A 57,671-nucleotide genomic window follows, 5' to 3' on the forward strand; every position below is an offset into this window, starting at 1 on the left:
TCGATTCTAAATGGTGGATATTACTTATATGGTGATCTATCAGAATCTTCCATATTTTTAGGGTTCTCCGACTGCGCTAATGTGCTCGCCAGGGTGTGCTTTAAGTTGTGTGCTAAACCCTATAGGCACTCAATAGCCGTATTTACTTTAAAGGGCTTCATGTGGGTCTTGGAGGCGGCTTTTCGCCGAGTTAGAGAGCCTCGACTGATCGGCAATGAACACGATTTAGTGCTCATTGGTGCCAAGGTTGAATGTGGAAGATAAGCTGTTGTAGAAACCATTAACTAAGATGAAAGGTCAGCTCGAGACAGTAAAAGCACCTTTATCGGTAATTGTGGTTAACACTTGAGCTTAAAGGGGGGCGTATATAGCCTTTGAGTTATTCTGCCCAATAAGTCTCTCAGTCAAGGGTAGATCCTGGGCGCAGGGGCTGCTCTTGACCGGGAGTTTTGCCTGAGAAAAAGTCTAGTTCTAATTCGAGGCTTTAATGTAGCTAGACGCTTCCTGTGGGGGTAGACTGGAACCAACCCTCCTAGGTCTTGGCTTTCTGCGTGCTAAATAAATAGCCAATCCAAAGCAGGACATTGCAATTAAGGCGAGTAATGTAATTACAATCAATATGTCACGCTTTTCAGCTCCTATTAATGGGCGTAAAAAATTCCACTTGTGAAGCAGTGAGAATGAAAGTGATTCCAGCCGGTCAATCTTTCGATTTTGGTCAACTAAAATACCTGTTACTGGGTCAACAAAATACCTGCTACCGGTTGGGTCATTCAAGTCGACTTGCCAAACCGGTAACCGTTTATTGCGGAAGTCATAGTTTGGCCCAAAGTGTGTGACCAGCTTGATTTCATCAATTTTAATATTGTCGATTGTATTGCCATTGGATTGGATGAACTGTAGAGCTAGTTCTTTGGCCAAGTCCTGGTCTTTAATCGACTCTTTCTCCCCTGTTTGAGCGTTGATTAAAGCTGATGATCTTTCCAGAGGCAGTCCGCCAAAGCGTGCTTTTCGCTGTTGGTAATTGGACGTTGACTCTTCAATCGGAACGCTAATCCCAAGTCGATAAATTGGCTTTTTATCGATGGACTGATTGAGCGAAATAGCATTTAAATGCGCTTTCTTAGGAATGCTACTCTCTATGCTATGCCGCCACTGAGCCATCTCTCTTTCCGTAACTGCAAAGCTTTCCAGTTGCACAGGTTCAAGCAGTCGCAAGCCTGAAATGGGCTGTATGTATTCTGCCTGTAATAAATGGTAAAACCCGCTTGCTGACCAGCCAAGTAATGGCAGCCAAAGTAAGTAGCCGAGGCGGCGATGCCAGCGTCGATTAGACTTGGGAATTTTGCGGCTGGGGAGTGCAAAAATCAGATAGAGTCCCGTTGAAGCTATCACTAGAAGCGTTAACATAAATAGTGCAACAGTGAGCACACGCCCATGGCCGGTAGTATCTAGCCAGCTCCAGGTATGTAGCGCCCTGAAAAACAGTTGCGTTTTGGCTTTAAAGCTATTGTTTAAAGCAGCTAAGGCACCTGTTTCGGTGTAGATAAAAGCTTTGAGTAAATTATCATCGGCGGCAATGGTCACTTCATAAACTGGCAGCAGGCGATTAACTCGCGGGTAATCAGCGCTAAAACTCTCCTTGAATTTAACATCAATAATATTTTCTTGTGGTAAGTCCAAGTAATGAGATGTGAGCCACTTTGCTTGTGCTATATCATGATCAAACAACTCACTTCCAGTTTCAAGGTTGAAATAACGCCTTGGGCTGTTATCAGCTTCTGTAATCTGCAGTAGATTACCCTCACTCGAAGGAACAACTTTAGCGATAGCCACCTTTTCGATAGGCAGCTTATCAACAATTTTTTCAAGTTTATATAAGGTTTCTGCACTGGCTTGAAACGTGGGTGGCATTGTATTTTTGGCTTGCGGACCAAACCAAGCCATTATTGGATGGGATATTCCAGACAAAGACCAAGTTACAACACCAAAAAAAGCTATCCAGGTTAGGAATCTGTGCCATCTAATGAATTGCAGTTTCATCAAGCTACCTCGCTTATATATTTCCTACTGTGAGGGGCTATTAAAAGTTAGTGCTGACACCAACATAGAAGGCGCGACCTTGACCTGGAGTAAAAACTGAATTGCTGGAAGCCATACTAAGATCTGATACTGTTGACACATTTGAGATATATTTTTCGTCGGTTAGGTTTTCCGCAGATGCAAATAAGTCGATCGCTTCGTTTATCGAGATACCGGCAATAATGCCAATTAATTCATATCCCGCAGCTCTTTCAGTGTTAGCGAAGTCAACGTAGGCTCCGTTGGCAATATGTCGCAAGTTAATGCCTGCATACCACCTGCCATTGCTCGAGTATTTTAATTCGCTGGCATAGATTGATTGAGGTATTCCAGGTAACTTGTTATCCCCTCTATCCGGATCATTATCGAAGCTGAAGTCGTTATAGTTATAGATGTTCCGCCAGAGAATATTCTTATTTATTCGTATATCGAAACCAAGCTCGACACCTTTGTGTAGTGTGTTACCTGTTGCGTTTTCTGTACTTGTTGTTTCGCCACTAAACCCGGACTGCCCAACGTCTACAAATTCGTTGCTAATTTCACTGTGATAAATAGATGCGTCCCAGCTTACAATACCTTTCTGCCCGCGAGAGCCCACCTCAAAAGTCAATGACTCTTGTGCATCAAGAATTGTAAATGGATCCGCTCCGCCCGAAGTTAGATCAGTTATTCCTGGTGGCTCATAACCTTCACTTACATTAGCGTATAGCTGATTTTCATCTTGTAGGGTATAAATAACACCAAGACGCCCATTGAATTTTTCGAAGCTCAACTTACCGGTGTCATCTTTCGGTCCACCCTTATCCTGAGCGCGGTCAGAGTTAAAGATATTTTTGTTTTCTCTGACGCTACTAATATATTGAGTTCCTGCGATTACGTTAAGTGACTCGCTTAAGGAAAAGTCTAGCTGTCCATAGATGACAGTATTCGTCGCATTCCGATCATCTTTACTTGATAAATCCCCCTTCTCGGCAGTTGGTGTTGGGCTAAAAGGGCCCTCAGAGTACGCAAACAGTTCTGACTCATTGTTACTTTCAGCATGGGTTATACCTATAACCCAGGAAATATCAGTGATATCCAGTTTGAAATCACCAGTAATATCAGTAGATATACCAAACTCCATTCCGCTTTGCTCAATGATGCCGGCATATGGTGTTATAGCGTGATCCAAATATCTTGTTGCTAGCCAAGCTCCGGCTTCAATAGTGAGCGAATTTAATGCAAAAACTGTTCGGTTTGATAAGCGAAATACATCAAGGTTTCGATCCATATCGCGTTCAATATTTGATTCTGGCGACATGTCAGGATTGCTTAGTGCTTGGTCGTGTGTCAAAGAGCCAGCCAGCTCAAAATTGTCCTGCAGTGCGGTTAGAAAAAAGCGAGTTTCTAAGTTATCACTAAATTTGTAGCCAACATTACCAAAGCTATAAATACTGTCGACTTCGGAATGTTCTCTAAATCCACTACTATTTAGTTTGGTTACCGCACCATAATAATCAAAAGCGTCATTTCTTCCTTTAGTGTTAATACTGGTTCGGTGTGTATCGAATGATCCGCCTTCCAACCTTATATTACTACCAGCTTTTGACGTAGCTCCCGTCGGTGTTACCACATTGATTGCACCTCCCAGTGAAGCTGCACCATAGCGAAGGCCATTTGATCCTTTATAGATCTCGATATAGCCAATAGATAGTGGATCTATTTCTTGATACTCGGTGCTGCCACTGGCACGTGAAATCGGTACTCCATCACGCAATACAGTAATTCCTCGGCGTTCATAAGTAGCATTCGCAGCGGATCCCCGAATAGAAATTCGGTTATCACGCTGGGCTGAAGTGTCTGCGAAGACACCGGGTGTGAACTTCAGCGCGTCACCAATACTCTGCGTAAACTCAACTAAATAGTCTTCGGCACGAACCAGGTCAACTCCCCCTGGAACACGCTGAAGGTTATGAATCGCTTCACTTGCAGAGTTGGCCGATAGTGAATTGTCAATATCAACTGTAACTACAACCTCCTCAATTGACTGGGAATGATGATCTTGGCCTTCAGCGTGAGGCGCGCTACTGATAGCAATAAGTGTTAAGGCGATGAACAGCTTTCGAGTAATTTTCATGTATAGGTATCCTGTCGGAGCGCTATATAGCGTGCCGAAAAAATAATTTAGATGCTGTAACGCAGACGATATAGCGGCAGGCACAGGTGCTCTGATACTAGATTGGTAGTATCTACGAGCATGCTGATTTGCTTATATCAAATGCCTTACTGGCTTCATCATTGGGGCAGGCGTAAACGAGCCCAAAAAATGAAGAGCAAAGACTTAAATTGTGGACAAAGAGGCTGAGAAGGGAGGAGCGCGCTGCTGCTGTTTGCGATGTAGGCTGGCGATTACTTCCTCAGCCAAGTTTCGCTGCTGGATATAGCGTGTTTTTGACAGGCTAGATAGATAAGGAGTAGGTAAAAATGTTACTTCGGAATTTGGTTTTGCAATACCAAACTTGCAGTCCGACTGCCAATTACCTTCGGTATGGTGATCATGATCTGTACTTTCAGCAACTTTATCGGCTGACATGCTCGCCATCTCATGGTGTATATGTTGATGATGGGAGTGGTGATTTTGCTCGCTCTTTGTACCGCTACTTAATGGCTTTAGATTATGCCCCTGATGAATAATCGCCATTACTTCTGGTGAGACGCCACTAGGACAGAGTTTGATAACTGTACCATCAGTAGCGATCGAGGCTGGCATGTATCCAGTGGGAATCAATGCTTGTACCAAAAATAAAAACAACGCTATACGAGGCAGCAGGTTTCGTGCGCCTCGTGATTGTTTGGTTTTGGTAAAGTAGCAGATTGACAAAGCGGGTACTTGCGAAGTGACAATTTGAGGCGCATTCTGCTCTACTTATTGAGAGTTATCAAGGGCTGGGAGTTGCTTTCTATGATGGAAGTACTATTTCCGCTGGCTGCCTCGGTCTCTAATAGAAAAATTTGCTGATAGGTTTGGCGTGATTATATTGGATGATTTTTGGTGGCTGGTTACCCAATTGCACCCCTGTGTATTGCTTTTTACAGACGAATTATTTTATTAATAATTGATATTGGAGGAGTCGAGTTTTAGGGGCAGTAAATAAAGGCTTGCCGAACCTGTTCTGGATAGAATATTAAATAGTCATGTGAAATTATGGCTAGTGCAGTGAGAATTTCCAATATAAGGCTAGCAATAAGCTTTATATTTCGACCTTTAATTTGTTGGTTGTGGGTGTGAACCCGGTGCGACCAATAATTCCTTCCTTATGGTTCTCAATGTCTGGTTTTCTTTGTTCTTCCTGGGAGGCACTAAACCTGCAACTTATATTCTTTCTAAAACTTTTCACCTGGTTCTTGGGTGCTTTTTTCCCATAATAGGGTTAGATTATATTGGTAGTAATTAATAAGTCATCGACTCGTGTTTTGGCGCATTGGTCAGGCATATGTAGCTAGTTAATTCTATGAGTTTAGTTTCAGAGAGATAAGGATACGGTCTTTTGATTTACTATCTCCTCAAGCATTCCGTGTCACCAATTACGATGAATAGTGCTTGCCTCGATGTTGCGAGTTTGATTACTGAGATGTGCGGTTCGATCTTTGTAGGTAAAGGAGCTGGTTTTAACGCGAGATAATTCTACCAGGTATGGATTGTCGAAATGAAAATAGTACCCCCATAACTGCCGCCATCTGTTTAGTGGCATTTGTCACTCCTCTTTTGGGAATAATAACTCCACCATTGTCAAGCGAAATGGGGCTGGAAATAGTGCTATGTCTGATCAGTCCGATCCGATAGCGCAGTCAGTTTTAGCCAGGTGATACAGTTCCAGACTGATGAACGGCAATCAAGTTGTCGCGGAACAATACACGGATGTAATGGTGACGTTGGTTATTCAGGCCTAGATCAGAGATGGAAATATTACTAATGCGGAAAAGTGCAACAACAATGTTTTCACGAACCTAAGTAATGTCCAGCTTGAGCAGTTCCAGTCAAGTAATGCCAATACTGTGATGAGTATCCAGCTGGGCACTTTGACGAACAGTCGTTTGACCGTCAATCAAGTAGGTAACATAAACCTGTCGATAATAACGTGCAAAGCTTCAGTGTTGATGAGAGTACTATGACGATAAATAAGCTGGGAGATATGAAAATTGTCGGCCCGAGCTTTACTCTACAGCAGTAGACGATCGATTCTACTTTGCTGGCCACATAAATTGGCCAGATGAGTCAAATGGATGTTAATCAAAACTTAAACGTCAGCTCAAGTTTGATAGTTTGTTCTCAAGATGGCATAGGAAATACCGCAGCCTTGGATCAGCTAGGTTCGGTTAGCTTTCTTATGATGGAGATATTTCAAATGGGAAATGACAATATGGCACTCCTTGAAAATTCCAATTGGCGCTTCAAATAACCATACTATGAGCTGGCTATATAGTTCCCAAACTGCATTCGCAATACAAAAAGGTATGTCTAATGTAGGAGCTATCTTTCAGTAAAATTTATAGCTGAATTTTTTTGTTTTGAATGTGTTGCGATTAAAAAGAGTATTTGCGAAAAGTAATGGGTTAACTAGTAATCTTTGAAATCATCTCTCCCAGATAAAGTGAGGAGGTCAGGCCGGGAGATTCGATACCAAAGAATGCTATTAGCTGCGTATTGTTGCTTAGCCTTTTATGCAAAACCTGAAAATCACCGGCGGGGACGCCTTGGGGAACAATCTTTGGGCGAATACCGGCATAGCCAGGCTGTAACGTATTACTTTCTAATCCGGGCCAGTAGCTCTGGATGCTGCTATAGAATTTATCCCGCTTGCCCGGATCTACTTGGTAGTTAATGGTTTTAATCCACTCCACATCCGGGCCAAACCGCGCCCCTCCAGTCAAATCCAGAGTGAGGTGAATGCCCAGACCGGCACCCTCAGGTAGAGGGTAAATTAAGTGTGAAAAAGGCACCTTACTTGACTGGGTAAAATAACTGCCCTTAACAAAATACGTGGTGGGAATTTCTCGTTTTATTACTTCGCTATTTACTGTGCTCATCAGTGAGCTGGTGTGAAGACCTGCGGCCAGGATGAGGTTGCGGACCGTCAGTCTGTAGCCATCCTTCATCACCAGTTGGCAGGTGCCACTGGATATTTCAATGCGCACAACCTTACTCGCAAGTATGACTTCACCTCCCTTGGATTCCGTGGCGCCTTCAAGAGCCAGCACCAGGCTGTGGCTGTCGATAATCCCTGTCGTCGGTGAGTAGATGGCCCCGGCACACTGTAATTCTGGCTCCATAGAGAGAGCCTCTTTAGTGTTCAGTAAACGAAGCCCCCCGGCGCTGTTCGCATCCCCCTGGGCTTTGAGGGCTCGGAGTTGTGGCAGCTGTGCTTTATCGGTGGCAACTACCAGTTTGCCGATTTGCTTATGGGGCACCGCGTATTTTTGGCAAAATTGATACAGCATGGATTTACCCTTAACACAGGCACGGGCTTTCAAGCTGCCTGTTGGATAGTAAATCCCCGCGTGAATAACCTCGCTATTGCGCGCGCTGGTTTCAGTTCCAATGGCACTGTGTTGTTCCAGTACCATCACTTTGTGGCCAGCGCGGCTCAACTGGTAGGCGCAGGCAAGTCCTAGCACCCCGGCCCCGACTATCACGGTATCCAACATCTCCATAGCGGTCCTGTTGTCGAAGTGTGTACTTTACTGAGGTGACCAGGCCGAATCCCTTCGGCCTGTTTTGCCTGTAACGCCAGATGAAAATTGCTGTCGAAAGGGTACGTGGTGGTGTCGTTTCATTGCGCTATAATGCGCGCTTTCCCGCGACTGGAAGTTAGTCATGACTCATAAGTCCATTGCCGCAGATAAGGTAGATTCTCGCTCTTTGGTGCAAGCGCACCTGGCGGAACCGGTAATGTCTCAATATAGCGAAGAAGAGCTGCAAGAATGGCGCGAGCGCATCAAGCGCTTGTTGAAAGAACAGAATGCAGTATTGGTCGCACACTATTATACCGATCCTTTGATTCAGGCCCTGGCGGAGGAAACCGGTGGCTGTGTTTCTGATTCATTGGAAATGGCCCGTTTTGGCGCTCAGCATTCGGCGGACACTTTGGTTGTGGCCGGTGTTAAATTTATGGGTGAGACCGCCAAAATTCTGACCCCGAATAAGCGAGTGTTGATGCCCACCCTGGAGGCGACCTGTTCCCTGGACCTGGGCTGCCCTCCCGAAGAGTTTTCCGAATTTTGTGACCAGCATCCGGATCGCACGGTAGTGGTTTATGCCAACACCTCCGCGGCGGTGAAGGCGCGGGCGGATTGGGTGGTCACTTCCAGTATTGCCCTGGATGTTGTGGACCATTTGGATGCCAATGGCGAAAAAATCCTGTGGGCGCCGGACAAGCACCTCGGCGGTTATGTGCAGCGCGAAACTGGTGCAGATGTTTTGCTTTGGGACGGCTCCTGTATCGTGCACGAGGAGTTCAAGGCAAAAGGGGTGGAGGATCTGAAGGCGCTCTATCCGGACGCGGTAGTGTTGGTACACCCGGAATCCCCGGCCTCAGTAGTGGAGCTGGCGGATGTAGTGGGTTCTACCTCGCAGATTATTAATGCGGCCAAGACCCGCCCTGAGAAGCGCTTTATCGTGGCAACCGACCAGGGCATCTTCTACAAGATGCAGCAGGAATGCCCGGATAAAGAGCTGATGGTTGCTCCCACCGCTGGGGCCGGCGCCACCTGCCGCAGCTGCGCCAATTGTCCCTGGATGGCGATGAACTCCCTGGAGAACCTCTGTGGAGTGCTGGAACGCGGCGATAACGAGATTTTTGTGGATGCGGAGTTGGGCCGCAAGGCGATGATCCCGCTGCAGAGAATGCTGGACTTCCGTAAAGGTTAAGAAGAGTGCCCAGTGGGATGATTTGATTCCAACAAAAAGAGCGGCCAATGGCCGCTCTTTTTGTTGGTGTTGGTCTCAGGAGGTTAAAGCTCCTTGGCTTTCTCCTGCATCTTGATTACATCCTTGAGGCGCTGTTTCAAAATGGCATTGGTTTGATAATCGTCCTGGGTCATACGGATGCCGTGGCGCAGGTGTTGTAGTGCTTTGTCGAAAACACCGTTGAGAATGTAGTACTCGGCGCGGGCCTCGTGTACGCCGACGATATCCCCGGCCAGGCCGTGAGTCTCTGCCAGCAGGTACCACACGGCCGGATCTTTCTTGCGCACCCGGCTGTATTTGGCCAGCATGCGCTCGGCAGCCAGGTAGTTGCCGGCCTTAAAGTGCGCGTTGGCGAGCCCCATCACCAGGGCATGATCGCCGGGGTTGCGATCCAGTGCGCGCTGTAAGCGCTGAGTGGCGCCTGTGTAGTCATGCCGCACCAGATCGATATCCGCGCGCGCCAGCACAAAGGCTGCTTTGGATGGCTCCTTGTCGAGGAGGGGTTGCAAGGTGTCCAGGGCCGAATCCGGCCTGCCCGCGGCGATCTGCGCCAGTGTCAGGCCGTAGCGAGCGGCATCTTCATTGTCATTGATGCCGTTGAGTTCTGCCTGGAAGCGCTTGACTGCCTGCTGCGGTGTCGCTTCAGTGGCCAGGCGAATCCTGGCGCGCATCATATGGTAATCGCGACTGTCGCTCGGCTCGACATTTTCCATGCGCTGGGAGCGCAGCTTGGCGTCTGCAATCCGCTTTTCAGTTACCGGGTGGGTCAGCAGGAACTCTGGCGGGCGACGATAGTAGCGTGTGGCTTTGAGCATCTGCTCGAACATCTCGCCGGCAGCGTCCGGGTCGCGGCCAGATTTGGCCAGGGTCTCGATACCAACTCGATCGGCCTCCTGCTCATTCTTACGGCTAAAGCGCAGCTGGCTGTCCAGCGCTGCGGCCTGGGTCGCGGTCATGGCGGCGATGCCAGCATCACCGCCGGCGGTGGCAGCGAGCACTAAGGCGCCGAGCATGCCGGCTAGAGTGGGTAGGGTATTGTTGCGCTGGGCCTCCAGTGATCGGGCGTAGTGACGCTGGCTGAGGTGGCCCAGTTCGTGCGCAATTACCGAGGCAAACTGATCCTCGTTTTCCGCAAACAGGAAGAGGCCGGTGTGAATACCCATAATGCCGCCGGGGACGGCGAATGCGTTCATGGTTTCATTGCTCACCACGACCACATCAATGTTTTTGTCCTCTAAAGGGCTGTACTCGGCGAGCCCTTTGACGGTTTTCTCGACGTATTGTTGCAGGAGTGCATCTGAGGAGGTCTTTACCTGGCTGCGAAACATGCGCAGCCACATCTGCCCCAGTTCTTTCTCTCGCTGGGGGGAGACTAGGCCGCTGGTGCTGTCGCCGAGTTCTGGCAAACGGATTCCCTCGGAATCTGCGCTAGCCGCTAAGGGAGTGCTGCCGAGCAATAGGCCGATGCCCAGTGCCTTTAAACTGCCGCGCAGCCGTTGTGAGAGGGTCGAGTTGTACGATCGACGAGGCAGGCTTTTTTGGGGATCAGTCATTTTGATTACTGCTCGGTCTGTCCGTGTAGGATCTATAGTCCAACTCTATACGCAACCCCGTTGAACTGTCGAGAGTTTGACCGAGTGGGTCTGTAAAGGTTCAGGTTTGCGCCAGCTGGCGAGTTAAAAAGGGTAAAGCTTTGGCGGTTTCTGGCGCAGATTACGCGTTATAATCCGCAGCCCTGCAAAGCTTGCGACCGAGTAGCCAATGGCCGAGTTTCTCTCCGATACCGCTAGTGAACAGATCGCGCCAGACTGGCATGCGGCGGTAACGGTGGATGCCCGCCAGTTGCCGTGCCCACAGCCTCTATTGGCTATGCGTAGAGCCCTGCATCAATACGAGGCGGGAACCCTGCTGTGTATTATGGCAACGGATGAGGGCTCTTGGCGCGATTTTCACAGTTTTGCTTCACTGAGCGGCAGGCCCCTGCTGCGCGCCGAAAGGCGTGATAACACCTTTCTATATTGGCTGTACGCTGGCAAATGAAGAATCAATCCCGAGAGTCTATGTTGTCGATTGTTAAAGGCTGGGTGAACCGCTACTTCAGTCAGGAAGAAGTGGTGTTGCTCGTGCTGCTGCTCACCGTGGCGCTAGTGGTGCTGGCCACGCTCGGAGGCGTGTTGGCGCCCGTGCTTACGGCCTTGGTGATCGCCTTCCTGATGCAGGGCATGGTGCAGAAGCTGAAGTCCTGGCGGGTGCCCCATTGGCTCGCGGTAACGCTTTCCTGCCTGGTGCTAGTGGGCACTATCGTGGGCCTGCTATTTGTGGTGTTACCGATTATCTGGCGCCAGCTGGTGCGCCTCGGCGCGGAGCTGCCGAATATGGTGCAGCGCGGCCAGGAGCTGTTGCTGCTTCTGCCGGAGCGTTACCCACGCCTGATTTCTGCGGCGCAGATCGATGAGGTTTTCAATACCCTCGGCAAAGAGCTCGGTGGTATGGGGCAGACCCTGCTGGCTTTCTCTCTCACCAACCTGCCCATTTTTGCCGGCCTGCTGATTTATGTGGTGGTGGTGCCGATCCTGGTGTTTTTCTTTTTGAAGGACTCCGACCAACTGATCCGCTGGTGTACCTCTTTCCTGCCAAAGCAGCGTCCCATGCTGCACCAGATCTGGCACGAGATGAACGACCAGGTGGCCAACTATGTGCGCGGCAAAGTGGTGGAGATCGGCATAGTGGCTGCGGTGAGCTATGCCGCCTTCCTGTTACTGGGGGTCAATTACGCCCTGCTGCTGGCGGTAGCGGTGGGCTTGAGTGTATTGATTCCCTATATCGGCGCGGCGGTGGTGACTATCCCTGTGGCGGCCATTGGTCTGTTCCAGTGGGGTTGGAGCAACGAGTTTTTCTATCTGATCATAACTTACGGCATTATCCAGCTGCTCGATGGCAATGTACTGGTGCCGTTGCTGTTTTCTGAGGCGGTTAACCTGCACCCGGTGGCAATTATCCTGGCGGTATTATTTTTCGGGGGAATTTGGGGGTTTTGGGGCGTCTTCTTCGCGATCCCTCTGGCCACTCTACTCAAAGCCATTATGACTGCCTGGCCCACCAGCGAGCACCAGGCCGAGTGGGAAGCTAAGCGTATATCGGAGTGATGCCCGATCGCGTTTTCGCTAGTCGATTTCTTTTCTTTGTATCGGCGCGGGGCCATTGCTAGAATGCCGCGCTTTCTTTTATTTGGCCCTTCAAATAGGTGAGAGCCCATGAGCCTGGCTGACAAAGTTCTAGCGGTCAATAATGACCTGCCGATCCGTACCGACAAGCCTGTCCACAGCGGCAAGGTCCGCTCAGTTTACTGGCTGAGCGAAGAAGATAGCCGCCGCCTGATTGAGGAAAAAGGCTACCCGGTTTCCCCGGACACCCCTCTCGCGGTAATGGTGATTTCCGATCGCATCTCCGCATTCGACTGCATCTGGACCGGTGAAGGCGCTATGCGCGGCGTACCCGGCAAGGGTGCGGCACTGAACGCCATTTCCAACCATTGGTTCAAGTTGTTTAAAGAGCAGGGCCTGGCCGACAGCCATATTCTGGATATCCCGCATCCGCTGGTGTGGATCGTACAGAAGGCGCGCCCGGTGATGATCGAAGCCATCGCCCGCCAGTACATCACAGGCTCCATGTGGCGCTCTTACCAAAAGGGCGAGCGCGAGTTCTGCGGTATTGAAATTCCCGACGGCCTGCAGAAAGACCAAAAACTGCCAGAGCTACTGATTACCCCCTCCAGCAAAGGTATTCTCAAGGGCATCCCCGGCGTGCCGGAAGCGGATGATGTCAATGTCACCCGCAAGAATATCGAAGACAGTTTTCCGGCCTTCGGCTTCCGCAGCGCGGGCGATATCGACCTGTACGAGAAGTTGCTGAAAGAGGGTTTTGATTTAATCTCCGCCGAGCTGGAAAAACTCGACCAAGTCTTTGTCGATACCAAGTTTGAATTCGGCTATGTCACCGATGCCAATGGTGAAGAGAAGCTGATTTATATGGATGAGGTGGGTACCCCGGACTCCTCCCGTATCTGGGACGGCGAACAGTATCGTGCAGGTAAGGTTGTGGAGAAATCCAAAGAGGGCTTCCGCCAGGCGCTGCTCAACTACTTCCCCGATGCAGATATCCTGTTGAACAAAGATCGCATGGATGAGCGCTTGGCCCTGGCTCGCGACAATGAGCTGCCAGAATCTATGCTGATGGATCTCTCTAATACTTATGTTGGTATTGCTGAGAAGATTATTGGTACGAAACTGGAGATATCCGATAATCCTAAAGCGGAACTGCTTGAAGTGTTGCGTAAGGATTATGGCCTGGTCGACTGATCTGGGCCTAAATAAAAAAGCCGGCGCTTGCGCCGGCTTTTTTGTGTCTGTTTACCTGCTAGCTTCTACAGCTTGGGGTCAGTGCCTGTAATTTCTTCCCTAGAGTATTTCCCCGGTAAAATAATTTTATTAGCTTTAACCGGGCTTGGTTTCAAGTGGTAACTGCAATTACCTAGGCCTTCTATAGAGTTGGGCTTGGAGTCTGAACCTTGGGGGTGTATCTATGCTGTCTCAGAGTTGGTCTTAGATTAAATATATTTTATCTTTCACTTTTCTTATTGCCCGCTGTGTAAACTTGGTAAATATAAAGTTAAAACGCAATTTATATTTGCCAAGTGAAGAGATTTAAAATTAATGAAAGTGATGGCGGCAACCCTTTTATATAAGTGTCTTTTCCCTTTTTATATCCTTCTCATGGTGGCTGCATGTTCCACTGGATCCGACTCCTCAAAAGGTGATAAACCTACTAGTCACACTGGCGATGAATTTTATGCTTATTACTCGAGAATGGATTCCGGTGAGCCTTGGGAAGCCCATCAGATGGTTAGTGAGTTTGCCGATATCGTCATTCATTTCTCTAACAAAGAACGGTTCTACTTCTGGCGGGCCTCTAGTTATCTGCCACGGTGGCACACCGACGAAGGTGTCAATTATGTAGAGCAGCTTTTTGACACCCAAGGGGATGGAGCAGGGCTGCGCTGGGATAAACTCAATCGTCACTCCCATGTAAGGATTATTCGTCAGTCCCAACGTGAAGTGGTAATACACTGGCGTTATGCCCCAAAGTTTGATGTTCATACTGATCCAATGCTGCCGGGGTGGACAGGTTGGGTCGATGAATACTATACGGTGAGGCCTGATCGAACGGTTTTACGGGAAACATATGATCATGATAACGAACGTAAGTTAACTCACCATTTGACTTTAAATTCGAATGGTTCAATCACGCAGTCTTCTACTGAGCAGTCCCCCTATATCCCGCCTGTAGCCGAGTTCTATAGTGCTAACGCTTTACCTGATGGACCAGATTCAGGCTTTGGAGCGCTATACACCAAGTTGGGGTATGTGGGAGCGTGGGATGTCGGCCCGGATGATGAATACCAGCCAAGGTCGAGTGTGTGGAGTGACAATTGGCAAGTGCATGCCCATCCCGATGTAGTTGTTAATTTTGATGGCAATGATACCAAATGGGTATTCTGGAGAGGTCTGGGCTTTGTCCCAAGTCTGGTCTCAGAAAACGGTGCATGGTTCAGCAATGAATTTAATGAAAGTTGGGGCTGGCCGGAAATGTGCGAAAGCGGTGGTGCTGAGCCTATGAATGACAAGCAGGCTCGCTACAGCCATGTACGTGTTATTGAAAATACCCCTGCAAGGGTTGTCGTGCAGTGGCGGTATCATCCCACCGGTATTTGTTACAACTTAATTGATACAGATGATTCACCGGATGGGTGGGGTGCAACATCCGAGTTTGTTTTTTACTTTTATCCTGATGGTTCGGTACTCTCTCGAAATACGCTATTCAGTCAACAGGCCAATACCTATGGCGATGCTCCCAATGGGTTCGAATATCATGAGGCGATGATTATTAATAGTGCAGGCAGAGACCCTTGGGATAACATTGAAATTAATAAAACGCTTGCCCTCGCTAATATGGAGGGGCAGGTGGAGAGTTATGATGGTGCCGATGGAGGTATTAATGACCGAGGTAATGAGCCTTTTGAGTTGCCTTTGCAGGCTAATATTGCGCGTATTAATTTAAAAGATACGGATTTTGATACCTATACCATTATGGAGCACGGCAGCACGCTGGAAATTATTCCATATTCTGAAGTGGATTTTGAAGAAGAATATCCTGGACATCATTTTGTTCGCTGGGACCACTGGCCGGTGAATCAGATTCGAGCATTTGGTCGTGGAGCCATGGATTCTCGTTACCCAAGCCATACATCGCTATTCCATATGGCTTTTAATCCACCGTTCAAACAGGATGATTTTTCACAAACCCGGCTGCTGCTCACGGGATTGTCCGATATGTCAACTGAGCAGGTTGTCAAACTAGCTAAGTCCTGGCTTCAGGCTCCTGCACTCACTAATGTTAAGGGTTCTTCAGACTTTGGCTATGATGAATCTCAGCGAGCATACTATTTTGATGCAACAGACTCGTTAACTTTCAGGCTAAATGGCTCAGGGTCTAACCCGATATTCAATCCTGCGTTTGTGTTGGAAGGCTGGCAGGGTGAAAAAAATATTGCAGTGAAAGTTAATGGGCAAACCACCGACGATTTCAAATGGGGTAATTTTAGAAATACAGCCGGTAGAAAAACGACCATTGTTTATTTGCCATTGCATTCTCAGGATATCGTGGATGTTGAAATCTGTCAGCTTGGAAAGTGCTGAGTGGTTGAGTTATTGTGACATTAACCCGTCCTGTTTGCGTGAAAAGCGATTTATATTCCGATGGGTCGATATGGTGAGTTTGAAGGAGGCGTCTTGGCAAACTGACTGACATAAAAGCGAGCTTATTATTTAGCTTGCCCCTAAGTTGGCTGTTTGTGGTTCAGTCGGTGCTGTTGATTGGGGCAACTTTCCGGTGGGTAACACTTAACCTGGGGCACCTATTGTGAAAGTACGCCCTGTATGTACAGTGGAACTGCTTACAGTGTGTGTAAATTGAACTCTAAAACCAAGAGCTTCGGCAATATCATCTTGGCTTGCACGGTAGCAGACTCGAAGTTTTTCTCTGTTCTGGATACTAGCACTGACTTTTACTATTTATTCTCGGCATAGATAGAGGTTTTGAATGGAGAGGACATATTTACGAATAGTTGTTAATTCTGATTAAGCTCTGTAGGCGGATACAGAGCTATTCACCGTTGTTCTTGAAAGCACGCATTGTAAAGATTTAGGTAGACAGGAAAACCTCGCAGGAGTAGTGATTTTCAGTGCGGTCTTGATAGATAAACCGGCGCTTCTGCCGGTTTTTTTTGTCTTTGCCACAATTCGCCATAATTCCTCCCTTTTCCCGTCCGATTCCCTGCCGCCTTTCGCCCACTTCCCTCTGTTTAATGACTTCAGCATCCAATTTAAAAGTGGAGAGAAGTGAGTGAACAGGGTGATGTTGTTTGGGCAGCGGTTTCATAAAGACGATCTGATGTTGCCGACGGAGGAATATTACCGCCGCCGCCAGAAGTCCGGTGGTGCCGGGCGCTGGTTGTTATTTGTTGTAGTGGTATTGGCGGTGGTCATTGCGGCAATCGGAGCCGAGGTCAGTGCCCAGGAGCTTACGTCTAGTGATGGTGATATTACCTCTGAACCGATTACCCTGGACGATGTGCAATCGGGGGATTTACTGTTTAACGGCGCAGAGTCGGGCCGCTATGTGCCCGCCGTGCACCTGCACAGTAGTGTCAAAATGGTGGTGCGCGGTCTGGTTGCGGAAGTGCAATTGCAGCAGGCTTTTCAAAATACCAGTGATAGCTGGCAGGAGGCGGTTTACGCATTGCCATTGCCCGAGCAGGCAGCGGTGGCTGGTCTCGAGATTCAATTAGGTGAGCGCCGTATTGTCGGCAAGGTGCGCGAGCGCAAACAGGCGGTAAAGATTTATAAGGCCGCGCGCGCGGCGGGTAAGCGCGCGGCGCTCTTAGAGCAGCAGCGCCCCAACCTGTTTACCAACAAGGTAGCGAATATCGCACCGGGAGAAACGGTGCAGGTGAATATTCGCTACCTGCAGCCGGTAACCTATGACAGTGGTGTCTTTTCATTGCGACTGCCAACCACCCTGACGCCCCGTTATATCCCCGGTGAACCCATTCCCTCGCAAGCCCTTGGTGGTACCGAACTGGAACTGGTCACCCAGGGCAGTGGTTGGGCGCTGCCTACCAATCAGGTAAAGGATGCACCGGCGATTACTCCGTTTATGCAGCCGGCGGCAGAGTTGGAAGTGGTGGGTAGTCACAATATTGCCATTGAAGTGGAGCTGGAAGGCGGCTTGCCGCTGGTGAAAATCGGCAGCCCCTATCACGATATTGCCATCGATGAAAAAGCCGGAGAGCGCTACTCCATTCGTTTGCGCAAGGGCACGGCAAAAATGAATCGGGATTTTCTTTTAAATTGGCAGCCGGAGCCCTCGGCCATGCCGCGTGCGGCGCTCTTTAGTGAGCGTGTCGCCGGGGTGCAGGCGGATGGCAAAGAAAGTGCAGATAAAAAATCCGGTACCTATTTACAGGTGATGCTGCTGCCACCGGATGAGGGCACTCGGGCTCAGCGATTGCCACGGGAAGTGGTCTATGTCATCGATACCTCTGGTTCTATGGGTGGTAACTCCATTCGCCAGGCCAAGGAGAGCCTGGTACTTGCGCTCTCGCGCCTGCAGGGTAATGACCGTTTTAATGTCATTGAATTTAATAACAGTGCGCGCGCTTTTTTCCCGCGTCCAGTGGCCGCAAGTGCGGAGAATATTCAGCGCGCGCGCCGGGAAGTGGAACGTTTAAATGCCGATGGGGGCACCGAGATGGCTGCGGCGCTGCGTCTGGCGTTAGGCCAGCAGTTGCCGGATAACAACAATCTGGTACACCAGGTGGTATTTATCACCGATGGCGCGGTAGGCAACGAACAGGCGCTGTTCGAGCTAATCCATCAGCATCTGGGTAATACGCGTTTATTTACGGTGGGCATTGGCTCGGCGCCCAACAGCCATTTTATGCGTAAAGCCGCCCAGTTTGGCCGCGGTATCTCGGTCACTATCGGCGATCTTTCCGAGGTGCGCGGACGTATGCAGGCCTTATTCGCCAAGCTGGAAAATCCGATGGCCACCAACCTACAGCTGAGTTGGCCCGAGGGTGTGGTGGCGGACGCCTATCCCAAGCGAATCCCCGATCTCTATCGCGGTGAACCGTTACAGTTGGTGGCCAGGGTAGAAGGGGAGTCGCTGCAGGGGGATATTCAGTTGCGCGGGCGCATGGCCGGTAAGCAGTTTGTGCGCAACCTGGCCCTGACGCTGGAGCAGGCTCCCAGTAGCAAGGGCATCGGCAGTTTGTGGGCGCGCAGCAAAATGGAATCCCTGCGCGACCGCCAGACCCAGCTGGGCGAGGAGAGCGATGCGGGCCAAGCCCTGCGTGAGCAGATTTTGCAGCTCGCCTTGGATCATCAACTCGCCAGCCCCTACACCAGCTTTGTCGCGGTTGAAGAAGAGCTGGTGCGCAAGTCCGAAGAAAAGCTCCTCCAGGGTGCGGTGACCAACATGGTACCTAGAGGGCAGGTGTTGCAGCGCCAGGCCTACCCCAGTACGGCCACCGGTGTTTACGCACAGTTGTTCTCTGCCTTGAGCCTGCTCAGCCTGGCCGTATTGCTGCGCCGTGGCCGCCGGGTGCGCGGCCATCTAATGGCCGGGCTGCGTCGCCAACTGCGCAAAGTTATACCTGACTTGCGCCGTGGCGTAAGTGGCCTGGAAGCGCAACTGGGGAATACGCCGCAGTGATGCGCCTGCTGCTTTTTTCAGTGTGCCTGCTGGTGGGGTTGTGGCAGTTGGGCTCCGCCTCCTGGCTGCTGGCCAAGGCGCAGCTGGCCCAGTTGCTGATTGCCAGCGCCTGGGAGGAGCAATTGCAGGGCGGGGCGCCACAAAAGCCCTGGCCCTGGGCGGATACCCGGCCGGTGGCCAAGCTCAAGCTGCAGGGCCAGCGTCCTTTTATAGTGCTGGCGGGAGGCAATGGAGAATCCCTCGCCTTTGGTCCCGGCCTGCTTGATGGTTCCGGCAAGCCCGGTGATTTTCGCACCACGGTGATCGCTGCGCACCGGGATACACACTTTGCCGGTCTGCAACATTTACAGCGCGGCAACGCCATTTACCTACAGGGTGAGGACGGACGCTGGCACACTTATCGGGTAACGGCGCTGCGTATCGTAAATAGTGAACGCGAACGTATGCCGGTATTCGCGGAGCGCGGACTGCTGTTGGTGACCTGCTATCCCTTCGATGCTTTGTCGGCGGGTGGTCCCCTGCGCTACTTGGTCTACGCTGAATACCAATCCGGCGGGGAGCTGGTGCGGCTGTGACTGAAGTCGTTATTTGAGACTCGATTTTGTAGTTCATTTTCTCAAACTTTCCATAAAATATTCCGACAAAGCGGCAAAATGAAAAATAATCGTTTTGCCGTTTTGTTGTGCTCGTCACTAACCGTCCTATCTGGAAAATTTTTTGTAGTAATACTACAATCGCCTCCGCTAATCACCGGGAATAGTGTTTTGTCCGCCATGCTGAGTGGCCCCCGGAAAAGATAATTACAGTCAAACTAAGCACTCGCGGCACAGACCGGCGCCGCTTTCCCTCTCCGCTGCGATCGGGTGAAATTTCACGCATTGCATTTCCGCCACCAAAGGTGGTGAATTGGCGGAAGCCTGAAAAAAAGGAAGCATTTTTTTGCCTGCGCTGTAGTTTGCCCGCGAACCGATTTTTGAGAAATAGACCGACTCGACGTCGCCTAATTCGCCGAGGAGCACTTGATGCACGAAGATACCGATAACCTCGAAACGCAGGAGTGGTTGGATGCGCTGCAGGCGGTTATCCGCTATAGCGGCAAAGAGCGCGCCGCCTTTCTGCTAAAGCAGCTGTCTGATCGCGCTACCGATGTAGGCGTGCAGCTGCCAGCGGCAATCACTACCCCTTACCGCAATACCATTCCGCCCAATGCGGAAAAACGTATGCCCGGCGACTTATTTATGGAGCGCCGTATCCGCTCCCTGATTCGTTGGAATGCCCTGGCGATGGTGGTGCGCGCCAATCAGAACAACGACCACCTCGGCGGCCATATCTCCAGCTTCTCCTCTGCGGCCACACTCTACGATGTGGGCTTCAACTACTTCTTCCGCGGCAATGAAGGCGAAGAGCGCGGCGACCTGATTTTCTTCCAGGGCCACAGTGCGCCGGGTATTTATGCCCGTTCTTATTTGGAGGGACGCTTCGATGAGGAGCAGCTGGATAACTTCCGCCGCGAAGTGAACGGCAACGGTCTCTCCTCTTATCCACACCCCTGGCTGATGCCGGATTACTGGCAGTTCCCCACGGTTTCCATGGGGCTGGGGCCGATACAGGCGATTTATCAGGCGCATATTATGCGCTATATGTCCGCCCGTGGTTTGTCGCCGCGCGGTGACCGCAAGGTGTGGGCTTTCCTCGGCGATGGCGAATGTGATGAGCCGGAAACTCTGGGCGCCATTTCCCTGGCCGGCCGCGAGCAACTGGAAAACCTGGTGTTCGTGGTTAACTGTAACTTGCAGCGCCTGGATGGCCCGGTGCGTGGTAATGGCAAAATCGTGCAGGAGTTGGAAGGCGTATTCCGTGGTGCCGGTTGGAACGTCGTCAAAGTGCTCTGGGGCCGCCTGTGGGACCCGCTGCTGGAGAAAGACGACAAGGGGCTACTGCAAAAAGTCATGGACGAAGTCGTCGATGGCGAGATGCAGAACTTTAAGGCCAACGGCGGCGCCTATACCCGCGAACACTTCTTCGGTAAATACCCGGAGTTGTTGGAGTTGGTTAAGGATATGTCCGACGACGAGATTATGAAGCTCAATCGCGGCGGCCACGATCCCTATAAAGTCTACGCAGCTTACGCGGCAGCCATGGCCCACAAAGGCCAGCCCACCGTAATCCTGGCGCAAACGGTTAAAGGCTACGGCCTGGGCTCCGCCGGTGAAGCGGCGATGGATACCCACTCGGTGAAGAAGCTGGATCTGGATTCCCTCAAGCGCTTCCGCGATCGCTTTGCCATTCCGCTCACGGACAAAGAATTGGAAGAAGTGCCTTACTACCGTCCATCTCCAGACAGCCCGGAAATGAAATATATGGCGGAGCGCCGCAAGGCCCTGGGTGGCCCGGTTCCCCGTCGCCCCACCGAGTGCCCCAAATTGGAAGTGCCCGGCCTCGACGCCTTTAGCGCACTGATCAAGGGCTCCGGCGAGCGCGAAATTTCCACCACCATGGCATTTGTGCGCGCTATCGCCGCGCTGGTAAAAGACAAAAATATCGGCAAATACATCGCGCCGATTGTGCCGGACGAAGCCCGTACCTTTGGTATGGAAGGCCTGTTCCGCCAGTTGGGCATCTACTCCTCCCAGGGGCAGCGTTACACCCCGGTGGATCACGGCCAGATCATGTATTACAAGGAAGACAAGAAGGGCCAGGTACTGGAAGAGGGCATCAACGAAGCGGGTGCCATGTCCACTTGGATGGCGTTAGCCACCGCCTACAGCAACCACGGCGTGGCGATGGTGCCTTTCTATATCTACTACTCCATGTTTGGCTTCCAGCGTATCGGCGATCTGGCCTGGGCCGCGGGTGATATGCAGGCGCGTGGCTTCCTGGTTGGCGCCACTGCCGGTCGTACCACCCTGAACGGTGAGGGCTTACAGCACCAGGATGGTCACAGCCATGTGCTCTCCTCCACGATCCCCAATTGCCGCAGCTATGACCCGGCCTACGGTTATGAACTGGCCGTGGTGATGCAACGCGGCCTTGAGGAGATGTACGGAGAACAGAAGAATGTCTTCTATTACATCACCATCGAGAACGAAAACTACCTGCAGCCGGAAATGCCCCAGGGCGTCGAAGAGGGCATTATTCGCGGTATCTACAAACTGCAGTCCAACGTCAAGAAGGGCGCCAAGGGCAAAGCGGCCAAGAAACATGTACAGCTGATCGGCGGCGGCACTATTTTGCGCGAGGTATTAGCAGCGGCGGATATTCTCGCCGACCAGTTTGGCGTGACTTCCGACGTTTGGAGCCTCACCTCCGCTGTGGAAGCGGCCCGTGAAGGCCAGGATGTGGCGCGCTGGAATATGCTGCATCCGGAAGCCGAACCGCGCAAAGCCTGGATCACCGAACAGTTTGAAGGTAATAGCTCTCCGGTGATTGCCTCCACTGACTACATCCGCTCCTATGTGGAGCCACTGCGCGAGTTTATCGACGGTGATCTAACCACCTTGGGTACCGATGGCTTTGGCCGCAGTGACAGCCGCGAGCAGCTGCGCCGCTTCTTCGAGGTGGACCGCAACTATGTGGTCATCGCCGCTCTGAACGGGCTGGCCAAGCAGGGTGTGATTGATGCGAAAGAAGTTTCCGAAGCGATCGTGAAGCTCAATATCGACGCCGAAAAAGTTAACCCGCGCATCAGCTAAGAGAAGGCAGAACCCCTATGGCAAAACAAGTCATTAAAGTGCCTGATCTCGGCGGTGCCGATCAGGTGGATGTGATTGAAATTACCGTTGCCGTCGGTGACACCGTCGCGCAAGAAGACTCTCTGATTGTGGTGGAAGGCGACAAGGCCTCCATGGATGTCCCGGCCCCGGTGGCCGGTAAAATCCTCAGCATCAGCGTGAAAGAGGGCGATAAGGTCTCTGAAGGCGATGTGATTGGGGAGATCGAAACCGATGCGGCGGAAGCGCCGGCAGAAGAGCCCGCCGAGGCTCCCGCCCAGGAAGAGGCTGCACCGGCTTCAGAGCCGAAAGCCGAAGCTCCTGCGGCTGCAGCGAGCGCTGAGCCTAAAGAGGAAACGATCCAGATTCCCGATCTGGGCGGTGCCGATGCGGTGGACGTGATCGAGATCAGTGTACAGCCCGGCGATACAGTCGAAGAGGGCGATTCACTGATCGTAGTGGAAGGCGATAAGGCCTCCATGGATGTCCCCTCTCCAAGCGCCGGTACTGTGGTTTCCATCGCCGTCAAAGAGGGCGATAAGGTCTCTACTGGCGATACCCTCGGTGTGTTGAAAGTGGTTGCCGAAGGCGGCGAAAAAGTTGCGACTTCTGAAGAGGCTTCTGCAGAAGCACCGGCAGCGCCTGCTGAGCAGAGCGCGCCGCAGCAAGAATCTACTCCGGCGGAGCCACCTGCGGTTCCGCAGAGAGACTACCAGCTGGAGCGCAATCTCACCGCTGCCGCTCAGGTTTACGCCGGCCCCGCCGTGCGCAAACTGGCGCGGGAGTTGGGTGTGACTTTGAACAAGGTAAAGCCCACCGGTCCGCGCAACCGGGTTTCCAAGGATGATCTGCACAACTACATCCGTGAGCAGGTGAAAAAGGCCGAGAGCGGTGCGGTTGGCGTCGGTGGTGCAATCGGTATCGCCAAGATGCCGGATATCGATTTCAGCCAGTTTGGTCCGGTGAATGTGGAGCCGATGAGCAAGATCCACAAGATCACTGCGGCCAATATGTCCCGTAACTGGCTCAATGTTCCCCACGTCACCCAGTTTGACGATGCGGATATCACCGAGCTAGAGGACTTCCGCAAGTCCATGAAAGCCGAGGCGGAAAAGCGCGGTGTGAAGCTCACTCCAGTGCCTTTCCTGCTGAAAGCGGTAGCCGCAGCCCTGCGCGCAGAGCCCAGCTTCAATGTCTCTCTGCACAATGATGGCGAGCACATTGTGCGCAAGGACTACGTGCATGTGGGCATGGCAGTGGATACACCCAAAGGTCTGATGGTGCCGGTGATCCGCGATGTGGATAAAAAAGGTTTGTATGAGCTGGCGGCCGAGGCCACTGAGATGGCCCTGAAAGCCCGTGACGGCAAGCTGAAACCCAATGAGATGCAGGGTGCTTGCTTTACCATCTCCAGCCTGGGAGCTATCGGGGGTACCGGGTTTACCCCGATCGTCAATTCGCCGGAAGTGGGTATCCTCGGTGTCTCCAAGCTGGCGGTGAAGCCGGTGTGGAACGGCAAGGACTTTGAACCTCGCCAGATGTTGCCACTGGCGCTCTCTTACGATCACCGCGCGGTCAATGGCGGTGATGCCGGACGCTTTATGACTTACCTGGTGAGCGTGCTGGCGGATGTACGCCGACTTTTGCTGTAATAACCAGCCACAGTCAAAACTCGATTAAAAAAGCGGCCATGGGCCGCTTTTTTATTGGTGCCTCTCATCTGCCTCAGGACGGCAGCGAAGAATCCGCTAAAACACTCCTTTCTTTGAGCGAATTAGAATTTACGCATCAGTGCTCGAAAGAGAAGGACACTATAAAAATGACCGCTCCTAAATGATCGCTCTTAAGTGTACTGCAGTAGATTGTGCTTAATTTGGCGTATAAAACTTCTTAAAGATGAAATGCGCGCATAAATGACACGGCGCCAACTGGCTGGGGATTCCTCGCCGGCTAGACTTTTTTAAAGACAGCTATCAGCGCAACACTGAAAGTGGAGTGTCGGATCATGGGGCCTTTAAGGAAATTTGCTCTGCCGCTAGTGGCGGCACTGGCGTTGCAGGGTTGCTTATTCTTACCCGCTGAAGAAGTGGAGGGTGAAGACCCGTTCTTCTTCGAGGTTCAGGCTAGCGGGCAGGAAAGCGGTTTTGTCGAAGCCGGTACGATTGTTTCGTCCACTGCTCAGGCTTTGCCGGCTCATGACGAGTGCGAGGAGCATTGTATAAACCCGATGTACGACTCCAACACTTGGTTCTTCCCGGTCTTGCGAGTGTATTAAATACCGAGCTGTGGCTGCTCCGTCCGATCATTTACCGAAGTACGCGAAGCAGGCTTCGCGTGGTGCCGATACGGAGGCATGTCTATGCAAAAACGCCCCCTCGTTATTTCTGTTTTATCCGCTGGCCTGCTGCTCTCAGCCTGCGGTACACCAGATACACGCAATCAGGTGGTCTATCCAAACAGTGCGCCGATACCCCGCCATATGGAGTACCGCGCCTATCCCTCTCAACCCGCACCTGCAACCCGTAAATCCAGTTATTCCAGCTGCCCAGGGGACTCAGAGGAGTTAGCGCCCGGCTCGATTTGTCCAGCGAGTGCCCGTTGTTTCGATATTTCCGGTGGAAGGCGTTGTATCTCTTATGAAGAGTAAAGTTTTACTGTCTTTGATTGTGGTGCAGCTGCTCAGCGGCTGTGCCGATGGTTTTTGGCAAGACTTGAATGGCACTGCAGTTTATTACACCTATAAGCGCAGCCCGGTTCCGCCCGATGAAATAACGGCTTTTCCGCGCTTTTGTCTAGCCTGTGATCCCTATATGGGCGAGCTGGCCAATTGTATTGCTGAGGGTGTCCACTGTTACCAGCTGGATACCGGTGATTGGTGTGCCGGGCCTTATTCACCCTTTGAGTTGAGTTACAGCTATTACTGATTGAGAGAATCTGCAGAAATAGTTGATAGAAGTTTGGAGCGGGTAATAACCTGATTGGTTTACTTCAATAATGTTTTGAGGCTTTCTTTAATCGAAGTGCCGATATAGTACTTTAAGCCGTTGAAAGTGCCCTTGAGATTTATTTCTGGGCAGTAGTCATACCCCAGTTTCTTTAACAGGATATGCAGGTTTTTCTTGATGCCAATAGCGAACCAGCTGCAGGGGAAAGATATAACGCTGGGGCTTTGGCCATTGAGCAGATATAGCTCTCCATTGTGAATATGGCTTATCTGATTAAGCAGGTTGAAACTGGGCTCGGCGGCATCAAAATTATAAAAAAGCCTGGACTCTCGATCTATAGCCATCTGAGCACAAGTTTGATGGGCACAATTTTTATGAACATAGTAGCGCCGTAGGATTTTTTGATCATCAGAGTCGTGGGGGTACATCTCTCGAGCTGCCAGAAATAGATCTTGCAGCGCTTTGTTTTTCCCAATAAAGATTCCCGTGGAAAAAACATGTTCGTCGGGAAAGAATTTCTTTTCAAAAAAACCTTGTATCCCCTTGTGCCGATAGTCATTGGAAAAAATAATGCCCTTACCAAAGGAGAGGAAGTTTTTTTCAAGGTGACGGATTGGCGGCAGTATTAATGAATCGAAACCATCCAAGTAACAGATGATGTCCTCTTCTGGTTGGGAGCGAAAGAAAGGTAACAGGATATCCATTTTTGAGGCGAAATCTTTCCAGGGATGATTGCGCCCGAGAATGGTCAGCGGCACGCCATTGCGTTTGGCGGATTCCTGTAAGATAGGGAACATTCTTTCCGAATGGGTGGCAATGGTGACGACATGCAACATTTTTGAGGCGGATCTCTTGGGGCGGACCTCTTTTGGGGCCGATCTTGGCAATCTGCGATTTTCTGTCACAGCAACGATTTGATTGTTGCTGGAGAAAGTCTAGTCGCCCCTAAGCTTGAAATGGTAGACCTGAAGGACCCAGTGTTAATAAATATTTGCTGATACTAAATGTTTGCTGTTCCTAAATATTCGTTGTCCCTGATAAAAGGGCGCCTGCGCATATACCAGTGGGGCTATGGATTATCCTTTCAGTTGCGTTCGTTGCCCCTGGGCGTCAAACCCTCTGGCCGAGGCTCGAGTGGGGGGAGCAAGGGTAGGGTTATCCTTAAATCAATAGGAAAGTAATGAGAGGCGCCAGAAGAAGCTGGATTATTAATGTCTGCATCGCGATCGATCAGCTCGGTAATGCCATTGCCGGGGGAAAACCCGATGCCACTATTTCTGCACGCTGCGGTTACTTTTCTCGAGTGCAGGAAACACCTTTTCGGCGCTACTGGCGGGTACTCGAGTGGGTGATTAACTTCACTTTTTTGCCTATTGATGGGCCGGATCACTGTTATCGTGGTTATCTTTGGGACCGTGCAGAAAAACATGAGGAAGGCAGTGATTTTATGCGCGCGGTGCTGGGGGTGCTCGTAATGCTGTTTTGTGTGCCCCTCAGTCTGGTTACCTGGCTTTTTGTGCTGGTGTTTCCCAGTGCCCGCTGGCGCAAAGAAAAAACCTAGCATAAAAAAGCCCCCGCGCAGTGACTGCCGCGGGGGAATGAGCTTGGGGGGTATGGCTAGCTGTGCGCTGGCTCTTTCAGAGAGTCTGCGATTAGCGCAGGTGTATCGACTTTCTTAGTGACTGAGAGATCGCCGCCGGAGAGCTTGCGCAGGGCTACATAGAACACTGGCGTCAGGAACAGTCCGAACAGGGTAACGCCGATCATGCCGGTAAATACCGTAATTCCCATGGCGTTGCGCACTTCGGCGCCGGCGCCGCTGGCCAGTACCAGAGGCACCACACCGGCAATAAAGGCCACGGAGGTCATAATGATTGGGCGCAGACGCAGGCGGCAGGCTTCCAGTGCTGCCTCCACGGTACCCTTGCCATCCATTTCCAGCTCGCGGGCAAACTCCACAATCAGAATGGCGTTTTTACAGGCGAGCCCCATCAAAACTACCAGGCCTACCTGAACAAACACATTGTTGTCCCCGCCGGTTGCCCAGACACCAAAGAGTGCGGCCAACAGGCACATGGGTACGATCAGGATCACTGCCAGAGGCATCACCCAGCTCTCATAGAGTGCGGCCAGTACCAGGAACACCAGCAGCACCGCCAGCGGGAAGACCACCATGGCGGCGTTACCCTGGTTAACCTGTTGGAAACTTAGATCGGTCCATTGGATCTGCATGCCCGGTGGTAGGGCCTGGCTGGCAACCTGTTCAACCGCGGCCAATGCTTCGGAAGAAGACAACATGCTGGGATCGGATTGGCCCATCAGGTCCGCTGCCGGATAGCCGTTGTAGCGGATTACCGGGTCGGGTCCGTAACTCTGGCGCAGGGTCACCATGGTGCTGATGGGCACCATCTCCCCATTCATATTGCGGGTGTAGAGGTTGTCGAGGTCCTGCACTTCATCGCGGAAAGGCGCATCTGCCTGAGCAACCACCTGATAGGTGCGACCGAACAGGTTGAAGTCGTTGATATACATGGAGCCGAAATACAGCTGCAGGGTGCCGAACAGGTCATCCATGCGCACGCCTTGAGCCTTGGCCTGCAGGCGGTCTACCTCGGCATCCATTTGCGGCACATTGGCTTGGTAGGAGCTGAAGGGATAGCTGAGGCCGCTGGCCTGGCTCAGGGCGCCCGCGAGCATATTGGTGGCATTTTGCAGCTCACCGTAGCCGGCACCGCGACGGTCCTGAACATAGAGGGTATAGCCGGAGCCGGCGCCCAATCCGAAGATGGGCGGCGGCATAAAGGTCATGGCGAAGCCCTCTTTGATTTGTGCGATCTTGCCATTTAGTTCCGCGGCGATTTCCTGGGCGCTGCGTTCACGCTGATCGAAATCGTCGAACAGGATAAATACGGTACCCACGTTGGGGGTGTTGGTACTTTGCAGGGCATTGAAGCCGACAAAGGCCGCAGCGTTGGCAACGCCCTCTGTTTCCAGGGCCAATTCACTCACGCGGCGAGCAACTGCCTCGGTACGATCCAGGGAGGCACCTTCCGGCAGGCGAATACTGCCCACCAGGTAAGTCTTATCCTGAACCGGAATAAAGCCGCCGGGCACCTGTTGGAACAGCGCGAAAGTACCGCCAAGCAATATCAGGTAAACCCCAAAGACGATACCGCGACGCTTAAGGCTGCTACCCACCACCCGCTGGTAGCGCTCGGAGTTGCGCTGGAAGAAGCGGTTAAACGGGCGGAATATCCAGCCAAACAAACGCTCAATAATGCGCGCGGGCATATCCGGTTTGGCACCGTGGGGTTTCAGCAATGTCGCCGCCAGAGCCGGAGACAGGGTCAGCGAGTTGATTGCGGAGATAATGGTGGCGATAGCAATGGTAGTGGCGAACTGGCGGTAGAACTGGCCGGTGATGCCGTCCAGGAAGGCCATGGGCACAAATACCGCGCAGAGCACCAAGCTGATGGCGACAATCGGACCGCTTACCTCGCGCATGGCCTGGTGGGCGGCGGCTAAAGGCGTCAGTCCCTCCTCAATATTTCGTTCGACGTTTTCCACCACCACGATGGCGTCATCCACCACGATACCGATAGCCAGTACCATGGCGAACAGGGTCAATGTGTTGATCGAGAAGCCCAGCATTAACAGCACCGCAAAGGTACCGACAATGGATACCGGCACAGCCAAAAGCGGGATCAAGGAGGCGCGCCAGGTCTGCAGGAACAGGATTACCACCAGCACTACCAGCAACACCGCTTCAAGCAGGGTCTTGATCACAGAGCTGATGGAAGTGCTGACGAATACGGTTGGGTCGTAGGCAACTTTCCACTCCAGGCCTTCGGGGAACTGTTGCCCCAGTTCCGCCATCTTCTCGCGCACTGCAGCGGAGACTTCCAAGGAGTTGGAGCCCGGGGATTGAAAGATCGGAATGGCGACCGCCTGACGGCCATTCAAAAGGGCGCGCAGGGAGTCCTGGGAAGAGGCCAGCTCTACACGGGCGACATCTCTCAGGCGGGTGATCTCACCATTGTTGCCGGTCTTGAGTACAACATCGCCAAACTCCTCTTCACTTTCCAGGCGGCCTTTGGCGTTGATGGAAATCAGGAAGTCGGAGCCGTTCGGCATTGGGGAAGCGCCGATTTGGCCGGCGGAAACTTGTACGTTCTGCTCGCGCACGGCGCTGACAATATCGGCAGCAGTAATGCCTACGGCGGCGGCTTTCTGCGGGTCCACCCACAAGCGCATGGCGTAGTCACCGGAACCGAATACGGCGGCGAGGCCAACACCGGGGATACGTGAGAGCTCATCGCGAATATGCAATACCGCATAGTTGCGAATATAGGTGGCGTCGAGGCTGTCATCTGGGGAAATCAGATGCACCGCCATCATCAGGTTGGGAGACTGCTTCTGCGTGGTTACCCCCTGGCGACGCACATCCTCGGGCAGGCGCGGTAACGCCTGGGAGACGCGGTTTTGCACTTGCACCTGGGCCTGATCGGGATCGGTACCCAGTTCGAAAGTGACATTCAGGGTGAGGGTGCCATCACTGCCGGCCACCGACTTCATGTAGATCATGTTTTCCACACCGTTGATGGCTTCCTCTAGCGGTGTGGCAACAGTTTCGGAAATGGTCTTGGGGTTGGCTCCAGGGTAGCGGGCACTTACTTGCACGCTGGGCGGTACAACCTCTGGATATTCGCTGACTGGTAATGATGGGATACTGATCAATCCCACCACAAAAATAATGATCGACAACACCGAAGCAAAGATGGGCCTGTCGACAAAGAAACGGGAAAAATTCATACGCTGCTACCTGGGGAGCGGCTTTCAGGCCGCTCGGATTCCATTGATAGGGTTCGTTGGGCGTTCGGTGCGCAAAACGCGGTGCCCGAAAGTAGTGGACACCCTGGGCTCAGTGTCCGGCTGCTTGAGCGCTGCCGCCCTGGCTCTGTTGAGCGACCATTTCCGGGGCTACCGGCATGCCGGGGAAGAAAATCTTCTGCAGGCCGTTGACCACAATTTGATCGCCAGTCTGGAGACCGCTGCGGATTAACGTGCGCTCTCCCTGGCGGGGTCCCACTTCGACCGGGCGCCTTTCCGTAAGATTGTCCTGAGTGACCACATAGACATAGCGGCGATCCTGGTCGGTGAGCACGGCCTTGCTGTCGATCAGTACTGCCTGAGCCATCTCTTCGATGGGCATTTCTACGCGGGCGAACTGGCCCGGCTTAAAGGTGCCGTTGGGGTTGGCGACCACCGCGCGGAACTGGATGGTGCCTGTATGGCTGTTGAGGCGGTTGTCGATAAAGTCCAGCTGGCCCTTGTGCGGATAGCCGTTCTCACCGGCCAGGCCAATATGGACCGGAGGCCTGGCACCGTCGTTGAGGAGGTTGCGACTGACGGCGAAAGTCTGCTCATCACTTTCGAAATACACGTACATGGGGTCTACAGAAACCAGGGTGGTCAGCAGGGTTGTATCTGCGTTGGCCAGATTGCCTCGGGTCACCAGGGCGCGACTGACGCGGCCACTTATTGGCGCTGTCACCTCGGTGTATTGCAGGTCGAGACGCGCGTTTTCCACAGCGGCTTCGGCCGCATTCAGGGCAGCACGCTCGGCATCCCGCGAAGCAATACGGCGATCGTACTCCTCTCGCGAGATAGCCTTACTGTCGAGTAGCTGCTGGGCGCGGCCGGCCTGCTTCTCACTGAAAGCGAGCTCACTGCGCACTCGCTGCAATTCCGCTTCGGCGGCGCGCAACTTAGCTTTGTAGGGACGTTGGTCGATAGTGAAGAGCACATCGCCGCGCTCAACCAAGGCGCCCTCGGCAAAGGACACCCGGTCGATATATCCACTCACGCGGGGGCGGAGCTCTACGGTTTCCGGAGCGACGACACGCCCGGTAAAGCTGCGCCACAACGTAGTGGCTTCGGTACTCACCTGGGCGACTTCCACCGCCGGGGGCGGAGGCTGTTGTCCAGTGGGTTCACCGGAGCCGCAACCGGCCAGGACCAGTGCCGATAGGCCGAATAGTGTGGCGGTAAGTTTCTTCACCATAACGCGTGTACTCCCTTTGCTTCGGAAGAGAGGGTGTCGGGGCACTCCTCTCAGTTGGGAGGCAACTTTATAGGGGGGCAATAGGGGGGCGGTATCTGGTAACTATGGCTTGATTGCCTATTTCTATTTTTCTTTAGGGGTCTGGGCAATGATTTTGAGTTTTCTGACAATTAGTTAGTACTGTATGTATAACTAGGTTTTTTAAATTCTAGTTATGTCATTACAATGATTTGACAGGTGCAGATCGCTTGAGGTTACCTATTACTGCACAGTGATTGCCCAATCCTGCAATCTCCCGTGATAGTTGCCTAAAACTCCGTATACTGTGATCCACCTTGTTTGATGCTGTCCACGCCACACGGGCGCGAGGAAAAACTATGAGCAGTGAAGATAAAGCGAGAGCAGGAAAAGCCCCGGCTGAGCTGGAGCCGGCAAGGCAAAAACTCATCCAGACCCTGATGCGTCAGGCGCCAGAACAGGGCCTGACGGAGACCGAGCTGGATGGCCTGGCTTTAATTCGCTGCAACGAGCCGCTCGCCTGTGCCTCTTCAGTCTATGCGCCCTCATTAAGCTTTATCATTCAGGGCATTAAAACCCTGGAACTGGGGGATAGGGAAATTTCCTATATGCCCCTCAGTTATGTCGCAACCTCGGTGCATCTCCCTATCCTGGGACGAGTAGAACGGGCTTCTGAGGATGTCCCCTTTCTTGGAGTAAAGCTGACCATTGATCCCAATGAGGTGGCGGATCTGGTCTTGGAGCTGGGTGATAAAGCCCCCGGCATCGAGGCTGGCTACGATTGCCCGGAGGTCAGTTGTGGCCTTTGTGTGACCCAGATGGACCAGGGGATTCTCGATGCGGTGAGCCGCCTGGTGCACCTGGCAGAGAATCCTGTAGACGCGCAAATACTCGCGCCGATGGCGAGGCGGGAGATTATCTACCGGGCCCTTATGGGGGAGATAGGTGCGCGTATGCGTAAATTCGCCATGGCAGATAGCCAGGCCAACCGTGTGTCGCGGGTCATTGAGGTGCTCAAAGACCGCTTCTCTGAACCTCTGCGAATCAGTGACCTGGCCGAGCAGGCCAATATGAGCGAGTCCTCCCTGTATCACAGCTTTAAGCAGATCACCCGTATGTCGCCATTGCAGTTCCAGAAGAAGCTGCGCCTGCACGAGGCCCGCCGTTTGATGCTATCGGAAGGACTGGAAGCGGCCTCGGCCAGTTATCGGGTAGGCTATGAAAGTCCCTCCCACTTTAGCCGTGAGTACAGCCGCATGTTCGGCCTGCCGCCCCGTGCAGATGTGAGCAAGCTGCGCGGGGAGCTGCGGGTACCGGCTTAATCCGAAGTGGTATTGCCCTGCTTGAGGACAAACAGGCTACACCAGCCCTCAGGGCTAATATCTCCTTCCACCACAATACAGGCATTGGGCGGCGTAAATAGTTGGCAGTCCACGCACTTTTTGCCGTCTTTTGGTGTGTCCTGGTAGTTGACCGCTTCTTTGGTCGCCTTGATCTGGGCATTGGCCCTATCTGTGGCGATCAGTGTTGCCGGTAGAATTGCCAGGGCACCTCCGGACAATTTAAGAAACTTTCTGCGGGAAATATTTTGATGGTTTTCCATTGGCAAAATTTCCAAAATGCTTTGCGATAGTCTTCAGCATTTCAGATTAGCCCGGTTTGGAATTTCTGCAGGGGGGGGCTGCTGTGTTGCAGAAAATAAGGCAAGTGAGAATCAATCTTATTACTTAATAAAAAGGCGGCACACAGTGCCGCCTTTTAGGGTTACATCAAATCAAAATCACTTTTTAGTGATAAAGATTTTACCCACCGACTTGTCACGGCTTTGGGCAATTACGCGAACCTTCAGACCGTAAGGCGTAATCGCGCGGCCAGCATCGGGGATCTCATCGCTGCTGAAGCTTCTACGATCGCTGAAGACACGGTGCGGACGGTTGTGAATATCGGTCATGGTAATGCCGTACTCTTCCAAAAGATCCAGGTTCAGCTGCTGAGCCCAGTCGACACCAAAAGTGGCATCGTGGATCTGGTAGCGGGTGGAGGCTACGGAATCATCGCTCCACTTCAGCACCTGTTGGTCTGCATCCACTACGCCGAGGAAACCGTCACCGGGGTGAATACCAACCCAGTTGTTGTCTTGGCTGGTGTCGGCATACCAAACCAGCAGGCCTTCGTTGTAGGTCAGCATTTGGCCGGCCACATTGATGTGTGCCAGACCTTGGTCTACACCGCGATGGGTGCGCCATTCCAGCAGGTAGTAGTGGTCGTGCAGATCGTAGCCGGGGTGGCGGCTGAAGCCGGTCAGGCTGAAGTCGCCATCGCTCTCCGCATCGTCGAAGAGGGTGGCTTGGCCGTCGACATTGATCGTGATGTCATCGGCGAACAGGCCAGGGTTGGCTTCATAGGCATCGGTGATATAAGCGATGGACAGGTTGAACTGTTGGCCGGCGTAGGCGCTCAGGTCAAACTCGGCATCGACCCAACCACCGGAGCTGCCGGTAATACCGAAGCCTGGGTTTTGGCCGTTGGGGCTGGTATCGGTAGTGATATTACCGGGGATAGAAACGAAGCCTTCTCCCAGGTCAACCATGACCGCACCGTAGTCCCAATCTTGCTCAATGTCGTACCACACTTTGAAAGTCAGGCTGGCACTCTGAGCATCGGTCAGATCGACTGGGATTACCATGGAGTTCTGCAGGTTGTTGTCACTGCCACTGAAGTAAGCGTACTCACCGCTGCTGGGCACGGTGACGACCACTTCCTTTTGGGGGAGGTCGATACGGACCGCATCGTTATTGGTGCCCTTGTGTACAGCCTCATCCAACAGGAGCCGGATGCCGCGGCGAGGGATATCTTCCAGGGCGATGGTCTCGCCGTGCAGCCAGTTACCATCGTGGTTGGTCTGCAGATATTCCTTCGCCCAAGCAGAGAAGCCAGTGGGCTCGGAGCCGGGAATAATACCGGCCCAGCTGCCGCTGGACATCACCGACCAGGAGGAGATGGGTTCACCGCGGCCGGAGCCATCGGTATCGTATTCATCGGGCAGGCCCAGGTCATGGCCGTATTCGTGGCTGACAACACCGGCTGCCGCATCGGCAGGCTGTACGGTGTAGTCGTAAGCCGCCATGGTGCCGCCCCAATAATCTACCTCTGCGGCGGTGCCCTCAATGGAGAAAACATCGCCGAGGTTCCAGCGGTGTGCCCAGATGGCATCTTCACCCAGCTGGCCGCCACCGGCCTCTTCACCCACGGAGGAGTGGAAGATCATGATGTGGTCAACCAGGCCATCGGCCTCCCAGAAGTTGCCATCGCCATCCAGGTCATAGCGGTCTTCGATATCGAAGTCGGCCAGGTTAATGCTGGGGTCTGCCGCGGCGGCTTGCAAGGCTTCGCGCACCAGAGCGCGGGCATCACCATCTTCGTTATTGCCGTAGAAAGCCGCCGGCTGGCTGGCGGTGTACCAGCCTGCAACAGAACCTTCTACCGAGTAGCTGTAGCCGGACTGCTGCCAGTAGAACTGCTGCATGGAAAGCAGGTTTTCACCCTGCGGACCAGTGAAGCCCTGCTGGGAAAACAGCAGGTCAGCATAGTGCTGCGCGGCGTAGTCTTCGTAGTACATATCCGTTTCCCCAGGCTCGATGCTGTTATGGGGGAAATCGGGGAAGTCCATCAGGATGGCGAGAACTTTTGCAGTGCGTACTTCGCCTTCGTAGTTTTCAAGTTGAAGCGGGGCTGGTGCGCGGCCATGGCCATGAAAACGCCCCTTGCCTTTGCCCCTTCCTAATCTGGGATGCTTGCCGCCACGGGCGTGCTTCATCATTTGTACCGTTTCACTGGACAAATCCTGAGCAAGACTTTGGTCTTGTTTGGCACGCTCTTTCAGGAACTGGTGCAGAGTGCGCTCGGCTTCGCCGATAGATGCATTTTTACTAATGCGGCCTGAACGCTTGAGCATGTCGATTAGCTTGGCTTCGTTAGCGATCACCAAGTCGATCTGATTACCACCTTGCATTTGAGGTGAGGGGGCAGCAGAGCTGTTCGCAGCCATCAGGCTGAGAGCAAGCGCGCTGACTGGCAGCAGACTATTAACTTTTAGCATTGATCCCTTCTTTCATTTTTATTTTAAAAAAGCGAACGGCTCGGGGATAGTTTTAAATCGTGGGGCACTTGTGCCAGTGCGCTACTCGAGCCGTTTAGGCCGGCTGTAAATTACAGACGGCACATATAGTTCAACGAAGCAGAAGAAATGGGCCGCAATAAATTTTTTGTGATGCTTTTGGCAATTTATTTGTTGGCCTATTGAGGCAGCTTTTGTGGCGGTCAGGCAGGGAGTAATTACGCTTTCCTATAAGACAAATTTATTTAATTATATTTAATCTCTATTTTCTTCGTTTTTTGAAATAGAAACCTAAGGCTGTTCCTTCCAGGGCAACCAAAGAGAGATTTGTAGCCCCCCTCCGCTGCGGTTCATTAATTGAATTCGGCCTCCATGAGCGTCGACAATTTCTCTACAAAGAGCGAGCCCCAGGCCCACCCCTTGTTCTTTGGTGGAGAAAAATGGTAGCAATGCCTGCTGCAAAATTTTTTCACTCATGCCACAACCACGGTCGGCAATAATCAGCTGTTGACCCAGGCCATCGGTTCGAATTGATAGTTCGATATCTTCGCTATTGGAACCCGCTTCGCGAGAATTTTTGATTAAATTGAGTAACGCTTGCTCAATCTGCACCGGATCAAAGTATCCAGGACGCTCAGGCAGTTCACCTTTTAAAATAAATTCCTGTAAGGGGGCGATACGCTCAATAAGCTCTTGCCAACTCACTTGCGCACAGCTGGGAGGCGGTAACTTGGCAAAGCTGGCGTAACCCTGGGTGAACTCAGTGAGATGCTTGCAGCGTTCCGCAATAATATCGAAAACCTTTTCAAGCGCAGTGGCTTTATCTGGTTTGGCAATCAGCATCTTGCCTGAGTGGGCCAGTGAGGAGATGGGGGCCAGGGAATTATTTAATTCATGGCTAATCAGGCGAATTACTTTTTTCCATACTTCCACCTCAGCCCGGGTGAGCTCTTTCGTCATCTCGCGTAAAACAATCAGGCGATGCTTGTGCGCATTGAGGACAAAAGTGCTGTTGCCGATGTGCATGGAATGGGTGCCATGACTGTCGGTAAAGTTAAACAGGCCGTTCTCCCATTTCTCAATAGCGTTGGCTATCTCTCTAGGGCTGTTTGGCAAAAGCTGTTGCAGCAGTAAACCCTGTATAGGCCTACCCCTATTGAGTAGTTTTTTAGCACTGCTATTGGAATAAATAATATGATCACTCTGATCCACCAGGATCAAAGCCTGGGGCGAGCTTTGTATCACAGTGTCTAGTAGCAGTTCCCGTTGGTAAATATGGGCACGCTCGCGTCTTAGGTGCTCTCCAATTTCGTTATACAGGTTTGTAATTTGACTCAGCGCTGTATCCCTTGGGGGCACCAGTGAAATAGAAAAGTCACCGTCGCGGAAGTTGAGCAATCCACCCTGCAAGGACTTTAGAGTGGTGGTTAGGGGCCTCAAGACCCAGCGTATTAAAGTAATATTGACGAAAATACCCAGGATAAGGCCCAGAGCCCAGGATGGCATGGCATTGAGGCCCAAATTGACTAGCAGCCACGACAACGTAGTGCCAATCAACAGTGCTACAGTAGTGCTGGCGAGAATACGCCCCTCGAGAGAGAAATTTTTGGACATCAATAGGGGATACCGTGTTTTTCCAAGCGGCGATATAGGGCCTGCCGGCTCATACCGAGTTCTCGCGCAGCTTGAGCGATAATGCCATTACAGCTGGTTAGAGTCTGTTGCAACAGCTCACGGCTGGGCTCGAAATTGATCTCAGTCTTTTCTACCTGATGCTGTTGTGGCAAAGCCAATAGAGACTCATCGATGGTATCTCCCCTGCAAAGTACGGATGCGCGTTGCATGATATTTTGTAGCTCGCGCACATTGCCGGGCCAGCGATAACGAGTGAGCGCAGTCACCGCCTGGGGAGAGAGCTTTTTAGAGGGATCGTTTTCCTGTAAAAAATTGATGGCCAGAGGCGCTATATCTTCAGGGCGCTCACAGAGGGGCGGTAGGCGCAACTCAATCACATTTAGGCGGTAGAACAAATCCTGGCGAAAACGGCCTTCTGCAATGGCCTGGGGAAGATCGCTATTGGTCGCGCTGATCACCCGGACCTTGACCTTGCGGGTCTGGCTGCTGCCGAGGCGCTGGAACTCGCCGGTTTGTAGTACGCGTAATAGTTTTACCTGTCCACTGGCAGAGAGCTCGCCGATCTCGTCGAGAAAGAGGGTACCGCCATCGGCAGCCTCGAAGCGTCCTTCGCGGGCTTTATTGCCCGAGCCGGTATAGGCGCCTGGCTCGGCGCCAAACAGCTCTGCTTCCATTAGGTCTTCTGGTAGGGCACCCACATTGACCTTGATAAAAGGGCCTTCGCCCAGTAAGGAGTTTGCTTGCACAACTTCCGCTATTTTTTCCTTGCCGGCCCCATTTGGCCCGGTGATCAGCACGGGTACATCAGATTTGGCCACCTGGGTAGCCATCTCCAGAAGTTGTTGCATCTTATCACTGCGGTAGATGATCTCGCGCAAGTCGAACTTACCCTGTAATTCGCTGCGGGCATTGATGGCCTTTTGCTGGGAAGTTCGCTGTTGCTTTTGCAGTTCACCGAGCTCCAGCAGATTATTGATGGTGGAGATCAGTTTATTATCATCCCAGGGTTTGCCCAGGTAATCGGCGGCACCAGCGCGGACCAGTTCTACGGCCATCTCCAATTGCGTCCAGGCGGTCAAGAGGATGATAGGTAGATCCGGGTTGATTTCACGAATGGCAAAAAATAGTTCGCGCCCCTCCTCACCAGAGGTGGTGTCCGCGGTGAAATTCATATCCTGGATCACCAGGCTAATATCCCGATTCTCACGCAACAGCTGCAAGCCTGCCTGGGGGGTAATGGCGCAGAGCGGCTGCAAGTCATGTAATGACAACAGTATTTCCAGGGCCGAGACGATACCGCTGTTATCGTCAATAATAAGTATTTTATCCATAGGACCTAGGGCCAGCTTATAAGCTGGCCATTATGCAATGAGTGAGTGGTTAGGGGGAACTGCTGCCGCTGGTGTTTAAATCCAGATCGTAGGTTAGAAGGTTAGTGTCAGAGGCTAGTGACCACTGCTGGCAGGTTGGTGATCAAAACTCAAGACTCTGGCGAGCTTCCACTGCCCATCTACTTTTTTCCAGAGGTGGGTGAACTGTCCACTCTCGCGTAATACTTCACTGTTATCAGCATTTATGCCATAAAATTTATGTGTACCGCTTTGAATGGCCCCGTAGTTGTTCATTGGGAAAATTTTAACACTATCGCTAATGAGTTCTCGGCGCGCTTTAATATCACTGCCAGATTTTTGTCGTTCACATAATTTGCTAATGTCATCGAGAAATTCACGTGCTGAGCTTGCGGTCTTACCCCACTTATCATGGTACATTTCAAAATCATCAGTGACGAGTTGACTCAGTTTATTAATGTCGCAGCTATTGAAGACAGCATCAAACAGTTGTGAGTCCATAATGGTGATTTCTTTTTCTAATTCCACTGTAGCTTGAGGGCCGGCAACGACGTGATGTTGCTCAGCGATTGCTGTGGGTAAGAAAATTGATATGGCTGTAAACCCGAGAGCCATTAAGTAATTTCGCACAATAAATTCTCCCTTTTTATTTGCTATCTTGCTTTTCACCAAACTGGTGGTCAGCTAAAAAAGCCCGGCCACCAGTTTGAATTTAATTTTATACGCTGCGGGTGGCGATAGCCGGGGAGATATTGGCTGCACGTAGTGCTGGCGCCAGTGCAGCGGCGAGGCTGACAACCAATACCAATAGAGCACAGATAGCGAGCGGCAGTAGGGTTAATACCGGCTGGGAGTAATCGCGCACCATATACTGATTAACGATTAGGGCTGCGGCACTGCCCAGGGCAATACCGGTAGCGGCAATCAGACTGTTTTCAATCAGGAAATAACGGCTGATATTGCTGCGGCTAGCTCCCAGTGCACGTCTAACACCTATTTGTTTGGCGCGTTGGTTAATCCAGAAGATTGTCAGGCCGACAATCCCCAGTGCTACGATAAAACTGAGCGTGGCCGCAACAATAGATAATACTTTTATCATTAAGTTATCCCCTGCATAACTGCGAGCGACATACTCTGAGAGCACTCTGGTTTTAATGACTCTTTGAGGGTCCCTTTCAGAGAGTTTTTCTACCAAGGTCTTTAACACTTCATCGCGCTTTCCCGGCTCGGCACGTACTAAATAATTGACGTCCTGAGTATTTCTGACAATAGGGAAAAAGGCCACATTGCCTGCTTTTGACCAGTCCACCCAAGCGCCCAGATGCCGTTCGACAACACCAATAATTTCTATTGGATGGGACGTGTTGCCATCATAGAGGGGTTTCCCAACAGGATCTTGGTCTGGGTAAATTTTATCCGCGAATTGCTGGGTGATAACTGCGACATTGATATCTCGAATTTCACTCGGGTCAAAATATTGCATTTCAGCACTGGTAAAGTTTCGCCCCGCCACTAATTTTAAACCCAGGGTATTGATAAAGTTTGGGTCCGTATTGTAACGGTTAGAGACCTCTCCACCGACTTCCTGATTAGGCTGAGTGTAAAAAGTGCCCGCGGAACCAGACCGGGATAACGGTATCTGGTTGGTAATGGTTGCATCTTTGACAAAAGGCAGTTTTCTCAGTAACTCCAAATCAGAAGATACGGCTCCAATCATGTCGTAGTTATTGGGGATCGCCATTACGTTGATGGCAATGATCTCCTCTACGGCAATACCGGTGGGCCTTTCTAATTTTGCAATGCGGTCTTTTACGATAACAGCCGTGTTGCTGATAATTGCCAGTGTCAATGCAAGCTGCAGAGCGATCAGCAGGGCAGGCACTTTGTTACGCCAGAGGGCGGATAACATGGGTTTTAATTCAAGCATGACTCGTCCTTACTGGGTTTTCAGATAAATGGAGGGGTTAGTGCGACTGATACGCCAAGCCGGGTAAAGCCCTGCCAATAGGCTTGCGATTAGCGCGAGTCCGATGGCTGCGATCACCATCATCCAATCCATCCTGGCGACCGTATCCAGTTGTCCCATCGCTAAATAACGAATTCCACTGATCCCCATGAAAGCGAGCAAAATACCGACTATTCCACCGAGAATACCGATGGTTGAACTTTCAATGAGGTGCTGGGTGAAGATGGCATTGCGGCTGGCACCAAGTGCTCGACGCACACCCGCTTCGGGCGCTTTGCGTAGAAACTTGGCGAGCAAGAGAGCTACCGCGTTGATGACGCAAACTAATAGGAAGGCCAGGGATACCCAGCCCAATACGCGATTGTCATCGCTGAGAACCTCGTTCAGAACCAGCCACTCGGAAGGTTTACTCAGAGCAAACTTCGATGGTCGCTCGAAGCGCCCCTGCTCCTTTTGTCCTTGAATATACGCGGTTAGGAAGCTTTCGTACTCGGCTTTTTGTTCGCTATCACTGAGTTCAACCCAAAATTGAATCCAGACGCTCTCACTTTGTAGGAAACCCTCGTAGCCTTCGCCCTCTCCACCACTATCCCAGCCATTGGTATTTCCCCAGCTGTAAATTTCCAGCTTGCGGTGGAGGCCAAAAGGCACGAACAGGGATTCAACTTCTGCAAAGGAGCTATTATTGACATCGTAAACTTTGGGTGAGGGCTCCCAGGTATCAATAACGCCTATAACGGTAAAAGGCTGGCTATTTAATACGACGGTTTTACCAACGCTGTTTTCTCCAGAGAATATTTTTTCATTGGTGGCTTTGGATAGCACCACCACCTGCATAGGTGAATTGTCCGCACTCTTTTCCCAGGTGCCGCCGTAAATAAAAGGAACATCGAATAACCTGAAGAAATCGCGGGTGGTTACACGGATGTCAGCGGTATAAGGTCGGATTGCGGAATCTTCCAGTTCTACGGTGAAACCATAGCGGTGCATGGCTACCTGGCGGGTGGGGATATCGGAGCGCAGCAGGGCCTGGGCATCTTTATAGGTCAGCTGCCAGGGGACTTCGTTAGCGTTATCGTAGGCTTTATTCACATCCCAGCTATCGAGCTGTACTGCGAAAAGCACGTCATCCTTATGTTCAAGCGCGTTCTGCGACATCATGTAGTTGAGAGTGAGTACTGTCATAGACGCGCCCACACCCACCGCGATAGCCGCGACCATCAGTGCGCTTAATATCGGTGTACTGCGCAGGCTGCGCAACGCCAGGGAAATATAGTATCCAATCATTATGCCGGCCCTTATGCTGTGATGGCTTCAGTTTGGTCGGTGACTGGGCGTAGATCGCACACCTGTCCATCCACAATCTGAATATTGCGATGTGCGCGGCGGGCCAATTCGGGATCGTGGGTGACCATTACGATAGTGGTGCCCCACTCATTGATAAACTCCAGAAGCTCCATAACCTGGCGCGCCATCAGGGAGTCGAGATTTCCGGTGGGTTCGTCTGCGAGCAGAAAGCGTGGCTCACCGGCCAGTGCTCGGGCGATGGCGATACGCTGCTGCTGGCCGCCGGAAAGTTGCGCAGGCAGATGTTTGGCCCGGGCAGACAGGCCCACCTGCTCCAGGACCTTTTCGATGCGTTTACAGCGCTCTTTAGCGTTAAAGCCGCGGTAGCGCAGAGGAACATCAATGTTATCGAACAGGTTGAGATCGGGAATCAGGTTGAACCCCTGAAAAATAAAGCCGATTTTTTCATTGCGCAGTCGGGAGCGCTGGCGGTCACTCAGGTTGCTGACATCTTCACCATCCAGTAAATATTGGCCTCCGGTTGGGGTTTCCAGTAGCCCTGCGATATTGAGAAAGGTGGTTTTACCGGAGCCGCTGGGGCCGGTGACAGAGACAAATTCCCCTTCCTTTACTTCCAGGCTGAAGTCGCGCAGGGCGTGGGTTTCAATGGTGTCTGTGCGGAAACTCTTGCGGACGTTATGCATTTTAAGCATGGCGATGTTCCTTGTTTTTCACTGAATTTTTAAATCGTTGTTCATTGCGGAAGCAGAAAAGTCGTAGCTTGCGCGTGTTTACTGTCTGGTTTGGTTTACTCTTTCAGGGCGACCAGCTGGGCCCTCTCCAATTCTTCGGAAGCGGAGATAATGATTTGATCCCCCTCTTGCAGGCCGGAAACGATTTCCACTTGTTTCAACCCCAATGCGCCAATTTGAATACCAACGCGTTCCGCCTGCTGTTGATCGTTAAGGCGAAACGCATAGCGACCGCCGCTCTGATCCAGGAAACCGCCGCGTTTCACCAGCAGCACATCATTGCGGTTCTCCAACAGCACACGGGCGGTGAGACGCAGGTTCTGACGCAGGTTCTGGGGCTGTCCCTCGCTAAAGCGCACACGGGCGATGACTTGGTTATCGATAACCTCGGGGGAAATCGCGGTAATTTCGCCGGGCAGTTCACGCCCTCCCAGATTGATGGCCACGGCCATATTCAGGCCCAGGTCGTCGGCGTAGTTTTCCGGCACGGCGGCTTCTAATTCGAAACTGGTGAGGTCCACGACGGTGATCAGTGGCGCATTGGCGGGCACTGCACTGCGCTGGGTGACGGCGAGGCTGCCGACAGTGCCGTTCACTGGAGAGAGAATCTGCAGTTCGCGCACACGGCGCTCCAGCTCCTCCACTTGTAGTTGTTGTTGTGACAACTGCAGCTCCAGAGTCTGGGTTTCAAAGGTGAGGGATTCTTTCTCCAGCTCTGCGTTTTGTACGGCCTGTTGGTATTCCAGCTGGGCGCGGGCCATTTCGTCCTTACTGCGCTCAAAGTCGAGCAGGGAGATAATCTGTTTCTCCATTGAGAGTTCGGAGCGCTTCAACTCCCGTTTAGCCGCGGTGAGATCGACCTTGGCCAGGTCGGCTTTCTGCTGGTTCTCCATCTGTTGGCGCTTGGCCTGAATCTTCTGCCGTTGCAGCTGCACACCGAGCTGGTTTAGTTGCGCCTTTTCCTGGGCCAGCTGGTTGGAAAGCTCGGGGCTGTCGACGGCGGCGAGGATTTGGCCGGCCTTTACGCTATCCCCGGCTTTCACTGAAAACTTCACGATACCCTGGGCGGGGCTGAACAGGGTGGGACTGTTGGCGGCGACGACCTTGCCCTGGACCACCAGGTCGCGTACCAAATCACCGCGTTCCACTTGGGCGATATTGATGCGTGACAGAGATAGGGTGTTATCCACAGAGCTGGTGCTGTGCCAGGCGCTGATACCCCAGATGAGGAAAGCGGTGGCCAGGCCGAGGCCGAGGGTGCTCTTAATTACTTTTGGATTCTTCCACAGCGGCACGGCTTCGACTTTTGTATCTTGCCTGGAAGTGTCTCTGATCATCTCGCTTTCCATTTCTCTTTATCGGGGCTTTTGCTTTTCCAAATTGGATGCAAAACATTTTCTATTCGGATGCAAACCCAAAAATATTGGTTTTGCCGAGTATTTAGCAAGGGCTGTGCCAACTTTAAAAATGCTTGTAACTCACTGATAAATAAGGATTATTTTATTTTCTGGGAGTGCGGGGCTTTTCCGCGGGTGTCCGCAAAAAGTGTCCGCTGTCCGCTTTGTCCGCTAGCTCTATTGATGTCGGGGAAGAGGGATAAAGCTAGGGTTGGGGAGATTGAAGGCGAAGGTCGATCCGCTGAACCTTGGGTCTACAGTGGGGATTCATGCGGGGGGACTGTGCATGTGGTAGAGTGCGCGGCCTTTTTTTGATCAATTCAAATTTATTGCGTTTATGTTCCTTCCATCGCTGCTCTCATCGACCAAAGCCGACTGGTTCGGCAATATACGTCGCGACGTTCTCGCAGGCCTGGTAGTGGCCCTGGCCCTGATTCCAGAGGCGATCGCCTTTTCTATTATTGCGGGGGTGGACCCCAGGGTTGGACTCTACGCCTCCTTCTGTATTGCCGTGGTGATCGCCTTTGTGGGCGGTCGGCCGGGCATGATTTCCGCGGCCACGGGTGCCATGGCACTGCTGATGGTGACGCTGGTGAAGGAGCACGGCTTGCAGTATCTGCTGGCGGCGACGCTGCTCACCGGGGTGCTGCAGATTATTGCCGGTTACCTCAAGCTGGGCAGCCTGATGAGCTTTGTGTCCCGGGCGGTGGTGACCGGGTTTGTGAACGCCCTGGCCATTCTGATATTTATGGCGCAGATGCCCGAGTTGATCGGTGGCACCTGGGAGGTCTACGCCATGACCGCAGCGGGCCTGGGGATTATCTATCTCTTCCCCTATATTCCGGTGATTGGTAAAGCGGTGCCCTCGCCGCTGGTGTGTATCCTACTGCTTACCGCAGTGGCCGTGACCATGGGGTTGGATATTCGTACCGTCGGCGATATGGGCGAACTGCCGGATACTCTGCCGATCTTCCTCTGGCCCGAAGTGCCGCTGAATTTTGAAACCCTGCAAATTATCTTCCCTTATTCCGCTGGCCTGGCCGTGGTCGGTCTGCTGGAATCTCTGATGACGGCAACCATTGTCGACGACCTGACCGATACCAACAGCGATAAGAACCGTGAGTGTAAAGGGCAGGGGATTGCCAATATTGCTGCCGGCTCTCTCGGTGGTATGGCCGGTTGCGCCATGATTGGCCAGTCGGTAATCAACGTGAAGTCCGGCGGTCGCGGTCGACTCTCGACCCTGGTGGCCGGTATTGGCCTGTTGACCCTGGTGGTATTTCTCAGTGACTGGGTGGCGGTAATCCCTATGGCAGCCCTGGTGGCGGTTATGATCATGGTCTCTATCGGCACCTTTGACTGGAGCTCCATACGCAACCTGAAGCACTATCCGCTCTCCACCAATTTGGTCATGCTGGCCACTGTGATTGTGGTAGTGTGGACCCATAACCTGGCTTATGGTGTGTTTGTTGGGGTGTTGCTGGCCGCGCTATTTTTTGCCAACAAAGTCAGCCACTTTATGTATGTAAGCAGTAAACTGGACGAGGCACAGAGTCGTCGTACCTATAAAGTGATTGGGCAGGTTTTCTTTAATTCCGCCGATAAATTCACCGCATCATTCAACTTCAAAGAAGTCGTGGATACGGTAGTGATCGACCTCAGCCGCGCGCACTTCTGGGATATCTCCGCGGTGAACGCCCTAGACAAAGTTGTGCTGAAATTCCGTCGCGAGGGTGCCCAGGTAGAGCTGGTGGGACTTAACCAAGCCAGTGAGACAATCGTCGACCGGTTCGGCGTACATGATAAACCCGAGGAAATTGAACGGGTTCTTGGAGGACATTGATGGCCGTAAGCAACAGCGACAATAACAATAACTCCTTTGGTAATGGTGCTACACCGCCGTTGATACTCTCCTGTATCGACGGCTCCCATTACACCGGCGCAGTCTGTGATTATTCGGCCTGGCTGGCCGATAGCCTGGGTGCGCCGTTAAAGCTGTTGCATAACATCGAACGCAGTGAGGTCCCTGCGGTAACGGACTTCACCGGTAGCATCGGCCTCGGCAGCCAGGAAGAGTTACTGGAAGAGCTGACCGCGCTGGAGCAACAGCGCGCGCAGTTGCTGGTAAAACAGGGCAAACTGATGTTGCAGGCCGCGCGTACTCGCGTTGAGGCTGCTGGAGTGGAGCAGGTAATGAGCTGCCAGCGCCACGACAGCTTGCCCGAGTCCGTGGTGGAGCTTGAGGATTCGATTCGTGTGCTGGTGCTCGGTATTCGCGGTGAAGAGCACGCGGATTCTGACCAGGGCCTGGGTGCGCAATTGGAGACGGTGGTGCGTGCCCTGCACAAGCCGATTCTGGTGGTTAACCGGGAATTCCAGCCACCTAAGCGGATTATGCTCGCTTACGATGGTAGCGAAGCCGCGCGCAAGGCCCTGTCGCTGGTGGCAGAGAGCCCTCTGTTCCGGCAGATGTCCTGCCATCTGGTCAATGTGGGACCTGCGGATGTGGCGGAGAAGCTGCTGGCGCAGGCCAGCGCTGAGCTGGATGCCGCGGGGCTGGCGGTTACTGCCAGCCACCTGGAGGGCAATCCGGTCGAGGCTTTGATTGCCTATCAGGCCGAGCACCAGATTGATCTCACGGTGATGGGGGCCTTTAGCCACAATCGCTTGCGTGACCTGTTAATGGGGAGTATCACCGCCAAGATGCTGTTAAAAACCCGGCAACCCCTGCTGCTGTTGCGTTGATCATTGAAGCTCTGGGGCCGAGGCCTCAGAGCGCCAACGCCGCCTCCCTGGGACTGGCGAACCAGCGCAGTGCTTCGGCATCTGCAGGCAGTGTTAATTCGCAGTAATGCGCCTCCGGCCGAGCACGGCATAACTCCTCCTTCGCAATCGCAAGGTAGTCGCTCAGTGTCCGCAGCGATTGAGGCTTCTCTTCTTTGTTTATTTCCCCTGCGAAAAAATCCATCTCTGCCAGGCTGACAACTGGGCCGAGTTTTTCTTGCTGGAAGCGCCAGACTCCCTGAGCCGTGTCGAAGGTGTAATAGGGCAGCAGCCTCCAGCCGTGCCGTGAGACCAGGGCAACTGCCTCTAGCAAGTATTCAAAGGTGTCATCGTCGATAAAATAATTGAAATTCAGGCGCACCCAGCCGGGCCGTAATAGTTTTTGCCCCTTTAGGATCTGTTCTTCCAGAGCGCGGCTGTGCTCCATATCAATGCCGAGCAGTGCGTGCCCATAAGGGCCGGCACAGGAGCAGCCACCGCGGGCCTGGATACCAAACAGGTCGTTGAGTAACGCCACCACAAAGCCGTAGTGCAAGTCTTTGCCCTGCCAGAGAATGCGCAGTGAGGCGATGGAAAGGCGTGGTACCTGCAGATTACCGAGAATTTCGATATTTTCTTCAAGAGACCAGCGCTGCAGGGCACGGCGAATAAAGTGCTCTTCACGTCTGGCAATTTCCTCGGTGCCCACCATCCCCTGCAGTTTGAAGACCATGCCGGCGCGAATGGACTCGACAATGGCGGGGGTGCCGCCCTCCTCACAGCGCTCCGAGTCTTCCAGGTAACGGTGATCTTGCGGGGTGACATAGAGCACTGTGCCTCCGCCGGGAGTCGCCGGTACAGAATTTTTTAGCAGCCGCTCGTGTACCACCAGAATACCGGGTGTACCCGGCCCGCCGACAAACTTGTGTGGCGAGATAAAGGCCGCGTCTTTATTCGCATCTTCACCATTGTCCCCAACTGCGCACATGTTGATCCCCACATAGGGCGCGGCAGCCGCATAGTCCCAGAAAGATAGGGCGTCGTAGCGGTGCAGCAGTTGGGTGACGGCCGTTACGTCGGTTTTAATGCCGGTCACATTGGAGGCGGCGGAAAAACTGCCGATCTTCACGGGACGCTCGGCGTAGGTCTGCAACAGGGATTCCAGGTTGTTGAGATCCAATCCGCCCTGGCGATTCAGGGGGATAGAAACCAGTTCGGCGATGCTTTCCCGCCAGGGCAATTCATTGGAATGGTGCTCGTAGGGGCCGATAAAAACTACCGGCCGCTGCTGCTGGGGGATTTGCTCCAGTAGCTGGTGGCGCTTATCCAGGTCTGCCGGCAGACGCAAGTTGAGGATATCAATCAGCTTGTTGATCGCAGCGGTGGCGCCTGAGCCGCAAAAAATGATTTTGTGCTCGGGGCCTGCGTTGACCGCGCGGCGAATCTCTGCCCGTGCCTCCTCGCGCAACGCACTGATCTGGGCACCGGTAAAGGAGCTCTCGCTGTGGGTGTTGGCGTAATAGGGCAGCACCTGCCGGCGGATGGCATCTTCGATAAAAGTCAGTGAGCGGCCGGAAGCCGTGTAATCGGCATAAATCAACGGCCTCGGTCCAAAAGGGGTGGGAATGGGCATGCGATCGCCGATAACAGATGCGCGAATGTGCTTGATAAGAGTGGTCATGATTCTATTCCCTGTTGTTTAGGGCCACTCTAGGTCTTTAGCAGTGAAACAATGTGCCTATTTGTATGGTTTTTTATCTCAAGTCCGAAACAGAGTACCGTATTATCAACAATTTCGGATCACTGTATTGATATTTACGTATTTGGTGAGACGATAAGCTATTTGGCAGCCAGTGTGGGGGCAGATATGGCAGCGGTGCTTAACCGGCAGGACAAACAGATTCTCGAGCTGTTGCAGCGGGATGCGACGCTCTCTGTGGGAGATATTGCCGAGCAAGTGGGGCTTTCAAAATCCGCCTGCTGGCGGCGTATTCACAAAATGGAGGAGGAGGGCGTGATCGCCGAGCGGGTGACACTCCTGGATCCTCAGAAACTCAACTTGCCACTGACTGTGTACATCTCCATCCGCACCAATCAGCACAATGATCATTGGGCTGCTCAGTTCGGTGAGTTGGTGCAGGGCATCGCCGAGATACTGGAGGTGCATCGTATGAGTGGGGATCTCGATTACCTGATCAAAGCGGTGGTTACCGATATGCCCGGTTACGACCGCCTTTACAAGGAGCTGATCAAAGCTGACCTATTTGATGTCAGCTCCAGTTTTGTGATGGAGACCATGAAGCAGACTACCCGCCTGCCATTGACTTACGCTGGGGCGGTATGAGGGGTCAGTGACCGTGTCGGCTGCGCCACCACTGCAGAATTTTTGCTTCACCCCTGGCCCGGTCCCCTTCGGGAACTCGCATACTATTGCGTATTTCTTTCCAAGTATTGGAGTTGAGCCATAAGTTCAGGGCCAGTGCAATCAACATAGCCACTATGGCCCCTAGGCCTGCCAACAACATATCCTTCTGCGCATCCCAAATATCCCCCTGTGAACCGAGAAAGGCGATACCCAGTTCCGGAGAGACGGTGCGTGCCGCTTGCCACTCGATGATTTCATAAATGGAGGATAGGGCGAAGGTGACGTCCACCGGGAAAAAGTAAGCCCAAAAACCGCGCAAGCCTGCCAGGCGAATCAATATCTCCCGTACCGGGTAGGCCAGTAATAAGCCAAAACTGAAATGTACCAACCGGTCGTACATATTGCGCTCACTGCCGAGCCACTCGCCCATGGAGAAACCGAACGGTACCTCTGCGTAAGTGTAGTGGGAGCCGATGACATGCAGACACATAAACAGAGTGATGAGCGTGCAGGAAATCCTGGAGAGAGGAAATACCCGGGCGCTGAGCAAAATAACGGGTAGGGTTGCAAAGACCAGGTAGTTTTCCAGCAACCAGTCATCTGGATGCAGCGGCTGCCAAGCAGACCAACCCCAGGCTAGGGCGAAAACGGTCAGTAGAAACAGGTGGTACCAGTGTCGACGAAGACTGGACATAACTGCGGAATCCCCACTGCAGACAAGGTATTTCTGCGCCAGCATACACGATTGCGCGTCTCCTTGGATTCCTTGGGATAACTCCTTCCACACGGAGCTAGTGCAGGGCCGCTCGGTAGGGTAGCGCTTGGGTAATAAGCGCCTCCTCATCGAGCAGCTGGGAAAGCCGTTCCTCCACCGTATGGCGGGGAAAATACTCCAGCGCCAACTCCACAAACAGTTCGTGGTGGCGAGCCTCGCTTTCGGTGATTACCCGGTAAAAATTTTTCAGCGGCCCCTCCGGTAGGGCTTCGGCTACCAGGCCAAAGCGTTCGCAACCGCGCGCCTCGATAATGGCGGCGGTGAGCAGCCGGTCCATCAAGTATTCCTCCGGGCCGCGGCGAATCAGCCGGCGCAGGGCGTGGATATAGGGATCTTTCTCATCCGCTGCCTGATAGATGCCGCGTTCATGCATGATTTTGATGACCTGACGAAAATGGTTCATTTCCTCTAATGCCAGGTTCACCATGGCTTCCACCAGCAAGGGTTTGTCCGGGTAGTGGGAGAACATGGAGACGGCCATGCCGGAGGCCTTCTTTTCTGCAGCGGCGTGATCCTGCAGAAAACGGTTGAAATCCTTGAGCACTACTTCTGCCCAGGCCTTTGGGGTTTTATAACGAAGTTGCAACATGATGGATGACGGTAGCGACAAAGGGGCCAGTATACCGCCATCCATAGGAATAGCTTTCAGAGGGCTGAAGGAGACTTTAGCCGGTTAATCGGCGCTCGCGAAGCTCCCGCTCGTGAAGCGTGACGGTTCGCGCCTGCTCCAGGGTCATTCCGGCCTTGGCGTGAGGTGTGGGCTTGCCGTTGGCATCCAGTGCCACAAAGACAATCTGTTCCACTTGCACAATGAGTTGTTGGGTCTGCTTGCTGCGCACCTCACAGTGCACGGTCAGGGAGGTCTGGCCGATGCCAACTACCTCAAAGCCGAATTCCACGACATCGCCACAGCAGGCCGAACTGACAAAGTCGATTTCTGACATGAGTTTGGTGACCAGCATGGGCGTGCCCATCTGGCAACCGGCAAAAATGGCGGCTTCTTCATCAATCCAGGCGAGCAGCTGACCGCCAAATAGGCGCTGGGCAGGATTCAGGTCGCCGGGTTTGACACAGTGACGGGAGTAATATTTCACGCTGACCTTCCTAACTTACTTTGGGTTTAACGCTTGATGGTAAGTATTTGCGCAGTGACCATTCGGGCTGGATGGCTCCAGTGCTCAAACAGATAACTTCCGCATATAAAGTGTTTTGCACACAGCGTGCCAAGCCAGAGAAAGTCTAGTTGAAGCTTTTGAGTGAAACAGGCGCCTTAATAGGGGATTTGGGACACAGTTCTGGCGCAAAAAAGATTTTAGTGCGCAAAAATAGTGCGTTAAGTCACTTTAAGGGCGTTTGGCCACTTTGGCCGCTGCTAGGGAGGTTCTGGACAGCGGGACCGCCTGGGGGGAAAGGTAACTATGGGACTCCCAAGCCACAACCATTAGAATGCCGAAACGGTGTGACTCTGGCGTCGCTGTGCTTGTTTTACACCACCGTTTTCCCCGATGCGCACCTCGCGTATCTGTGATCAAAAAACCACGATTCCCCAAGTGCATAGGGAGAGACTGTTAGGATGATTATCCAGCCGAAAGTTCGCGGATTCATTTGTACCAATGCCCACCCGCAGGGCTGTGCCGCCAATGTGCGTGAACAGATTGACTTCATCAAGTCCCAGCCAGCGATCGATAATGGCCCAAAGCGGGTTCTGGTCGTGGGGGCTTCCACCGGTTACGGGCTGGCTTCGCGGGTTACCGCCGCCTTTGGCTGTGGCGCTAAGACCCTGGGGGTGTTTTTCGAAAAGCCGCCCACGGAAAAGCGCACCGCTTCCGCCGGTTACTACAATTCCGCGGCTTTTGAGGCAGAAGCGCACAAAGCGGGACTCTATGCCAAGAGTATCAACGGCGATGCCTTTTCCGACGCCGTAAAAGCCCAGGCTGTCGAAATGATCAAAGAGGACCTGGGACAGGTGGACCTGGTGGTTTACAGCCTCGCTTCACCCCGCCGCACAGACCCCAAGACCGGTGAACTTTACAGCTCCGTACTCAAGCCCATCGGTGAATCCTATACGGCTAAAAACCTGAATACCGACAAGCTGGAAATTTCTGATATCACTGTCGAGCCCGCCAATGAGGAAGAGATTGCCAATACCGTGAAGGTGATGGGTGGTGAGGACTGGGAGCTGTGGATGCAGGCCCTGGGTGAAGCAGGCGTTCTGGCCGACAATTGCAAGACGGTGGCTTACACCTATATCGGTGAAAAGCTCACCTGGCCGATTTATGGTCACGCCACCATCGGCAAGGCCAAGGAAGATCTGGACCGTGCCGCCAAGGCGATTACCGACAAGGGCCAGGCCAACGCCAATGTTGCGGTGCTCAAGGCCCTGGTTACCCAATCCAGTTCCGCGATTCCGGTGATGCCGCTGTATATTTCCCTGGTCTACAAGGTGATGAAGGAAGAGGGGACGCATGAAGGCTGTATCGAGCAGCTCTACCGTCTCTACACCGAGGGGCTCTATACCGATTCCCCGCGTCTCGATGGAGACAATCGCCTGCGTATGGATGACAAGGAGCTGCGCCCGGAGACGCAGTCCAAGATTGAACACCTATGGCCGCAGGTAACGGCAGAAAACTTGTTTGAGCTGACAGACTACAAAGGTTATCAGGCCGACTTCCTCAAGCTATTTGGCTTTGGCGTCGAGGGTGTCGACTATGAAGCCGATACCAGTTCAATGGTAGAGGCGGAATTCCGCTGATACCTGCTGGGCTCAGGGAGAGCCCCTGTCTGCGGGGAGTGGCGCCGCTGCTCTCCGTTTTCTACACATCTGTAACTCCGTTTTTTATTGTTTCGTCTCTAATGCCCTTGTGGCTTTTCCTTCTATTTCTTTTCCTTAAGTTACCCGTGAACTCCCCTGTTTTCCTTTAGCGGCAAGGGGGCATAATCCCCATTTAGTTTTTGCGGGGGAAAACTCCATGGAATACCGCCAGCTCGGCACCAGTAACCTCAAAGTCAGTCAGATCTGCCTTGGCACCATGACCTTTGGCGAACAAAACAGCGCCGATGATGCCTCTGAGCAGCTGGATTATGCCCTGGAGCAAGGGGTGAACTTTATCGACTGTGCGGAAATGTACCCGGTGCCCCCCCGGCCTGAAACTCAAGGGCGAACGGAGGAATATATCGGCAGCTGGTTGTCGGCCCGTGGTGGACGCGACAAGGTAATCATCGCCACCAAGGTGGCTGGGCGCGGCGAAGCCAACTCTGGGGTCGGGCATCTGCGTTCAGGTCCGAGGCTGAACCGTGAGCAGATCCTGAAGGCCTGTGATCACTCCCTCAAGCGGTTGGCCACCGATTATATCGACCTCTACCAAGTGCACTGGCCCGAGCGCTTGACCAACTTTTTCGGTCGCCTTGGCTACCAGCATGGAGGGGATGATGGCATCGCTATCGCCGAGACCCTCGATGCCCTGGAGGAGCTGGTTAAGGTGGGAAAGGTACGCCATATTGGTATTTCCAATGAAACCCCTTGGGGTATGCACGAATACCTCAGGGAGTCGGTAGTTTTAGGCAAGCCGCGCATTGTCTCAATCCAAAATCCCTATAACCTGCTAAACCGCACTTTCGAGGTCGGCTGTGCCGAAATGTCTCTGCGCGAGCGATGTGGGTTACTGGCTTATTCGCCCCTGGCCTTTGGGGTGCTTTCCGGGAAGTATCTTGGGGGCAAAAAGCCTGCCGGTGCACGCCTGACACTGTACGACCGTTTCCAGCGTTATGCGGGAGAACGCACGACGGCAGCAACCGAGGCTTATGTGGAGTTGGCGCGCCAGTTTGATCTGGACCCGGCGCAGATGGCTCTGGCCTTCGTCAATCAACAGCCGTTTGTGACCTCCAATATAATCGGCGCCACAACCATGGAGCAGCTGCGCAACAATATTGCCAGTGTCAATGTGAAACTTAATGAGGAATTGCTGGCCGCCATTGAGGCTATTCACAGCGAAAATCCAAACCCGGCTCCTTAGTATCAATAGGCCCTAAATATGGGGTTGGGGATATCTATAATTGGGGAGAAAATTGCGTAACCGGTAAGGGAAAAACGATAGGGGAGCTTTTATGGAGATGACCGGGCACCACACCCTCAACGATTTGTTCGCACAACTGGGGTTAGCCTCAGAGGATGCAGAAATACACGAGTTTCTGATTTCACACTACCTGCAGCGGCACGAGAAATTATCTGCGGCGCCTTTTTGGACCGAGGGGCAGCGCCAGTTTCTAGAGAATGCTATAGAAGAGGATTCTGACTGGTGCGTCGCAGTTGATGAGCTGGATTCCCTGCTGCGTCATTAATGCGCCCTGGCAATGGCCAGTTGCCCGCCCCTGCGCCGTATCCCATAGGTTATACTACGCCGAATTCAACCGATTAAGCCGGGGCTAAGGCCCCGGTTGCGTAGCGATCTCCGATGGAAAAACCCCGTTTTCGAGCGGCCCTGCTGCACCCCCGATACTGGCTGACCTGGTTATTATTTGGGCTCTGGTTCCTGGTGGCTCAATTGCCCTATCGCTGGCAGTTGGCAATGGGCCGCGGTTTTGGTCGTGCAATGCTCGGGCTGGCCAATAGCCGCCGTACCATTGCCGAGCGCAACCTGGCCCTCTGTTTCCCCGAGCTCAGTGATTCTGAGCGGGCGACATTGCTTCTCCGCAACTTTGAATCCAGTGGCATGGCTCTGATGGAAACCGGTATGGCCTGGTTTCGCTCCGCGCGCTGGTTGCGAAGTCACTGTAGTTTTGAGGGTCTTGATCAGTTACGGGATATCCAGTCCCAGGGGCAGGGCGTATTACTGATGGCCATGCACTTTACCACCCTGGAGATGGGGGCGGCGCTGATGGGAATGAGCATTACCCTGGATGGCATGTATCGCCCTCACAAAAATCCCGTCTACGACTATATGCAGCGCAAGGGGCGAGAGCGTCACACCCGCGGTGGAAGCGTCTATCAGCGCAAGGATGTACGTGGAGTATTGCGCGCCCTGCAACGCGGGCGAGCGGTCTGGTATGCTCCAGACCAGGATTATGGGATCAAGCAGGGAGTTTTTGCGCCCCTGTTCGGTGTTCCTGCGGCGACTGTGACAGGTACCTCGCGATTTGCCCGTGTGGGGCGCGCCAGGGTTGTGCCCTACATAGTTACACGGCTGGATGACAACTCCGGTTATCGCCTCAAAGTGTACGATCCCATTGATGAAATTCCTTCCGGGGATGAACTACAGGACGCTATTCTGGTCAACCGCTTCATCGAAGCGCGCATTCGCGAGGCTCCAGAGCAGTATATGTGGGTTCACCGACGCTTTAAGACCCGCCCAGAGGGCGCATCCAACGTCTATGAAGGGGTGCGCAAGAAGAAAAAGAAGCGCAGGAAAGTGGCGAGCTAGTCGCACTGGCATAGATTCTGCGCCCTAAGTAACATACTGGTTCGACTCTGGCGGTGCTATTCCAGGCCGAGCGCGATAATTAAGGAGTGAGGATGTTTACCGGCAGTATGGTGGCCTTGGCCACCCCAATGTATGCAGACGGAAGCCTGGATTGGGACAGTTTGCGCAACCTGGTTGAGTGGCATATTGAACAGGGCACACGCGCGCTGGTCGCTGTGGGGACCACTGGGGAGTCCGCAACCCTCGACGTTAACGAACATATCGAGGTTATCCGCCGGGTGGTGGATCAGGTCGCCGGGCGCATTCCGGTAATTGCGGGAACTGGCGCCAACTCCACCGCAGAGGCGATCGATTTAACTGAGAGCGCCGCCCGCTGTGGTGCCGATGCCTGTCTGCTGGTAACGCCCTACTACAACAAGCCGACCCAGGAAGGTTTGTATCAGCATTACCGCGCGATCGCCAAGGCTGTGCCGATTCCGCAGATTCTCTACAACGTGCCCGGTCGCACCGCAGTAGATATGTTACCGGAGACAGTTCAGCGCCTGTCCTCAATGGGTAATATTATCGGGATCAAGGAAGCCACTGGTGACCTGGAGCGCGCTAAAGTTTTATTGGATACCCTGCCGGAGGGGTTTGCTGTCTACTCTGGTGACGACAATACTGCCATGGAGCTTATGCTGCTGGGAGGCCAGGGCAATATCAGTGTTACTGCAAATGTGGCCCCTGCGGCGGTAGCCCAGATATGTGAGGCCGCGCTGGCTGGAGATGCTGTGACTGCGCGGGCAATTGACCAGCGTATCCAAATATTGCACAAAGTTTTGTTTTTGGAGTCCAACCCGATACCGGTGAAATGGGCTCTGCGGGAGATGGGGCGAATAGATGGCGGTATCCGCCTGCCGCTGACCAGCCTGTCGCCCGAGCATCATGCTACAGTGCGCGAGGCTCTGCGCAGTGCCGGCGTACTATAAACCTGCGAATCGTGAATTAACCAGGAAAGCTTTAATGAACAAATTGACCGTTGGAGTCGCGCTCTGTATTTCCAGTCTCAGCCTGGCGGGTTGTGGTGTGTTCGGCAACGATGGCTATTTCCGCGATCGCAGTAACGATTACCAACAGGCGGACAGTCTGGCGCCATTGCAGATCCCTGAGGGTATCAACGCCAAGCACCAGGAAGAACTCTACGAAATTCCACAGATCGCCAGTAACGGTTTGGAAGAAGGGGACTTTGAAGTACCGCGTCCCCAGGCTCTGTCAGTCAATGCAGGCTTGGAGCGGGTAAAGATTCAGAAGCTGGGCAGCAATCGCTGGGTGCTGGTCACCCAACCCCCGGAAGAGGTTTGGCCCCAGTTGCACTATTTCCTGCGCACTTCCGGGTTGACCGTGGAAATGTCTGATGCCAGCGCCGGTATTATGGAAACCGCTTGGATGACTTTCAATGAAAGCCCAGATACCAAGGACAAATACCGCCTGCAAATCGAGACCGGTGTTCAGCCGGACACCACTGAGATCCACGTGCGTCATTTATCCGTAGCGGTGGATGCTCCAGTCGGTGGTACGGTCAACTGGCCGCAACTCTCTAGCAGCCCGGAGCGCGAGGGTTGGATGATCGACGAGATGTCCACCGCCCTGGCCACAGAAGAATCCGGTGCCTCCGCCTCCCTGGTGGCCCAGGCCATCGGTGGCAGCTCTGTGAAAGTACAGTTGCGTGAGCCAGCTGGCCACGAACCCTATATTTCCATGGGGCTTGAGATGGATCGCGCCTGGGCCACTGTTGCCCACGCCGTAAATGCCGGTGCTTACCGTCTGCATAGAGAGGATTCCGATATCGGTCTCTTCTATGTCACCTACGATGAAGAGCGCGAGTTGGCAGAGAGTGAAGAGGACGATGGCGGCTGGTTCTCCTGGGGCAAGAAGTCCAAACAGGAAGATGAATTGGCCGAAAGTGCCGACCAGGTAACTCTGCAGCAGATCCTAGCCGGTATTGATACCTCCAAGAGTAGTGAGCCTGCGCTATTCAAGGAAATCAAAGGACTCGGTGTTGGTTCAACTCCCGAGGATGGCTATCCCGGCTACCTGATCGTGATCCGGGGTGGCGACGATGATGAGATTGAGGTGCGCGTCCGCGATACCCGCGGCCAGCCGCTCTCACGCAATAAGGCCTCCCAGCTGCTGCTCTCTATTCAGCAGAATCTGATTTAATAATGGGCCTGCGCTTCGCCTCACTGGGAAGCGGCAGTAAAGGAAACGGT

At 52.9% G+C, this 57,671-nt stretch carries 47 protein-coding genes (1 of these 47 only partly in view); 24 read left to right on the forward strand and 23 right to left on the reverse strand.

Features of this window, described 5'->3' with window-relative positions; genetic code table 11:
• Positions 1-471: 471 nt before the first annotated feature.
• The 4 genes from FIU95_RS03615 to FIU95_RS03630 all read right to left on the reverse strand — a co-directional run bounded on the left by FIU95_RS03615 (position 472) and on the right by FIU95_RS03630 (position 7,773).
• Positions 472-2,043 (reverse strand): PepSY domain-containing protein, encoded by a 1,572-nt coding sequence (locus FIU95_RS03615; protein WP_152451573.1) that lies wholly within the window; start codon positions 2,041-2,043, stop codon positions 472-474.
• Between the two features lie 40 nt (positions 2,044-2,083).
• Entirely contained in the window at positions 2,084-4,198 is a 2,115-nt protein-coding gene (locus tag FIU95_RS03620) for a TonB-dependent receptor (protein WP_152451575.1), read from the reverse strand.
• A 204-nt stretch (positions 4,199-4,402) separates the two neighbouring features.
• The gene (locus tag FIU95_RS03625) at positions 4,403-4,942 is read right to left on the reverse strand and encodes a hypothetical protein (protein ID WP_152451577.1); all 540 of its coding nucleotides are present in this window, start codon (positions 4,940-4,942) and stop codon (positions 4,403-4,405) included.
• A 1,733-nt stretch (positions 4,943-6,675) separates the two neighbouring features.
• A complete protein-coding gene (locus tag FIU95_RS03630) occupies positions 6,676-7,773 on the reverse strand; it encodes an NAD(P)/FAD-dependent oxidoreductase (protein WP_152451579.1) in 1,098 nt (365 codons plus the stop codon).
• A 163-nt stretch (positions 7,774-7,936) separates the two neighbouring features.
• Here FIU95_RS03630 and nadA point away from each other — a divergent pair, with 163 nt between their 5' ends.
• Positions 7,937-8,989: a quinolinate synthase NadA gene (gene nadA, locus FIU95_RS03635; RefSeq protein WP_152451581.1), complete on the forward strand. Its 1,053-nt coding sequence runs from the start codon at positions 7,937-7,939 to the stop codon at positions 8,987-8,989.
• A gap of 83 nt (positions 8,990-9,072) precedes the next feature.
• On the opposite strand, the gene FIU95_RS03640 is transcribed toward nadA, so the two are convergent.
• Complete coding sequence (locus tag FIU95_RS03640) at positions 9,073-10,581, reverse strand: M48 family metalloprotease (protein WP_152451583.1); 1,509 nt, start codon at positions 10,579-10,581, stop codon at positions 9,073-9,075.
• A gap of 208 nt (positions 10,582-10,789) precedes the next feature.
• Here FIU95_RS03640 and FIU95_RS03645 point away from each other — a divergent pair, with 208 nt between their 5' ends.
• The 4 genes from FIU95_RS03645 (at position 10,790) to FIU95_RS03660 (ending at position 15,783) form a co-directional block, all read left to right on the forward strand.
• Positions 10,790-11,068, forward strand: coding sequence for a sulfurtransferase TusA family protein (locus tag FIU95_RS03645; RefSeq protein WP_152451585.1), 279 nt, complete (start codon positions 10,790-10,792; stop codon positions 11,066-11,068).
• Between the two features lie 20 nt (positions 11,069-11,088).
• Positions 11,089-12,174 carry an AI-2E family transporter gene (locus tag FIU95_RS03650; protein ID WP_152456093.1) on the forward strand — a complete coding sequence of 362 codons (1,086 nt, stop codon included), beginning with the start codon at positions 11,089-11,091 and terminating at the stop codon, positions 12,172-12,174.
• A 108-nt stretch (positions 12,175-12,282) separates the two neighbouring features.
• On the forward strand, positions 12,283-13,386 hold the full coding sequence (locus FIU95_RS03655; protein ID WP_152451587.1) for a phosphoribosylaminoimidazolesuccinocarboxamide synthase: 1,104 nt from the start codon (positions 12,283-12,285) through the stop codon (positions 13,384-13,386).
• Between the two features lie 354 nt (positions 13,387-13,740).
• Positions 13,741-15,783, forward strand: a complete 2,043-nt coding sequence (locus FIU95_RS03660; protein WP_152451589.1) for a hypothetical protein — start codon at positions 13,741-13,743, stop codon at positions 15,781-15,783.
• A gap of 505 nt (positions 15,784-16,288) precedes the next feature.
• Here the strand turns inward: FIU95_RS03660 and FIU95_RS21075 are convergent.
• A complete protein-coding gene (locus tag FIU95_RS21075; RefSeq protein ID WP_172975283.1) occupies positions 16,289-16,525 on the reverse strand; it encodes a hypothetical protein in 237 nt (78 codons plus the stop codon).
• Between the two features lie 12 nt (positions 16,526-16,537).
• Between FIU95_RS21075 and FIU95_RS03665 the strand changes: the two genes are divergently transcribed.
• Together FIU95_RS03665 and FIU95_RS03670 are read left to right on the forward strand one after the other, a co-directional pair.
• Complete coding sequence (locus FIU95_RS03665) at positions 16,538-18,862, forward strand: marine proteobacterial sortase target protein (protein WP_253868832.1); 2,325 nt, start codon at positions 16,538-16,540, stop codon at positions 18,860-18,862.
• Positions 18,862-19,437 (forward strand): class GN sortase, encoded by a 576-nt coding sequence (locus FIU95_RS03670; protein ID WP_152456096.1) that lies wholly within the window; start codon positions 18,862-18,864, stop codon positions 19,435-19,437. The genes FIU95_RS03665 and FIU95_RS03670 overlap by 1 nt, the downstream gene beginning before the upstream one ends.
• Before the next feature lie 231 nt (positions 19,438-19,668).
• On the opposite strand, the gene FIU95_RS03675 is transcribed toward FIU95_RS03670, so the two are convergent.
• Positions 19,669-19,890 carry a hypothetical protein gene (locus FIU95_RS03675; protein ID WP_152451591.1) on the reverse strand — a complete coding sequence of 74 codons (222 nt, stop codon included), beginning with the start codon at positions 19,888-19,890 and terminating at the stop codon, positions 19,669-19,671.
• On the opposite strand from FIU95_RS03675, the gene aceE reads away from it, so the two are divergent.
• From aceE to FIU95_RS03700, 5 genes are all read left to right on the forward strand, one after another.
• A complete protein-coding gene (aceE, locus tag FIU95_RS03680; protein ID WP_152451593.1) occupies positions 19,885-22,554 on the forward strand; it encodes a pyruvate dehydrogenase (acetyl-transferring), homodimeric type in 2,670 nt (889 codons plus the stop codon). The genes FIU95_RS03675 and aceE overlap by 6 nt on opposite strands.
• Before the next feature lie 17 nt (positions 22,555-22,571).
• Entirely contained in the window at positions 22,572-24,224 is a 1,653-nt protein-coding gene (aceF, locus tag FIU95_RS03685; RefSeq protein ID WP_152451595.1) for a dihydrolipoyllysine-residue acetyltransferase, read from the forward strand.
• A 353-nt stretch (positions 24,225-24,577) separates the two neighbouring features.
• Positions 24,578-24,847, forward strand: coding sequence for a hypothetical protein (locus FIU95_RS03690; protein WP_152451597.1), 270 nt, complete (start codon positions 24,578-24,580; stop codon positions 24,845-24,847).
• Between the two features lie 84 nt (positions 24,848-24,931).
• Positions 24,932-25,219, forward strand: coding sequence for a hypothetical protein (locus FIU95_RS03695; protein WP_152451599.1), 288 nt, complete (start codon positions 24,932-24,934; stop codon positions 25,217-25,219).
• Positions 25,209-25,496, forward strand: a complete 288-nt coding sequence (locus FIU95_RS03700; protein ID WP_152451601.1) for a hypothetical protein — start codon at positions 25,209-25,211, stop codon at positions 25,494-25,496. Before FIU95_RS03695 ends, FIU95_RS03700 begins: the two co-directional genes overlap by 11 nt.
• 59 nt (positions 25,497-25,555) lie before the next feature.
• Here the strand turns inward: FIU95_RS03700 and FIU95_RS03705 are convergent, their stop codons facing one another.
• Complete coding sequence (locus FIU95_RS03705) at positions 25,556-26,353, reverse strand: glycosyltransferase domain-containing protein (RefSeq protein WP_152451603.1); 798 nt, start codon at positions 26,351-26,353, stop codon at positions 25,556-25,558.
• A 344-nt stretch (positions 26,354-26,697) separates the two neighbouring features.
• Between FIU95_RS03705 and FIU95_RS03710 the strand changes: the two genes are divergently transcribed.
• Positions 26,698-27,078 carry a hypothetical protein gene (locus tag FIU95_RS03710; RefSeq protein WP_152451605.1) on the forward strand — a complete coding sequence of 127 codons (381 nt, stop codon included), beginning with the start codon at positions 26,698-26,700 and terminating at the stop codon, positions 27,076-27,078.
• A gap of 56 nt (positions 27,079-27,134) precedes the next feature.
• Here FIU95_RS03710 and FIU95_RS03715 read toward each other — a convergent pair whose 3' ends face one another.
• Positions 27,135-30,329, reverse strand: a complete 3,195-nt coding sequence (locus tag FIU95_RS03715; RefSeq protein WP_152451607.1) for an efflux RND transporter permease subunit — start codon at positions 30,327-30,329, stop codon at positions 27,135-27,137.
• 109 nt (positions 30,330-30,438) lie between these two features.
• A complete protein-coding gene (locus FIU95_RS03720; protein WP_152451609.1) occupies positions 30,439-31,581 on the reverse strand; it encodes an efflux RND transporter periplasmic adaptor subunit in 1,143 nt (380 codons plus the stop codon).
• 377 nt (positions 31,582-31,958) lie between these two features.
• Here FIU95_RS03720 and FIU95_RS03725 point away from each other — a divergent pair, with 377 nt between their 5' ends.
• Positions 31,959-32,921, forward strand: a complete 963-nt coding sequence (locus tag FIU95_RS03725; RefSeq protein ID WP_152451611.1) for an AraC family transcriptional regulator — start codon at positions 31,959-31,961, stop codon at positions 32,919-32,921.
• Here FIU95_RS03725 and FIU95_RS03730 read toward each other — a convergent pair.
• The 9 genes from FIU95_RS03730 to FIU95_RS03770 all read right to left on the reverse strand — a co-directional run bounded on the left by FIU95_RS03730 (position 32,918) and on the right by FIU95_RS03770 (position 44,042).
• Positions 32,918-33,202 (reverse strand): twin-arginine translocation signal domain-containing protein, encoded by a 285-nt coding sequence (locus FIU95_RS03730; protein WP_152451613.1) that lies wholly within the window; start codon positions 33,200-33,202, stop codon positions 32,918-32,920. The genes FIU95_RS03725 and FIU95_RS03730 overlap by 4 nt on opposite strands.
• A gap of 177 nt (positions 33,203-33,379) precedes the next feature.
• Complete coding sequence (locus tag FIU95_RS03735; RefSeq protein WP_253868834.1) at positions 33,380-35,698, reverse strand: immune inhibitor A domain-containing protein; 2,319 nt, start codon at positions 35,696-35,698, stop codon at positions 33,380-33,382.
• A 309-nt stretch (positions 35,699-36,007) separates the two neighbouring features.
• Positions 36,008-37,330, reverse strand: a complete 1,323-nt coding sequence (locus FIU95_RS03740; RefSeq protein ID WP_152451615.1) for a PAS domain-containing sensor histidine kinase — start codon at positions 37,328-37,330, stop codon at positions 36,008-36,010.
• Positions 37,330-38,682: a sigma-54 dependent transcriptional regulator gene (locus FIU95_RS03745; RefSeq protein WP_152451617.1), complete on the reverse strand. Its 1,353-nt coding sequence runs from the start codon at positions 38,680-38,682 to the stop codon at positions 37,330-37,332. The genes FIU95_RS03740 and FIU95_RS03745 overlap by 1 nt, the downstream gene beginning before the upstream one ends.
• Positions 38,683-38,796: 114 nt before the next feature.
• Positions 38,797-39,369 (reverse strand): nuclear transport factor 2 family protein, encoded by a 573-nt coding sequence (locus FIU95_RS03750; RefSeq protein WP_152451619.1) that lies wholly within the window; start codon positions 39,367-39,369, stop codon positions 38,797-38,799.
• 49 nt (positions 39,370-39,418) lie between these two features.
• Positions 39,419-40,627, reverse strand: a complete 1,209-nt coding sequence (locus FIU95_RS03755) for an FtsX-like permease family protein (RefSeq protein ID WP_152451621.1) — start codon at positions 40,625-40,627, stop codon at positions 39,419-39,421.
• Positions 40,628-40,636: 9 nt separating this feature from the next.
• A complete protein-coding gene (locus FIU95_RS03760) occupies positions 40,637-41,953 on the reverse strand; it encodes an ABC transporter permease (protein WP_152451623.1) in 1,317 nt (438 codons plus the stop codon).
• Positions 41,954-41,964: 11 nt separating this feature from the next.
• The gene (locus FIU95_RS03765) at positions 41,965-42,666 is read right to left on the reverse strand and encodes an ABC transporter ATP-binding protein (protein ID WP_152451625.1); all 702 of its coding nucleotides are present in this window, start codon (positions 42,664-42,666) and stop codon (positions 41,965-41,967) included.
• Positions 42,667-42,761: 95 nt separating this feature from the next.
• Positions 42,762-44,042 carry an efflux RND transporter periplasmic adaptor subunit gene (locus tag FIU95_RS03770; protein ID WP_152451627.1) on the reverse strand — a complete coding sequence of 427 codons (1,281 nt, stop codon included), beginning with the start codon at positions 44,040-44,042 and terminating at the stop codon, positions 42,762-42,764.
• Positions 44,043-44,439: 397 nt separating this feature from the next.
• Between FIU95_RS03770 and FIU95_RS03775 the strand changes: the two genes are divergently transcribed.
• Complete coding sequence (locus tag FIU95_RS03775; protein ID WP_152451629.1) at positions 44,440-45,945, forward strand: SulP family inorganic anion transporter; 1,506 nt, start codon at positions 44,440-44,442, stop codon at positions 45,943-45,945.
• Complete coding sequence (locus FIU95_RS03780; RefSeq protein WP_152451631.1) at positions 45,945-46,847, forward strand: universal stress protein; 903 nt, start codon at positions 45,945-45,947, stop codon at positions 46,845-46,847. The genes FIU95_RS03775 and FIU95_RS03780 overlap by 1 nt, the downstream gene beginning before the upstream one ends.
• A 25-nt stretch (positions 46,848-46,872) precedes the next feature.
• Here the strand turns inward: FIU95_RS03780 and FIU95_RS03785 are convergent, their stop codons facing one another.
• Positions 46,873-48,546 carry an aminotransferase class V-fold PLP-dependent enzyme gene (locus FIU95_RS03785; protein WP_152451633.1) on the reverse strand — a complete coding sequence of 558 codons (1,674 nt, stop codon included), beginning with the start codon at positions 48,544-48,546 and terminating at the stop codon, positions 46,873-46,875.
• Between the two features lie 186 nt (positions 48,547-48,732).
• Here FIU95_RS03785 and FIU95_RS03790 point away from each other — a divergent pair, with 186 nt between their 5' ends.
• Entirely contained in the window at positions 48,733-49,209 is a 477-nt protein-coding gene (locus tag FIU95_RS03790) for an Lrp/AsnC family transcriptional regulator (protein ID WP_152451635.1), read from the forward strand.
• A 4-nt stretch (positions 49,210-49,213) separates the two neighbouring features.
• On the opposite strand, the gene FIU95_RS03795 is transcribed toward FIU95_RS03790, so the two are convergent.
• The 3 genes from FIU95_RS03795 to FIU95_RS03805 form a co-directional block, all read right to left on the reverse strand.
• A complete protein-coding gene (locus FIU95_RS03795; protein ID WP_152451637.1) occupies positions 49,214-49,924 on the reverse strand; it encodes a DUF2238 domain-containing protein in 711 nt (236 codons plus the stop codon).
• A gap of 97 nt (positions 49,925-50,021) precedes the next feature.
• Complete coding sequence (locus FIU95_RS03800; RefSeq protein ID WP_152456100.1) at positions 50,022-50,594, reverse strand: tRNA-(ms[2]io[6]A)-hydroxylase; 573 nt, start codon at positions 50,592-50,594, stop codon at positions 50,022-50,024.
• A 76-nt stretch (positions 50,595-50,670) separates the two neighbouring features.
• Positions 50,671-51,099 carry an acyl-CoA thioesterase gene (locus tag FIU95_RS03805; RefSeq protein ID WP_152451639.1) on the reverse strand — a complete coding sequence of 143 codons (429 nt, stop codon included), beginning with the start codon at positions 51,097-51,099 and terminating at the stop codon, positions 50,671-50,673.
• A 479-nt stretch (positions 51,100-51,578) separates the two neighbouring features.
• Between FIU95_RS03805 and fabV the strand changes: the two genes are divergently transcribed.
• The 7 genes from fabV to FIU95_RS03840 form a co-directional block, all read left to right on the forward strand.
• Positions 51,579-52,757 carry an enoyl-ACP reductase FabV gene (gene fabV / locus FIU95_RS03810; protein WP_152451641.1) on the forward strand — a complete coding sequence of 393 codons (1,179 nt, stop codon included), beginning with the start codon at positions 51,579-51,581 and terminating at the stop codon, positions 52,755-52,757.
• A 217-nt stretch (positions 52,758-52,974) separates the two neighbouring features.
• Positions 52,975-54,018: an NADP(H)-dependent aldo-keto reductase gene (locus tag FIU95_RS03815; RefSeq protein ID WP_152451643.1), complete on the forward strand. Its 1,044-nt coding sequence runs from the start codon at positions 52,975-52,977 to the stop codon at positions 54,016-54,018.
• Between the two features lie 91 nt (positions 54,019-54,109).
• Positions 54,110-54,343 (forward strand): DUF2789 family protein, encoded by a 234-nt coding sequence (locus tag FIU95_RS03820; protein WP_152451645.1) that lies wholly within the window; start codon positions 54,110-54,112, stop codon positions 54,341-54,343.
• A 113-nt stretch (positions 54,344-54,456) separates the two neighbouring features.
• Complete coding sequence (gene lpxL, locus FIU95_RS03825) at positions 54,457-55,422, forward strand: LpxL/LpxP family Kdo(2)-lipid IV(A) lauroyl/palmitoleoyl acyltransferase (protein WP_152451647.1); 966 nt, start codon at positions 54,457-54,459, stop codon at positions 55,420-55,422.
• Positions 55,423-55,514: 92 nt separating this feature from the next.
• Complete coding sequence (gene dapA / locus FIU95_RS03830) at positions 55,515-56,390, forward strand: 4-hydroxy-tetrahydrodipicolinate synthase (RefSeq protein WP_152451649.1); 876 nt, start codon at positions 55,515-55,517, stop codon at positions 56,388-56,390.
• Between the two features lie 34 nt (positions 56,391-56,424).
• A complete protein-coding gene (bamC, locus tag FIU95_RS03835; RefSeq protein WP_152451651.1) occupies positions 56,425-57,621 on the forward strand; it encodes an outer membrane protein assembly factor BamC in 1,197 nt (398 codons plus the stop codon).
• Positions 57,622-57,623: 2 nt separating this feature from the next.
• Positions 57,624-57,671 carry the 5' portion of an MBL fold metallo-hydrolase gene (locus FIU95_RS03840; RefSeq protein WP_152451653.1) on the forward strand. It continues 726 nt past the right edge of the window, so only the first 48 of its 774 coding nucleotides appear in the window; its start codon is at positions 57,624-57,626; its stop codon lies off the right edge, out of view.

The sequence above is a fragment of the Microbulbifer sp. THAF38 genome (assembly GCF_009363535.1).
Taxonomy (GTDB): Bacteria; Pseudomonadota; Gammaproteobacteria; order Pseudomonadales; family Cellvibrionaceae; genus Microbulbifer.

Coding starts and splice junctions, on each gene's coding strand:
- FIU95_RS03740 (WP_152451615.1), bottom strand. CDS start 37,330: ATGTCCAAAAATTTCTCTCTCGAGGGGCGTATTCTCGCCAGCACTACT.
- FIU95_RS03725 (WP_152451611.1), top strand. CDS start 31,959: ATGAGCAGTGAAGATAAAGCGAGAGCAGGAAAAGCCCCGGCTGAGCTG.
- FIU95_RS03700 (WP_152451601.1), top strand. CDS start 25,209: ATGAAGAGTAAAGTTTTACTGTCTTTGATTGTGGTGCAGCTGCTCAGC.
- FIU95_RS03630 (WP_152451579.1), bottom strand. CDS start 7,773: ATGGAGATGTTGGATACCGTGATAGTCGGGGCCGGGGTGCTAGGACTT.
- FIU95_RS03650 (WP_152456093.1), top strand. CDS start 11,089: ATGTTGTCGATTGTTAAAGGCTGGGTGAACCGCTACTTCAGTCAGGAA.
- FIU95_RS03730 (WP_152451613.1), bottom strand. CDS start 33,202: ATGGAAAACCATCAAAATATTTCCCGCAGAAAGTTTCTTAAATTGTCC.
- FIU95_RS03665 (WP_253868832.1), top strand. CDS start 16,538: ATGTTGCCGACGGAGGAATATTACCGCCGCCGCCAGAAGTCCGGTGGT.
- nadA (WP_152451581.1), top strand. CDS start 7,937: ATGACTCATAAGTCCATTGCCGCAGATAAGGTAGATTCTCGCTCTTTG.
- FIU95_RS03690 (WP_152451597.1), top strand. CDS start 24,578: ATGGGGCCTTTAAGGAAATTTGCTCTGCCGCTAGTGGCGGCACTGGCG.
- FIU95_RS03775 (WP_152451629.1), top strand. CDS start 44,440: ATGTTCCTTCCATCGCTGCTCTCATCGACCAAAGCCGACTGGTTCGGC.
- FIU95_RS03705 (WP_152451603.1), bottom strand. CDS start 26,353: ATGTTGCATGTCGTCACCATTGCCACCCATTCGGAAAGAATGTTCCCT.
- FIU95_RS03800 (WP_152456100.1), bottom strand. CDS start 50,594: ATGTTGCAACTTCGTTATAAAACCCCAAAGGCCTGGGCAGAAGTAGTG.
- FIU95_RS03745 (WP_152451617.1), bottom strand. CDS start 38,682: ATGGATAAAATACTTATTATTGACGATAACAGCGGTATCGTCTCGGCC.
- FIU95_RS03780 (WP_152451631.1), top strand. CDS start 45,945: ATGGCCGTAAGCAACAGCGACAATAACAATAACTCCTTTGGTAATGGT.
- FIU95_RS03645 (WP_152451585.1), top strand. CDS start 10,790: ATGGCCGAGTTTCTCTCCGATACCGCTAGTGAACAGATCGCGCCAGAC.
- FIU95_RS03815 (WP_152451643.1), top strand. CDS start 52,975: ATGGAATACCGCCAGCTCGGCACCAGTAACCTCAAAGTCAGTCAGATC.
- FIU95_RS03620 (WP_152451575.1), bottom strand. CDS start 4,198: ATGAAAATTACTCGAAAGCTGTTCATCGCCTTAACACTTATTGCTATC.
- FIU95_RS03615 (WP_152451573.1), bottom strand. CDS start 2,043: ATGAAACTGCAATTCATTAGATGGCACAGATTCCTAACCTGGATAGCT.
- FIU95_RS03765 (WP_152451625.1), bottom strand. CDS start 42,666: ATGCTTAAAATGCATAACGTCCGCAAGAGTTTCCGCACAGACACCATT.
- FIU95_RS03795 (WP_152451637.1), bottom strand. CDS start 49,924: ATGTCCAGTCTTCGTCGACACTGGTACCACCTGTTTCTACTGACCGTT.
- FIU95_RS03695 (WP_152451599.1), top strand. CDS start 24,932: ATGCAAAAACGCCCCCTCGTTATTTCTGTTTTATCCGCTGGCCTGCTG.
- aceE (WP_152451593.1), top strand. CDS start 19,885: ATGCACGAAGATACCGATAACCTCGAAACGCAGGAGTGGTTGGATGCG.
- FIU95_RS03785 (WP_152451633.1), bottom strand. CDS start 48,546: ATGACCACTCTTATCAAGCACATTCGCGCATCTGTTATCGGCGATCGC.
- FIU95_RS03660 (WP_152451589.1), top strand. CDS start 13,741: ATGAAAGTGATGGCGGCAACCCTTTTATATAAGTGTCTTTTCCCTTTT.
- FIU95_RS03640 (WP_152451583.1), bottom strand. CDS start 10,581: ATGACTGATCCCCAAAAAAGCCTGCCTCGTCGATCGTACAACTCGACC.
- FIU95_RS03755 (WP_152451621.1), bottom strand. CDS start 40,627: ATGCTTGAATTAAAACCCATGTTATCCGCCCTCTGGCGTAACAAAGTG.
- FIU95_RS03670 (WP_152456096.1), top strand. CDS start 18,862: ATGCGCCTGCTGCTTTTTTCAGTGTGCCTGCTGGTGGGGTTGTGGCAG.
- FIU95_RS03735 (WP_253868834.1), bottom strand. CDS start 35,698: ATGCTAAAAGTTAATAGTCTGCTGCCAGTCAGCGCGCTTGCTCTCAGC.
- FIU95_RS03770 (WP_152451627.1), bottom strand. CDS start 44,042: ATGATCAGAGACACTTCCAGGCAAGATACAAAAGTCGAAGCCGTGCCG.
- bamC (WP_152451651.1), top strand. CDS start 56,425: ATGAACAAATTGACCGTTGGAGTCGCGCTCTGTATTTCCAGTCTCAGC.
- FIU95_RS21075 (WP_172975283.1), bottom strand. CDS start 16,525: ATGAAACCGCTGCCCAAACAACATCACCCTGTTCACTCACTTCTCTCC.
- dapA (WP_152451649.1), top strand. CDS start 55,515: ATGTTTACCGGCAGTATGGTGGCCTTGGCCACCCCAATGTATGCAGAC.
- FIU95_RS03790 (WP_152451635.1), top strand. CDS start 48,733: ATGGCAGCGGTGCTTAACCGGCAGGACAAACAGATTCTCGAGCTGTTG.
- aceF (WP_152451595.1), top strand. CDS start 22,572: ATGGCAAAACAAGTCATTAAAGTGCCTGATCTCGGCGGTGCCGATCAG.
- FIU95_RS03760 (WP_152451623.1), bottom strand. CDS start 41,953: ATGATTGGATACTATATTTCCCTGGCGTTGCGCAGCCTGCGCAGTACA.
- FIU95_RS03710 (WP_152451605.1), top strand. CDS start 26,698: ATGAGAGGCGCCAGAAGAAGCTGGATTATTAATGTCTGCATCGCGATC.
- FIU95_RS03655 (WP_152451587.1), top strand. CDS start 12,283: ATGAGCCTGGCTGACAAAGTTCTAGCGGTCAATAATGACCTGCCGATC.
- lpxL (WP_152451647.1), top strand. CDS start 54,457: ATGGAAAAACCCCGTTTTCGAGCGGCCCTGCTGCACCCCCGATACTGG.
- FIU95_RS03820 (WP_152451645.1), top strand. CDS start 54,110: ATGGAGATGACCGGGCACCACACCCTCAACGATTTGTTCGCACAACTG.
- FIU95_RS03715 (WP_152451607.1), bottom strand. CDS start 30,329: ATGAATTTTTCCCGTTTCTTTGTCGACAGGCCCATCTTTGCTTCGGTG.
- FIU95_RS03720 (WP_152451609.1), bottom strand. CDS start 31,581: ATGGTGAAGAAACTTACCGCCACACTATTCGGCCTATCGGCACTGGTC.
- fabV (WP_152451641.1), top strand. CDS start 51,579: ATGATTATCCAGCCGAAAGTTCGCGGATTCATTTGTACCAATGCCCAC.